General features: G+C 63.1%; 50 protein-coding genes and 1 pseudogene (1 of these 51 only partly in view). 21 read left to right on the forward strand and 30 right to left on the reverse strand.

The genetic code is table 11. From position 1 onward, the window contains the following. Nucleotides 1-72, reverse strand: the 5' portion of a protein-coding gene (locus AC5WNI_RS07920; RefSeq protein WP_495929084.1) for a xanthine dehydrogenase small subunit. Its footprint begins 1,458 nt before the window's first position; 72 of the gene's 1,530 nt are visible here — the first part of the coding sequence; it begins with the start codon at nucleotides 70-72; its stop codon lies beyond the left edge, outside the window. 406 nt (nucleotides 73-478) lie between these two features. Here AC5WNI_RS07920 and AC5WNI_RS07925 point away from each other — a divergent pair, with 406 nt between their 5' ends. Then, nucleotides 479-1,162 carry a TetR family transcriptional regulator C-terminal domain-containing protein gene (locus AC5WNI_RS07925; protein ID WP_153635709.1) on the forward strand — a complete coding sequence of 228 codons (684 nt, stop codon included), beginning with the start codon at nucleotides 479-481 and terminating at the stop codon, nucleotides 1,160-1,162. Nucleotides 1,163-1,381: 219 nt separating this feature from the next. Here the strand turns inward: AC5WNI_RS07925 and AC5WNI_RS07930 are convergent, their stop codons facing one another. Beyond that, nucleotides 1,382-1,987 carry a hypothetical protein gene (locus tag AC5WNI_RS07930; RefSeq protein WP_153635710.1) on the reverse strand — a complete coding sequence of 202 codons (606 nt, stop codon included), beginning with the start codon at nucleotides 1,985-1,987 and terminating at the stop codon, nucleotides 1,382-1,384. Next, complete coding sequence (locus AC5WNI_RS07935; protein WP_153635711.1) at nucleotides 1,984-2,415, reverse strand: hypothetical protein; 432 nt, start codon at nucleotides 2,413-2,415, stop codon at nucleotides 1,984-1,986. The genes AC5WNI_RS07930 and AC5WNI_RS07935 overlap by 4 nt, the downstream gene beginning before the upstream one ends. A 373-nt stretch (nucleotides 2,416-2,788) precedes the next feature. Between AC5WNI_RS07935 and AC5WNI_RS07940 the strand changes: the two genes are divergently transcribed. The 6 genes from AC5WNI_RS07940 to AC5WNI_RS07965 all read left to right on the forward strand — a co-directional run bounded on the left by AC5WNI_RS07940 (nucleotide 2,789) and on the right by AC5WNI_RS07965 (nucleotide 8,904). After that, nucleotides 2,789-3,778, forward strand: a complete 990-nt coding sequence (locus AC5WNI_RS07940; protein WP_175088720.1) for a MurR/RpiR family transcriptional regulator — start codon at nucleotides 2,789-2,791, stop codon at nucleotides 3,776-3,778. A gap of 631 nt (nucleotides 3,779-4,409) precedes the next feature. Beyond that, nucleotides 4,410-5,264 (forward strand): transporter substrate-binding domain-containing protein, encoded by an 855-nt coding sequence (locus AC5WNI_RS07945; RefSeq protein ID WP_279836510.1) that lies wholly within the window; start codon nucleotides 4,410-4,412, stop codon nucleotides 5,262-5,264. Nucleotides 5,265-5,310: 46 nt separating this feature from the next. Continuing rightward, entirely contained in the window at nucleotides 5,311-6,036 is a 726-nt protein-coding gene (locus AC5WNI_RS07950) for an amino acid ABC transporter permease (RefSeq protein WP_153635714.1), read from the forward strand. Then, nucleotides 6,033-6,686 (forward strand): amino acid ABC transporter permease, encoded by a 654-nt coding sequence (locus tag AC5WNI_RS07955; RefSeq protein WP_077376658.1) that lies wholly within the window; start codon nucleotides 6,033-6,035, stop codon nucleotides 6,684-6,686. The genes AC5WNI_RS07950 and AC5WNI_RS07955 overlap by 4 nt, the downstream gene beginning before the upstream one ends. Next, a complete protein-coding gene (locus AC5WNI_RS07960) occupies nucleotides 6,670-7,524 on the forward strand; it encodes an amino acid ABC transporter ATP-binding protein (protein WP_153635716.1) in 855 nt (284 codons plus the stop codon). The genes AC5WNI_RS07955 and AC5WNI_RS07960 overlap by 17 nt, the downstream gene beginning before the upstream one ends. A gap of 60 nt (nucleotides 7,525-7,584) precedes the next feature. Next, complete coding sequence (locus tag AC5WNI_RS07965) at nucleotides 7,585-8,904, forward strand: amidase family protein (protein WP_172978660.1); 1,320 nt, start codon at nucleotides 7,585-7,587, stop codon at nucleotides 8,902-8,904. Between the two features lie 157 nt (nucleotides 8,905-9,061). Here AC5WNI_RS07965 and puuE read toward each other — a convergent pair whose 3' ends face one another. The 3 genes from puuE to AC5WNI_RS07980 form a co-directional block, all read right to left on the reverse strand. Next, entirely contained in the window at nucleotides 9,062-10,015 is a 954-nt protein-coding gene (gene puuE, locus AC5WNI_RS07970) for an allantoinase PuuE (protein ID WP_225348057.1), read from the reverse strand. Nucleotides 10,016-10,177: 162 nt separating this feature from the next. Next, on the reverse strand, nucleotides 10,178-13,027 hold the full coding sequence (locus tag AC5WNI_RS07975; RefSeq protein WP_225348058.1) for an ATP-dependent DNA helicase: 2,850 nt from the start codon (nucleotides 13,025-13,027) through the stop codon (nucleotides 10,178-10,180). Continuing rightward, nucleotides 13,024-14,910 (reverse strand): VRR-NUC domain-containing protein, encoded by a 1,887-nt coding sequence (locus AC5WNI_RS07980; RefSeq protein ID WP_225348059.1) that lies wholly within the window; start codon nucleotides 14,908-14,910, stop codon nucleotides 13,024-13,026. Before AC5WNI_RS07980 ends, AC5WNI_RS07975 begins: the two co-directional genes overlap by 4 nt. A gap of 291 nt (nucleotides 14,911-15,201) precedes the next feature. Between AC5WNI_RS07980 and AC5WNI_RS07985 the strand changes: the two genes are divergently transcribed. Further along, entirely contained in the window at nucleotides 15,202-15,924 is a 723-nt protein-coding gene (locus tag AC5WNI_RS07985; protein WP_495929088.1) for a DUF3581 family protein, read from the forward strand. Between the two features lie 209 nt (nucleotides 15,925-16,133). Here the strand turns inward: AC5WNI_RS07985 and selD are convergent, their stop codons facing one another. Further along, nucleotides 16,134-18,497, reverse strand: a complete 2,364-nt coding sequence (selD, locus tag AC5WNI_RS07990; protein WP_197738735.1) for a selenide, water dikinase SelD — start codon at nucleotides 18,495-18,497, stop codon at nucleotides 16,134-16,136. A 145-nt stretch (nucleotides 18,498-18,642) separates the two neighbouring features. Between selD and AC5WNI_RS07995 the strand changes: the two genes are divergently transcribed. Next, nucleotides 18,643-19,266, forward strand: a complete 624-nt coding sequence (locus AC5WNI_RS07995; RefSeq protein ID WP_279836502.1) for an ACP phosphodiesterase — start codon at nucleotides 18,643-18,645, stop codon at nucleotides 19,264-19,266. A 19-nt stretch (nucleotides 19,267-19,285) separates the two neighbouring features. Here AC5WNI_RS07995 and AC5WNI_RS08000 read toward each other — a convergent pair whose 3' ends face one another. From AC5WNI_RS08000 to AC5WNI_RS08055, 12 genes are all read right to left on the reverse strand, one after another. After that, complete coding sequence (locus tag AC5WNI_RS08000; RefSeq protein WP_153635721.1) at nucleotides 19,286-20,092, reverse strand: carbonic anhydrase; 807 nt, start codon at nucleotides 20,090-20,092, stop codon at nucleotides 19,286-19,288. A 232-nt stretch (nucleotides 20,093-20,324) separates the two neighbouring features. After that, nucleotides 20,325-21,644, reverse strand: coding sequence for a molybdopterin molybdotransferase MoeA (locus AC5WNI_RS08005; protein WP_153635722.1), 1,320 nt, complete (start codon nucleotides 21,642-21,644; stop codon nucleotides 20,325-20,327). After that, entirely contained in the window at nucleotides 21,634-22,164 is a 531-nt protein-coding gene (moaB, locus tag AC5WNI_RS08010; RefSeq protein WP_495929091.1) for a molybdenum cofactor biosynthesis protein B, read from the reverse strand. The genes AC5WNI_RS08005 and moaB overlap by 11 nt, the downstream gene beginning before the upstream one ends. A gap of 2 nt (nucleotides 22,165-22,166) precedes the next feature. Further along, complete coding sequence (locus tag AC5WNI_RS08015) at nucleotides 22,167-22,511, reverse strand: DUF1244 domain-containing protein (RefSeq protein ID WP_054556717.1); 345 nt, start codon at nucleotides 22,509-22,511, stop codon at nucleotides 22,167-22,169. A gap of 313 nt (nucleotides 22,512-22,824) precedes the next feature. After that, entirely contained in the window at nucleotides 22,825-23,871 is a 1,047-nt protein-coding gene (locus AC5WNI_RS08020) for a formate dehydrogenase subunit gamma (protein ID WP_153635723.1), read from the reverse strand. Nucleotides 23,872-23,880: 9 nt separating this feature from the next. After that, nucleotides 23,881-24,540, reverse strand: coding sequence for a formate dehydrogenase FDH3 subunit beta (gene fdh3B, locus AC5WNI_RS08025; protein ID WP_043333544.1), 660 nt, complete (start codon nucleotides 24,538-24,540; stop codon nucleotides 23,881-23,883). 130 nt (nucleotides 24,541-24,670) lie between these two features. Beyond that, nucleotides 24,671-27,526: a molybdopterin-dependent oxidoreductase gene (locus AC5WNI_RS08030; protein ID WP_225348061.1), complete on the reverse strand. Its 2,856-nt coding sequence runs from the start codon at nucleotides 27,524-27,526 to the stop codon at nucleotides 24,671-24,673. Between the two features lie 214 nt (nucleotides 27,527-27,740). Further along, nucleotides 27,741-27,968, reverse strand: a complete 228-nt coding sequence (locus tag AC5WNI_RS08035; RefSeq protein ID WP_153635725.1) for a twin-arginine translocation pathway signal — start codon at nucleotides 27,966-27,968, stop codon at nucleotides 27,741-27,743. A gap of 85 nt (nucleotides 27,969-28,053) precedes the next feature. Further along, complete coding sequence (locus tag AC5WNI_RS08040) at nucleotides 28,054-28,830, reverse strand: TorD/DmsD family molecular chaperone (protein ID WP_153635726.1); 777 nt, start codon at nucleotides 28,828-28,830, stop codon at nucleotides 28,054-28,056. Nucleotides 28,831-28,834: 4 nt separating this feature from the next. Continuing rightward, nucleotides 28,835-30,751: a 4Fe-4S dicluster domain-containing protein gene (locus AC5WNI_RS08045; protein WP_172978662.1), complete on the reverse strand. Its 1,917-nt coding sequence runs from the start codon at nucleotides 30,749-30,751 to the stop codon at nucleotides 28,835-28,837. A 480-nt stretch (nucleotides 30,752-31,231) separates the two neighbouring features. Then, complete coding sequence (locus AC5WNI_RS08050; RefSeq protein WP_153635728.1) at nucleotides 31,232-32,017, reverse strand: DUF3306 domain-containing protein; 786 nt, start codon at nucleotides 32,015-32,017, stop codon at nucleotides 31,232-31,234. After that, on the reverse strand, nucleotides 32,014-32,571 hold the full coding sequence (locus tag AC5WNI_RS08055; RefSeq protein WP_153635729.1) for a DUF3305 domain-containing protein: 558 nt from the start codon (nucleotides 32,569-32,571) through the stop codon (nucleotides 32,014-32,016). The genes AC5WNI_RS08050 and AC5WNI_RS08055 overlap by 4 nt, the downstream gene beginning before the upstream one ends. Nucleotides 32,572-32,779: 208 nt before the next feature. Here AC5WNI_RS08055 and AC5WNI_RS08060 point away from each other — a divergent pair, with 208 nt between their 5' ends. Next, nucleotides 32,780-33,715, forward strand: a complete 936-nt coding sequence (locus tag AC5WNI_RS08060; RefSeq protein WP_225348131.1) for a formate dehydrogenase accessory sulfurtransferase FdhD — start codon at nucleotides 32,780-32,782, stop codon at nucleotides 33,713-33,715. Further along, a complete protein-coding gene (locus AC5WNI_RS08065) occupies nucleotides 33,715-34,764 on the forward strand; it encodes a substrate-binding domain-containing protein (protein ID WP_153635730.1) in 1,050 nt (349 codons plus the stop codon). The genes AC5WNI_RS08060 and AC5WNI_RS08065 overlap by 1 nt, the downstream gene beginning before the upstream one ends. Before the next feature lie 308 nt (nucleotides 34,765-35,072). Here the strand turns inward: AC5WNI_RS08065 and AC5WNI_RS08070 are convergent, their stop codons facing one another. Beyond that, a complete protein-coding gene (locus AC5WNI_RS08070; RefSeq protein WP_054556712.1) occupies nucleotides 35,073-35,711 on the reverse strand; it encodes a helix-turn-helix domain-containing protein in 639 nt (212 codons plus the stop codon). A gap of 556 nt (nucleotides 35,712-36,267) precedes the next feature. After that, nucleotides 36,268-37,200, reverse strand: a pseudogene (locus tag AC5WNI_RS08075) (histone deacetylase family protein); the annotation flags it as partial. Between the two features lie 201 nt (nucleotides 37,201-37,401). Here AC5WNI_RS08075 and AC5WNI_RS08080 point away from each other — a divergent pair. From AC5WNI_RS08080 to AC5WNI_RS08095, 4 genes are all read left to right on the forward strand, one after another. Next, nucleotides 37,402-40,491, forward strand: coding sequence for a bifunctional acetate--CoA ligase family protein/GNAT family N-acetyltransferase (locus AC5WNI_RS08080; RefSeq protein ID WP_487885987.1), 3,090 nt, complete (start codon nucleotides 37,402-37,404; stop codon nucleotides 40,489-40,491). Between the two features lie 447 nt (nucleotides 40,492-40,938). Then, the gene (locus tag AC5WNI_RS08085; protein WP_495929095.1) at nucleotides 40,939-42,147 is read left to right on the forward strand and encodes a quaternary amine ABC transporter ATP-binding protein; all 1,209 of its coding nucleotides are present in this window, start codon (nucleotides 40,939-40,941) and stop codon (nucleotides 42,145-42,147) included. Further along, entirely contained in the window at nucleotides 42,144-43,001 is an 858-nt protein-coding gene (locus tag AC5WNI_RS08090) for an ABC transporter permease (protein WP_043333557.1), read from the forward strand. The genes AC5WNI_RS08085 and AC5WNI_RS08090 overlap by 4 nt, the downstream gene beginning before the upstream one ends. Before the next feature lie 153 nt (nucleotides 43,002-43,154). Beyond that, the gene (locus AC5WNI_RS08095; RefSeq protein ID WP_249330434.1) at nucleotides 43,155-44,075 is read left to right on the forward strand and encodes a glycine betaine ABC transporter substrate-binding protein; all 921 of its coding nucleotides are present in this window, start codon (nucleotides 43,155-43,157) and stop codon (nucleotides 44,073-44,075) included. Between the two features lie 122 nt (nucleotides 44,076-44,197). Here the strand turns inward: AC5WNI_RS08095 and AC5WNI_RS08100 are convergent, their stop codons facing one another. The 9 genes from AC5WNI_RS08100 to AC5WNI_RS08140 all read right to left on the reverse strand — a co-directional run bounded on the left by AC5WNI_RS08100 (nucleotide 44,198) and on the right by AC5WNI_RS08140 (nucleotide 50,091). Next, complete coding sequence (locus tag AC5WNI_RS08100) at nucleotides 44,198-44,869, reverse strand: RluA family pseudouridine synthase (protein WP_054556709.1); 672 nt, start codon at nucleotides 44,867-44,869, stop codon at nucleotides 44,198-44,200. Between the two features lie 79 nt (nucleotides 44,870-44,948). Continuing rightward, nucleotides 44,949-45,476, reverse strand: coding sequence for a hypothetical protein (locus AC5WNI_RS08105; RefSeq protein WP_487885984.1), 528 nt, complete (start codon nucleotides 45,474-45,476; stop codon nucleotides 44,949-44,951). Nucleotides 45,477-45,777: 301 nt separating this feature from the next. Further along, the gene (gene pdxH / locus AC5WNI_RS08110) at nucleotides 45,778-46,428 is read right to left on the reverse strand and encodes a pyridoxamine 5'-phosphate oxidase (RefSeq protein WP_487885983.1); all 651 of its coding nucleotides are present in this window, start codon (nucleotides 46,426-46,428) and stop codon (nucleotides 45,778-45,780) included. Between the two features lie 70 nt (nucleotides 46,429-46,498). Then, entirely contained in the window at nucleotides 46,499-46,873 is a 375-nt protein-coding gene (locus tag AC5WNI_RS08115; protein ID WP_043333568.1) for a branched-chain amino acid transporter permease, read from the reverse strand. Then, nucleotides 46,870-47,757: an AzlC family ABC transporter permease gene (locus AC5WNI_RS08120; protein WP_487885982.1), complete on the reverse strand. Its 888-nt coding sequence runs from the start codon at nucleotides 47,755-47,757 to the stop codon at nucleotides 46,870-46,872. Before AC5WNI_RS08120 ends, AC5WNI_RS08115 begins: the two co-directional genes overlap by 4 nt. 119 nt (nucleotides 47,758-47,876) lie before the next feature. Further along, the gene (locus AC5WNI_RS08125; protein ID WP_487885981.1) at nucleotides 47,877-48,260 is read right to left on the reverse strand and encodes a hypothetical protein; all 384 of its coding nucleotides are present in this window, start codon (nucleotides 48,258-48,260) and stop codon (nucleotides 47,877-47,879) included. Nucleotides 48,261-48,612: 352 nt separating this feature from the next. Next, nucleotides 48,613-49,020, reverse strand: coding sequence for a DUF2069 domain-containing protein (locus AC5WNI_RS08130; protein ID WP_487885980.1), 408 nt, complete (start codon nucleotides 49,018-49,020; stop codon nucleotides 48,613-48,615). Continuing rightward, entirely contained in the window at nucleotides 49,021-49,653 is a 633-nt protein-coding gene (gene wrbA, locus AC5WNI_RS08135) for an NAD(P)H:quinone oxidoreductase (RefSeq protein ID WP_487885979.1), read from the reverse strand. Nucleotides 49,654-49,731: 78 nt separating this feature from the next. After that, on the reverse strand, nucleotides 49,732-50,091 hold the full coding sequence (locus AC5WNI_RS08140; protein ID WP_487885978.1) for an arsenate reductase family protein: 360 nt from the start codon (nucleotides 50,089-50,091) through the stop codon (nucleotides 49,732-49,734). Nucleotides 50,092-50,196: 105 nt separating this feature from the next. On the opposite strand from AC5WNI_RS08140, the gene AC5WNI_RS08145 reads away from it, so the two are divergent. From AC5WNI_RS08145 to smrA, 6 genes are all read left to right on the forward strand, one after another. Then, nucleotides 50,197-51,480, forward strand: a complete 1,284-nt coding sequence (locus AC5WNI_RS08145) for a YihY family inner membrane protein (protein WP_495929100.1) — start codon at nucleotides 50,197-50,199, stop codon at nucleotides 51,478-51,480. Between the two features lie 577 nt (nucleotides 51,481-52,057). Further along, entirely contained in the window at nucleotides 52,058-53,191 is a 1,134-nt protein-coding gene (gene potA / locus AC5WNI_RS08150; protein ID WP_487885976.1) for a spermidine/putrescine ABC transporter ATP-binding protein PotA, read from the forward strand. Beyond that, nucleotides 53,188-54,069, forward strand: a complete 882-nt coding sequence (gene potB / locus AC5WNI_RS08155) for a spermidine/putrescine ABC transporter permease PotB (protein ID WP_200019777.1) — start codon at nucleotides 53,188-53,190, stop codon at nucleotides 54,067-54,069. Before potA ends, potB begins: the two co-directional genes overlap by 4 nt. Next, nucleotides 54,066-54,848 carry a spermidine/putrescine ABC transporter permease PotC gene (gene potC, locus AC5WNI_RS08160; RefSeq protein ID WP_043333579.1) on the forward strand — a complete coding sequence of 261 codons (783 nt, stop codon included), beginning with the start codon at nucleotides 54,066-54,068 and terminating at the stop codon, nucleotides 54,846-54,848. Before potB ends, potC begins: the two co-directional genes overlap by 4 nt. Nucleotide 54,849: 1 nt before the next feature. Beyond that, nucleotides 54,850-55,926: an extracellular solute-binding protein gene (locus AC5WNI_RS08165; RefSeq protein ID WP_487885527.1), complete on the forward strand. Its 1,077-nt coding sequence runs from the start codon at nucleotides 54,850-54,852 to the stop codon at nucleotides 55,924-55,926. Between the two features lie 155 nt (nucleotides 55,927-56,081). After that, a complete protein-coding gene (gene smrA / locus AC5WNI_RS08170; RefSeq protein ID WP_487885528.1) occupies nucleotides 56,082-56,723 on the forward strand; it encodes a DNA endonuclease SmrA in 642 nt (213 codons plus the stop codon). Nucleotides 56,724-56,831: the final 108 nt, after the last annotated feature.

Consider the following 56,831-nt stretch of genomic DNA (forward strand, 5'->3'; position numbering starts at 1 on the left):
TTCGAGTACGCTCGTTCCCGGTGCAGGTGTGGGCAGTCGGCACGCGCGCCCGTTCAAGGTGAAGTCGATCATGCGGGCATCCTGTCAGGTCGTATTGTCATTGTGGTGCCTTGTTGCGTACAGCGTACTTCCAACGCTCAAGTCCTCTGTTCTACGCTGCCGGCGGGCTGGGGCTGTCTTGCCAGCGGGCCTGTTCTATCCAGGCGACGAGCGTTGATCTGCAGGCTGTTGTCTCTATCAATGTAACAGGTCGTATTGTGATTCCTGCAAGAATCTGACCAAATGGTCAGTGCATGTTGTGGTATTTTGTTCGCCGGTGTCTCAACGGGCTGTTTTCACTGCTGTTCCAACGCCACGTGATAGTCGCTTGACCAGAGCCTCCTGCTTGCGCACATCGTCGCTGACTGGCGAGTGAGACAGACAGGGGACTGTCGCCAAGAGACTCGAATGCTTTTTTCTGACCTGATGAGTGATGCCGATGCCCGCGGATTCTCCTTCTTCCCTTTACGCTGAAGTCCGTCGTACCCGTAGCGCGGAATTGAGCGTGCCGCCTGCCAGCTCTCCGCGTGAGCAAGCCGAGAGCCGTATTCTCGAGGCCGCCGAATGCGTATTCGCCTGTCACGGTTATCGCGGCAGCACCTTGAAGCAGATTGCGGAAGTGGCCGAGTTGCCCAAGGCCAATCTGCTCTATTATTTCGGCTCCAAGGAGAAGCTCTACGTTCACCTGCTGGAGCAGACCCTGACGCGCTGGAATGCTTCGCTCGAGGATATCTCGCCCGATGACGAGCCACGTGAGGTGCTGGAGGCGCTGGTGCGCGTCAAGCTCAAGCTGGCACGCCAGGCACCGCAGGCCTCGCGTCTGTTCGCGGCGGAGGTGATCAGTGGGGCGCCTTTCCTGCGCGATTATCTCAGTGGCGACCTGCGCGACTGGGTGCAGGCGCGCTGCGATGTCATGAAGGCCTGGATGGCCGCGGGCAAACTGCGCGAGGCGGAGCCGATGTGGGTGATCTACCTCATCTGGTCCACCACTCAGCATTACGCGGATTTCGCCGCCCAGATCGATCAGCTGGGGGGAGCGCCGCAGAGCGATGAAGACTGGGAGCAGCTGGCGGATTTCGTGGCCAGCACGCTATGTGATGGTCTGTGCCCGCGACAGCCATGAGCGGCATGAGCGGCATGAGCGGCATGAGCGCTTGAGCCGGCGGATTCGGCGCTCTGTCGGTCGCCTGTTTCAGCTGTCTGTTGTCAGTACCTCGCCGCACAGCAAAAAGCCCGCCCCGGTATCCGGGGCGGGCTTTTTTGGTTCTTGAGTCTAGAGTCGTTCTTGCGTCGCTCGCTCTTGCGTCATTCTGGAAATGTGAAGGATAAGGCCATCAGGCGATCAGCTTGCCATCTCCAAGGGCATGCCAGCATCGCGATCCAGCACTGCTTCTTCCTCTTGCTTGGTCCCCGACAACTCGGCTTTCTCCAATTGAGAGATGTCACAGTGTTGATGCATCTGCCAGCCATCGCGGGCATCGTCGGCAAGATAGATCAGCGCGGCATCGGCGCTTGCCCACAGCCGCGCGAGGTCACGTTGGTGGCGGGTGCGGTTGGCCAGCGGCAGCGCATCGGCGGTGACTACCACCACCGGCGCCTTGCGCAGCCAGCGCGGCGCATGACTCGGCCAGCTGTGATGCACGGCGTCCAGCCAGGGCGCCTGGGGATGGCCGGGCGATGACTGCCAGCGCCAGCCACGCCCGACCTCGGTGATCCCGCGCGCCGTCCAGATCAGGCTGCGCCGCGGCAGCTGCGCCTCCAGGCTTTTCAGCAACGCATCGTCGCTATCCGTCAGCGGCTGGATGGCTCCTGACATCATGCTCAGGTACTCGCCAGCGTGCTGGCCGGCGGTCAGTTCCAGCTTGATGCGAGGCGCCGGGGCGAGGGCGATGCTGTTCTCTAGCGGTATGTGCATGCCGCATTCCATGCCGATGGTATAGACGCTCATGCCAGCATTCCTCGACGCGTCATGCTCTGACGCAGCAGGGTGTGGTGGCGGTGCATCGCCTCCCAGTCAGCGTGAGCCTTGTGGTTGATGTCAGGATTGAAGACGGCTTTCTGCTGCGCGATGGGCGATGCTGTCGGAGTCGGTGTCTCGGCTGAGGCCTGGGCCGCCACGGCCGAGGCGGCAATGTCGGCCTGGCTGCGCGTGTCATGGGCCGGTGAAGGCGTCGTGGGGGCCGTCGTTGTCTTCAGGCTCAGCGGCGGTGCCTCGTAGCCCATCGCCATCACGCCCAGCAATTGAGCGGACTGGGCATTGGCGACATCCTGTGTGGCGCTGCTAGAGCGGGGCAAGAGGGTGAATGTCTGTGTCGTGACCTTGGCTGTCATGGCTCGGCAGGTATCGAGGAGGGCAGTCATCGTTGAGGTGGCCATGAGAATGCTCCTTGCGCATCGCGAGCGCTTTATCGGGAATATTGCAGTCCGGCAAGGGTCGTTGGCGTTACTGCGCGGCGTATGACCTGTCGGCTGGCTAGTCTTGATCAAGCGGCTTGCGTGCCGATTTGTTGTGATGAACAGTAAAAACAGGCGCTTGTGTCTGTCGCGCGGTGCGGATGGTTGGCGTCGTGCAGCGCTTGAGGGCGTCAGAGGCGTTCAGGATGAAGAAAAAGCGCTCATCTCGAGGGTTACGCCTTTCGTCTATGCACTGTCAGTCAGCACCTGGCCCAGGCTTTGCACTGTCTTGATGCAATCGTTGATGCAATCGTTGCTCTGCGCTCACGCAGAATCTTTTCAGGAGTGTGTCTTCATGCCACGAGCGCCCATAGATCACAGCGCGCCCCCCGAGGATGACGTGTCCGGTAAATCCCGGGCAGTGCACCCGGATGGGGAAGCGCCTGCCCCCGATGCCGATGCCAGCGTCAATCTTGCTACCAGTCTCGCTCGCCATGCCGCAAGCCAGGGCACCAGGAGCCTGAGCCTGCATCAGCGTCTGACCCGTTCGCTTGAGGAGCTCACACCGAATGAGCAGCGCATCGCGCGCTTTCTGCTCGCGCATCAGGATGAACTGGCGCTATACAACGCCGCGGAACTGTCACGCCTGACCGACGTCTCCAAGGCGACGGTCAGCCGCCTGTTCCGCCGTCTTGGCTATCAGGACTTCCGTGAGGCGCGGGACCAGGCGCGTAGTCTGCGTCATTCGGGTGTGCCGGTGGCGGCAGCGCCGACGGCAGACCATCACCAGCGCCACTATGAGCAGGAGTGTCGCAACCTGCGTCAGGCACTGGCGGCGCTGGACATGCTCGATATGGAGGCCTTGAGCGGCGCTCTGGCCAAGGCCGAGCGGCTGCAGATCATCGGCTTTCGCAATGCTTATCCACTCGCGCTGCACCTGCGCCAGCAGTTGCTGCAGTTGCGCGAGCAGGTGGCGGTGTTGCCGCAACCCGGCCAATCACTCGGCGAGGAGATCGCACGCCTGGGCGTCGATGACGCCGTGGTGGTATTCGCCATGCGCCGGCGACCGCATGGGCTGGCACGATTGCTTGAATGGCTGGGGCAGGCGCCATGTACGGTGCTGCTGGTCTGCGATGACAGCCTGAGCACCATCCCCGCCGGTATCGAGCATGTCCTGCGCTGCCCGTTGGACAGCGTCAGCGCCTTCGACAGCTACGCCGCAGCCATGAGCCAGATCAATCTGCTGGCCACGCGCCTGCTGCATGACGACCTCGTCGGCGGGCGCAGTCAGATACGCCGCGTGACGGATACCTTCGATGCGCTGGAGGAACTGGGCGACGGCTGATCGTCCAGCTTGAAGTGCTCCTGCCTTTCCTTCCTCTCTATCTATCTCCCTGTGGGCCGCCAGTCTTGCTTCTGATCTGTGCGGCGGCCCGATTCGACCCGGCGCGCTCTGCGCACCCGCAGGGCGCATATGCCTCCCTGACTGCACCATCTGCTGCCATGTCGCTGATGTCGGCGCCCTGATCTCGCCGCCAGGCGAGGGCGTCATCCGCGATTTCGCCTCCCGCAGGCGTGTGTCTCTTCTTATCGTAGCTACTCATTTCTTCTCGCTGTTTTGCTTTCAGGCCTGTTCTCGATCCTGTGCTGAGGCGCGTGCTCAAGTGCGTTCGCAAGCCCATGCACAGGCGTGTGAGCTGCTGGTGACTCTGCGCTGCCTGCAACTCGATCACCTTGTTGAGCACCTGGCGGAAGTGCTTTGGCACACCTGTTGCAAAGATTGATAAGGGAATCACTCGTTTCATTGGTCAGGTTCTGAAGACGAATGCGACAAGGAGTCAATGGACCTGACTCGGCGAGACACTCGGCAAGACGATCAACAACAACCAACAACAATCCACTGCCGCAAGGCACCAGGTGAATGACGAGTCGTCCTCGCATCAGCGCCTGGCATTGACGGATACCGGAGTCGACCGATGAGCAAGCGTCACGAGAGCAAGGCCCAGCAGCGCGCCACACGGACAGGCAACAAGCAGCGTCTTGGCAACTGGGTCCGCAAGGGAATATTGCTGGCCCTGTGGGGCACGTTGGCGTCCACCGCCCTGAGTGCACACGCGGATGCACTGAGTGACATCACCGATAGCGGGGTGCTGAAAGTGGCGGTGCCACAGGACTTCCCGCCCTTCGGCTCGGTCGGCCCGGACCTCAAGCCGCGTGGCTACGATATCGACATGGCGCGCTATCTGGCAGACGAGATGGACGTGAAGCTTGAGCTGGTGCCGGTCACCTCGGCCAATCGCATCCCTTACCTGCAGACCCGCAAGGTCGATCTGGTGATCTCGAGCCTGGGCAAGAATCCCGAGCGTGAGAAGGCGATCGATTTCTCCGATGCCTATGCGCCGTTCTTCCTCGGCGTGTTCGGCGAGAAGGGCAGTGAGGTGGACTCCGCGCAAGGACTGAGCGAGAAGACCATCGGCGTGACACGTGGCTCGGTGGAAGACATGGAACTCAGCAAGGTGGCACCGGAATCGACCACCGTGAAGCGCTTCGAAGACAACAACACGACCTTGTCGGCATTTCTGTCAGGCCAGGTCGAGATGATCGCCACCGGCAATCTCGTCACCGCCGCCATCGCCGAACGCAATCCTGCCCGCGTGCCGGTCAGCGTGCTGCCGCTCAAGAATTCTCCCTGCTATGTGGGCATGCGGCATGACACGCCGGCGCTCAAGGCGCGCGTGAATGAGCTGATCGCCCAGGGAATCGAGGATGGCACGCTCAATACGCTCTCCGAGATCTGGTTCAAGGCGCCACTGCCGTCACTGGATGCCTGACTCGAGACGTCACACGTCTGATCCCTTTGCCCGTGAGGCTTGATCGATGAATTATCTCCCGGATTTCCCGCGCCTGTTGCCGTATTTGCCCGACCTGATGGCCGGGCTGATGACGACGGTCTGGCTGACGGCGCTGACCACCACGCTGGGGATACTCGGCGCGGTGATGTGTGTCTGGCAGCGCCATCGTGCGCCGACCAGCATCTTCAGCCGGCTGCTGGGCATGCTGGTGGAGCTGCTGCGCAACACGCCTTTCATCGTCCAGCTGTTCTTCATCTTCTTCGGTCTGCCGGCGCTGGGACTGTCACTCAGTGCCGAGATGGCCGCTGTGATCGCGATGACACTCAACCTGGCGGCCTACAGCAGTGAAATCCTGCGTGCCGGGGTCGATGCCACCGGTCGCGGCCAGTGGGAAGCCGGGCGGGCACTGGGGCTTACCCGCTGGCAGAGCTATCGCCATGTGGTGCTGATGCCGGCGCTGGAACGCATGTATCCGGCGCTGACCAGCCAGTGCGTGATCGTGATGCTGGGCTCCGCCGTGGTCTCCCAGATCAGCGTGGCGGATCTGACCTTCGCGGCCAACTTCATCCAGTCACGTACCTTCCTGAGCTTCGAGAGCTACGTGGTGACGGCAGGCATGTACCTGCTGTTGGCCATCGCGATGCGCGCCTTGCTCAACCGCATCGGGCGTCGCCTGTTCGGCTTTCGCCACCTGACGCCCGCCCCGCGCAGCTGTCTGTCTTCCCATGTCCTGAAAGAGGCCCACTCATGATCGACTTCACGCTGTGGGACATTCTGCGCAACCTGTTGCTGGCGGCGCGCTGGACACTGGCGCTATCCCTGATCGCCTTCATCGGCGGCAGTCTGGTCGGGCTGGCGCTGACCTTTCTGCGCCTGACCCGCTGGCCGGGGGCGGCGCTCTTCTGTCGTCTCTATACCGAGCTGTTCCAGGGCACGCCGCTGTTGATGCAGCTGTTCCTGGCCTTCTTCGGCGTGGCGGTCTTCGGGCTGGATGTCTCGGCCTGGACGGCGGCGGCCGTGGCGCTGACGCTGTTCAGCAGTGCCTTCCTGCATGACATCTGGCGGGGCTGTGTCGAGGCGGTGCCCAAGGGGCAGTGGGAAGGGGCGCGGGTGCTGGGGCTCGGCTACCTGAAGACCATGCGTCACATCATCCTGCCGCAGGCGCTGCGCATGGCCATCGCGCCGACCGTCGGCTTCTCGGTGCAGATCATCAAGGGCACCGCGCTTGCCTCGGTGATCGGCTTCGTCGAGCTGACCAAGGCCGGCACCATGCTCAACAACGCCACCCTGGAACCCTTCACCGTCTTCGCGCTGGTCGCGTTGCTGTATTTCGCCATGTGCTATCCGCTGTCGCGGCTGGCTCGTCACCTGGAGGCACGTCTCAATGTCACTGCTCGCTGAAGTCTCTGCGCTGGATAGCGCCTCATCCGACGCTGCTGTCTCCGAGAAGGCCGCCGTCACCGAGAGCGCTCCCGTCTCCGACAGCGCCCTTGATACCGAGAGCGCCAAGGCACCGCTGGTCAGCCTGTCGGCGCTGACCAAGTCCTTCGGTGACGTGGCGGTCCTCAAGGGGATCGATCTCGAGGTGCGTCCGGGTGAGGTGGTGTCGATCATCGGGCGCAGCGGTTCCGGCAAGAGCACCTTGCTGCGCTGTATCAATCAGCTTGAACAGCATGACGGCGGCGCCATTCATGTCGCCGGCAAGCTGCTGGACGGTAGCGAGATGGACGCCGCCGCCCTGGCGCAGGATGTCGGCATGGTGTTCCAGAGCTTCAATCTGTTTCCCCACAAGCGCGTCGGCGAGAACGTGATGCTGGCACCGATGCTGGTCAAGGGTGTCGCCCGCGATATCGCCGAGCGCGAGGCCCGCGAGATGCTGGCCAAGGTCGGGCTGGGGGAGAAATTCGATGCCTGGCCGAGTCAGCTCTCCGGTGGTCAGCAGCAGCGGGTGGCGATCGCGCGCGCCCTGGCGATGCACCCCAAGGTGCTGCTGTGCGATGAGATCACCTCGGCTCTGGACCCGGAACTGGTTGGCGATGTGCTCAAGGTGCTGGAACAGCTCAAACGTGAGGGCATGACGCTGATTCTGGTCACCCATGAGATGAATTTCGCCCGTGATGTGGGCGATCGCGTGATCTTCATGCACCAGGGGCGTGTGCATGAGTCGGGCGACCCCGCGACACTGTTCGCCAATCCGGCCACGGAAGAGCTGCGCCAGTTCCTCGGCGCGGTGCTATGAGTGCAGCGTCTTGAGCGTGCAGCGGTGGACCACATCATGAGTCGAAAGGAGTCGCTCCCAGTGGACAAGCGTATCTATGTAGCGCCGGCACGTTTCTCGGGGCCGCGGGGTCAGGGGTGGCAGGAAGAAGGCCCGCTGAATGGCCAGCGACTGGTGGTCAAGGACCTGTTCGCGATCAAGGGCGAGCGCATCGGCCAGGGCAACCCTGACCTGCTGGCCAGCGCCCCCATCGAGCGGCAGACGGCGCCTGCTGTCCTCGCGCTTCAGCAGGCGGGGGCCGATTATCGTGCCCGTACTACCACCGATGAGCTGGCCTACAGCCTCAATGGCACCAATGCGCATTTCGGCACGCCGCAGAACCCTCGCGCGCCGCTGAGGTTGCCGGGCGGCTCGAGCGTGGGCTCTGCGGTGGCGGTGGCGCGCGGTGAGGCGGAGGTCGGACTGGGCACCGATACCGGCGGCTCCATCCGCGTGCCGTCCAGTTACTGCGGGCTTTATGGGCTGCGCCCGACCCATGGTCGTATCAGCATGACCGGGCTCAAGCCGCTGGCGCCGCGCTTCGACACCGTCGGCTGGATGACGCGGGATCTGGGGACGCTGACGCAGGTCAGTGAGGTGCTGATGCCGGCGGCGACAGCCACTCGACTGCCGGCGCGCATCATCCTGCTGGTGCCGGAAGGGCTCGCCGCTGGGCCTTATCAGCGCCTGCTCGGGCCGCTGTCTCGGCGCCTTGAGTCACTCGGCTTTCAGTGCGAGCGGCGCATGCTGAGTCAGACCTTCATGGCGCGCGCCAGTGAAGCCTTCCGGATTCTGCAGGGCTGCGAGATTCGGCGTACTCACCAGGCGTGGTTGAGTACGCCGGAGCAGGGGCCCGAATCGCGCTGGCCGCGCCTCAACCCGGATATCGCGGCGCGTCTCAAATGGTGCATGACGCTCAGCGATAGCGACGAGCAGGCAGCAGAAGCCAAGGCGGATACCGTTCGCCGCTGGTTTCGCCAGCAGCTGGCAGCCAGTCAGCCGGCCAGCCAGGCAGCCAGTCATCAGGAAGGCAGCGAGGCACCAGCGGAGGCTGGCAGTCGCGCGCTTCACGCCCAGGCCGAAGCTACCAGCGAGGCGGTCTTCATGTTGCCCACCACGCCGGGCGCCTCACCGCTGCTGGGTGCAAGCCTTGAGGTAATGGAGGCCTATCGTCATCGCCTGATGGGACTCACCGCACTGGCGGGCTTGAACGGTGCGCCGCAGCTGAGTCTGCCGTGGCTTGCCGACTCGGCGGCACGTCTGCCACAGGAAGCCGCGCCCCCGCCCTGGGGCGTGTCATTGCTGGGCCTGCCGGGACGTGATGAGAGTCTGCTGGCACTGGCCAGCATGTTGGAAAACTGACCTGCATGTTGGAAGACTGATCTGCATGTTGGAAAACTGACCAGCGCTGCCTTGCATGTGCGATTGCAGACATTGTCTGGAGTTGAACAGAAACGCCGCATCCCGAAAGGGCTGCGGCGTTTCTGATGCTGGCACTTGGGATTGAGGTGATGGTTCGTCAGCTGGCGGGGGTATAGGGATGCTCGCGTTGCCAGTGCTCGGCGATATCGATGCGTCGCGTGATCCATACATTGTCGTGGGACTGGATGTAATCGAGGAAGCGTTTCAGCGCCGCGAAGCGTCCCGGGCGGCCGGCGATCCGACAGTGCAGCCCGACGGAGAGCATCTTGGGCGCCGTGTCGCCCTCGGCATAGAGCACATCAAAGGCATCGCGCAGGTACTGGAAGAAATCCTCGCCGCTATTGAAGCCCTGGGCGCTGGCGAAGCGCATGTCATTGGTGTCCAGGGTATAGGGCACGACGAGATGCGGCACCTGTTCACCATTGGCGGTAGTCACCTCCATCCACAGCGGCAGGTCATCGCCGTAGTAATCGCTGTCGTAGGTGAAACCGCCGTGTTCCACCACCAGTCGGCGGGTATTGGGGCTGTCGCGCCCGGTGTACCAGCCCTGTGGCGCATGACCGACCAGCTCGCGATAGCTTTCCACCGCGCGTTCCAGGTGGGCGCGCTCATGGGCCTCATCCATGTGCTGATAATGAATCCAGCGCCAGCCATGACTGGCGATCTCGTGACCATCCTCCAGGAAACGCGCCACCAGATCCGGATGGCGCGCCAGCGCCATGCCGACGCCGAAGACGGTCAGCGGCAACTCGCGGCGCTTGAATTCATCCAGAATCCGCCACACGCCACTGCGCGAGCCATATTCGTAGATCGACTCCATGCTCATGTGCCGCGCGGGGTAGGCCTCGGCACCGATGATCTCGGAGAGAAACTTCTCGCTCTCGCTATCGCCGTGCAGCAGGCAGTTCTCGCCGCCTTCCTCGTAGTTGAGCACGAACTGGACCGCGATCTTCGCGCCACCCGGCCAGTTGGCATGCGGTGGCGTGTCGGCATAACCGATCAGGTCACGCGGATACTCATCGCCCCACAGGGCATTGTCGGTGTCTGGCATCGTGCGGCTTCCTTGCGGGTGGATAACGAAGACAAGAGCGTAATGAAGAGCGAAGACAAGAGCGAAATGAAGTGCGAAATGAAGACCCAATCACATCTCCATTGATGTGCAGGCTTTGTGCCATCACGGCGCATCGTGGCGGCGTCACGCTTGCAGCCCGCATCAATTCGTCGGTGACCACCAGCGTGGCAGCAACCGTGCGACTTCCGGGCGCATGAAGCGGTCATCGATCAAGTGGATCACGCCCTGATCCTGCTCGCTGCGAATCACTCGGCCGGCAGCCTGCACCACTCTGGTGAGCCCCGGGTACAGATAGGTGCAGTCATCGGCATTCAAGGGCTGGATGACCGGGTACGGTGCGCGCGTATCGTCGTGTGGGTCGCCTTCAGCCTGTTCCGGCTGGCTACGCCGCTGTGCGTCGTTGTCGAGCCACGTGGCAAGACGCTGCTTGAGTGCTTCATTCTCGGGACTGAAACCGGCCAGTCCGAGGGTGGCGATGAAGGCCCCGATCAGACGCGAGCCGGGCAGATCGATCCCTTCGCCGAAGGCGCCACCCAGCACCGCGAAGCCGATGCCTTGTCCCTCGGGCGTGAAGCGCTGAATGAAGCCGGTGCGCTCCGCTTCCGTCATGGCGCGGGTCTGGCGCCATTGGGGAATCTCCGGCGCCAGCTGTTGCAGGGTGCTGGCGACCTGTTCCAGATAGGCGAAGCTCGAGAAGAACGCCAGATAGTTGCCCGGGCGTTGCCGGTATTGGCGCGCCATCAACTCGGCGATCGGCCGGCAGGAGGCGTCGCGATCCCGCAGGCGTGTCGAGAGCCGATGACGACTGACCTGCACCTGGGCCGCGCTGAACGGGGAATTGACACTCAGCCAGACGGCATCGTCCGCCAGACCCAGCAGGCGATGGTGATAGGCCGGTGGGTTGAGTGTGGCCGAGAACAACAGGATGGCGTGACTGGCGCGCAGGCGGGGTGCCAGCCACGGCGCCGGACTGACGCAGCGCAGTCGCGGCTGGATCTGGCGCACGCTGCGCCCGCGGGCCTTGTGTGGCCGGGCTGACGCGTCAGCTTCTGTTCCTGCATCCGATGCTGCGCCGGAACTCGAGCTTGAATCGCTGGCAAGCGACGCCTGCCGCGCAGGGGGCGTGGCGGAGAGTTCGACCTCGAACAGCGAGTGATCGCCAAAGCCTTCGGCGAGTCGCGCCAGGGTCAGTGCCGCAAAGTAGGCCTCCATCATCTCGACATCGGGTTCCACGCGGCGCCTGGCCGTGGAAGAGGCCGAGCCGGAGACTGTCGTTGCAGTGCCTGTATCGGTAGCACTCGGAGCAGCAGAGGGGGCATCGCTTGCGATCAGGCCCAGCTGTTCGGGGGCTTGTGTGGCTGTCGCTGGCTGTTGCCTGGCCGCAGCAGGGTTTGCGGCCTTGTCAGGCTCCGCCAACCAGTCGCCCATCGCGCCGGTCCATTGGCTCAAGGCCTTGAGGAAGTCGCCGGGTAGCGCCTCCAGTGCAAGGCGCTGCGCCTTGTGGCCTGCGTCCTTGCTATCGACCTTGCTTGCCTGTGTCTCGCCGTCAGCACCCTGCTTGAGCTGCTCCAGCGCTCGCCATTGCCGAGCCAGTGCGCGTGAAGCCGAGCGCAGCGGGGCCGGATGGCCCTTGCGGCTCAACTGCTTGAGCAGGAAGTGGAACTGGCGGGCGTCGAGCTCGGTGCTGTACATGCCGCGGGCGCGCTCGATGAGGTTGTGGCTCTCATCGACCAGCACCACCGTGCGCCAATCATTGGCCTGGCTCAGGGCGAACAGCAGCGCATGACTGTCGAAGTAGTGGTTATGGTCGCCGATGATGACATCCGCCCAGCGCGAGAGCTCCTGGGCGAGAAAGTAGGGGCAGATGTCGTGGGCCAGGGCGTGGCGGCGTGTCGTCGCCAGATTCAGGAGGCGTTGGTCGGCGAGCGCGGCGTCGCGTGCCGCGGGCAGGCGATCATAGAACCCGCGCGCCAGCGGGCAGGACTCGCCATGACAGGCGAGGGACGGGTGCTCGCAGGTCTTGCTGCGCGCGCCCAGTTCCAGAATGCGCAGCGGTGTCGCCGGTGTCTTTTTCTGCCCCTCGCTGTCGTCAGCGGCTGGTGCCAAGGTGGCCAGCGCGTCGAGTGCCAGCGCGCGGCCCGGGGTGCGGGCGGTGAGGTAGAAGAGTCTGTCCGTGCCGCTTGCGGGCATCGCGCGCAGTGCCGGATACAGCGTGGCCAGGGTCTTGCCGGTACCGGTCGGCGCCTCGGCGAGCAGCTCGCGGCCGGTCATCACCGCCTTGTAGGCATGCTCGGCCAGTTGGCGTTGACCGGGGCGCCAGCTCGGCCACGGAAAGGCCAGGCGGCTCAGCGCGCTGTCGCGGGCACTGCGATGGGCCAGCTCATTGGCGGCGAACTCGCTGAAGCGTGCCGCCAGACGTGCCAGCTCCGCCTCCAGCGCCTCACGGCTCCACCAGGCTTCCAGACGCTGCTCATCAGGCTGTGCCTTGCGGCTTTTGGGGTCAGCCTGGTCAGTCTGCTCGTTCTGCTCGTTCTGCTCATCATGCTCGCTCTTGGTGCCCCTGGGCGCATCCGCCGCGATGTCCAGATAGACCAGCGCGAGCGTGATACCTTCGAGGTCCCGGCTGCGACACATCAGTGCGCCGTAGACGCGTGCCTGGGCCCAATGCAGGGCGCGATGGTGCGCGGGCTGGCGGGAGAGGTCGCCGCGATGGGTCTTGATCTCCTCGAGGCAGTTGCGCTTGGGATCATAGCCATCGGCGCGCCCACGGATGGTCAAATTGCCGATGTCACCGCTGAGCGAGATCTCGCTTTCATAGTCCTTGCCGCGTCGGCGCACGATACGCTGATGACCACGGATGCCCTGCTGGGCGGTAGGCGATGGCGTGAAGCGCAGGTCCAGATCGCCCTCGCGCGCGGCAAAGGCACACAGTTCGCGTACTGCGATCTGGTAGCGTGCGGGCTCAGCGTGGGTCTCGTCCGCCTTGATCATGATGCAGGAGGTGCCTTGTGCCGGGAGCATTCGTCCGCTGAGGCCTCGGTCGCGCTCAGCCATTCGACTCGACATTCCAGCGCCGGAATCGCATGGCGTGCGAACAGGGCCAGCCATTGACGCTGGTTGTCCTGCAGACGGTCGGTGGGCGCCTTGACCTCGATCAGCCGATAACGGTCGCTGCTGTGCTCGGGGAAGAACTGGATCAGGTCCGGCAGGCCAGCGCGATGTTCACGAGGGTTGGCCAGCAGGTGGCGGAAACAGGCTTCCAGATGCGCGGGCGGAATGCAGTCCAGTGCGTGGTTCAGCAGTTCCTCGCTCAATAGCTCCCAGTGCACGAAGGGTGCCTGAATGCCCTGTTTCTGCTGATGGCGTTCACGGATCACCGTCCGGTAGCTTTCGTCCTTCAGGCGCGCGAAGCAGGCCTCGAAAGCGGCCTGGCGATGGCTGACGAAATCAGGGCGATAGAGGTCCGCCGGGCCGGTGTGGAAGGCGTGGAAGAAGGCCCCCGGCAAGGGGGCGAACAGCACCTCCCAGCACAGCAGGGTGAAGAGCGCGGGAATCAGGCCATTCTCGACATAGAAGACCGGTGCCTCGGGCGTGGCCAACGCATGGGCGGCCGCGCGCTCGACCCCGTGGATACCGTCAGCCGCCGAGGTGGCAAGGTCGGGCACCGTGAGGGCGATCTGTGGCGTGGTCGGCGCCCTGGCGCGTCTGGGCGCGGGCAATCCGAGGCCACGGCACAGACGCGGCAGGGCGCGTTCGAGTGCCAGCTGCTCGTCCAGCGTGATCTCGGCGCGCGCCAACCGCTCGCTGGCCAGCGCGTGAGCTGCGCTGATATCGCCCGACAGCTCCAGTGCTCTCACCCGGCGCGGCATGGCACGCGGGGCATATGCGGAATCCTCGAGACAGGCGTACTGGCGGGCAGCCGCCTGATGCCAGCCCTGACGCTCGGCGTCGCGGGCCAGCGAGAAGCGCAGCCGGTCACGCCGCTGCGCCAGCCAGGCATTGGCACGATCATCAATAGCACGCCCGCCAGTGGCATGAGCGTCAGTGAGCTGATGAGTCGCGGACGGCTCACTGTGGAGCTCGTTTGCCGCTGCAGACGCCGTCGCATCCAGCGCCGCGACAATGCGCTGCCAGTGCCGCTCAAGTTCAGCGTTCGCCGTGCGGTCCAGCCGCTCGCTGGCTTGCTGCCAGTCCTCACGCAGTTGCTCCAGCGCCAGATAGCGATCCACCTCCCAGCGATGGGTGAAGGCGCGAGAGGCCGGCGACAGGGCGACCGTCTCGCAACGCAGCAGGCCCAGCTCGCTGAGTACGAAGTCCGACAGATTCTGGCGCAGGTTGCCGAAGAACATCAGGCTCAGGCGTCGCGACAGCTCACCCAGCCCGACACTCAAGGTGTCGGCTGCGGGGTCGTTCAACCAGGCTGGCAGTGGCCGTGGCGTGACGTCACCCAGCAGCTCGCTGATGGCATCATGCATGCGGCGCTTGGGCGTGCTTCTGGGCAGCTCGGCAAAGGCTGCCCGGAGGCGCGGCAAGGTCACCAGCGCCAGCATCTCGTCCAGACTCAGGTCGGCATTGTGGCGGCACAGGCCGTCAGGCGTGGCACTGTCGGCGAGCGGTGTGATCAATGGCTGGCATGCGGCCTCGATCGCACCGATCTCGGGATAATGCAGCTGCGAGCGTTCGAAATGATCGCCCTTGCGCATCAGCAGTCGCACCAGCAAGGCCCGCGAGGCATCCGGCAGGCGAGTGATGGCGTCCACCGTGGCACGCTCCGCCTCTGTCAGCAGATCGGCGTGACACTGGCAGACCCAGTCGATCAGGGTGTCGAAGTTGGCCAGGTAGTAGCGCGGATTGTCGAGGGGAGCGGCTTGCATGGCGACCTGTCGAAGTGGCGGGCAGTGCGGCAGTTTGCCCGAAAGCATGGGGTTATATACAGTATATGGCCATCTGTCGCGCTGCAATCTCTTGCAAAGCCTGTCACGAGTCACCACCTGACTGTCATCCAGTGGTAAAATCGTTTCATCTGCATGTCTTGAAAGCTTCATGACACGACAGGTGGGCAGGCGTGACAGCGCGTCGACCGCGATTCCTCCCCTCGGAGGCATTTCCGCGATGGTTCAGGACGGACCATCGATCATCATTCAAGCAGGGCAGGAAGGCAGTCCATGTTTCTTGATCAGTTTCACCGGGTCGAAGATGGCCGCGTGCGGATCACCGCCGAGCAGGCAAGTCGTTTCGCCAAGCAGATGGCGGGGGATTACAACCCCATTCATGACCCGGGCGCGCGACGCTTCTGTGTGCCCGGCGACCTGCTGTTCTCCCTGTTGCTGGCGAAATTCGGTCTGTCGCAGTGCATGACCATCCGTTTCTGCGGCATGGTCGGCAACGATGTGCCCTTGATCTTCGAAGCGCTGGACGCCCCCGACGAGAATGGCGTGTCCCTGCTGGTGCGCGATGAAGCCGGCAAGGTCTACCTGACGGTCGAGCGCAGCGGCGATACCACCCATGACGAGGAAGTGGTCGCCAATTTCACTCGCCAGTATATCGCCTTCTCCGGGCGCAACTTCCCGCACTTCCTGCAGCCGTTGATGCTGGAGAAGGGCGTGATGTTCAACCCGGCCCGCCCGCTGGTGATCTACGACAGCATGGGCTTCTGTTTCGAGCGCCTGGATATCGCCGACCTGCACCTCGACTTCGTGGGGTCCTCGCTCGAGGTCAACGGCAAGCGCGGCGATACCCTGCTCGAGTTCAGCATCCATGATGGCGAGCAGTGCATCGGCAGTGGTTCCAAGAAGCTGGTCGTCAGTGGGCTGCGGGATTACTGCGCCGAGACCATGGATGCGTTCGTGGAGTCCTTCGAGGCGCTCAAGCGCGAAGCCGAAGCCTGAGGTAGCCGGTCAGTCTGAGGCTTGTTGCCAGACGCCCCGCGCATGAGTCGCCAGTCATGAAGATGCCCGCCAGAGAATTCTCTGGCGGGCATCTTGGCATCTGAATGTCACAACGCTTAATGTCACAACGCTTGTGAAGCATCGCTGGGTGTCGCCGGTTGTCATTGACCGCCAACTGGCTGGCTCACCGTGTGACCCTCTAACCGTGCTCAGTGCTTGATGCTGATCGGCGCCAGTGCATCGCCCTGGGGGGTGATGCGCCCGATGATGGCGCTGGCGTGATAGCCAGCGGCCTTGAGCGCGGCCAGACAGGCCTCGGCTTCCCCGGGCGGCACACTGGCCAGCAGGCCACCGGCCGTCTGCGGATCGAACAGCAGCGGATAGCGCGGATGATCGATGACGCCGGCTTGGTCCTTCAGGGCACGCTTGAGGCGCAGATTGGCCGGTTGCAGCGAGCTGACCACGCCGCGGGCGACACAGTCCTCGGCGCCGTCGAGCACCGGCAGGGCATCGATCTCGAGCTCGGCATCCACGCCGCTGGCGCGGGTCATCTCGACCAGATGGCCGAGCAGACCGAAGCCGGTGACATCGGTGGAGGCGCTCGCCTGATGCGTGCTCAGAATATCCGCCGCGCGCTGACTGGATTGCTGCATGCTGTCCAGCGCGGCGTCGATCCAGCGGCCGCGGGCTTCCAGGCGTGCGTGCGCTGCCAACAGCGTGCCGGTGCCGATGGCCTTGGTAAGCAACAGCACATCACCCGGCTGCATGCCGCCCTTGCAGGTGACGCCGGCCAGGCTCTCCTCCACCAGACCATTGAGCGCGAAGCCCAGTGCCAGCTCCTGACCTTCGCCGGTATGGCCGCCGACCAGACTGCAGCCCGCCTCGTTGAGCACCTCGGTCGCGCCTTGCATCAGTTCGCGTACCAGCGGCTCGACCTTGCGCTCGACCCCCTGTGGCACCGTGGCCACCGCCGTCGCCGTATGCGGCGTCGCGCCCATGGCGTAGAGATCGCCCAGCGCGTGATTGGCGGCGATGCGCCCGAACAGATAGGGGTCATCGATGAAGGCGCGGAAGAAGTCGACGCTGTGCACCAGCGCCTGTCCTTCGGGCACGCGCACGATGGCGGCATCATCCGGGGCATGCAGCCCGACCAGCACGTCCGGGTTCTCGCGCGGGGCCAGACTCTGCAGCGCTCGCGACAGCACGCTGGCGCCGACCTTGGCCCCGCAGCCGCCGCAGCGCATCGCCAGTGCGGACAGGGCCTGGTGTGCCTCCTGCTCATCCAGCTCGGCTGTCAGGTGCGGATGCAGCTTGCCAACGCGTCCCCTGAGTGCCTGCCAGGCAGCGCTGATGCGCTGGTGCAACCCGGAAAGGTCGCCGGCATTCGCGGCGTCCTGCATGCTGGGCAGTTCATTGAAGCGAGCCATGAACTGGCGGTCGATATGGTCCTTCCAGCGCCACAGCCACGGGCGCAGACGCGGCGCGACCAGCCCCAGCTTGCCGCGTGAGGCGATGGCATCGCGATCCCCGGTGCTGATCAGCGCCAGCCAGCGCGACTGCGGCACATGGTCCTTGAGTGGCTCGCCGCGCACGGCCCGTCGCAGATTGTCGGCCAGCGGCCGGGCCTGGCGCACGGCAAACACGCCGGCCTTCTCGCGGGGATGGTTGAGCTGATGTGCGATATCGCCCGCGGCGAAGATGGCGTCATCCTCAAGTGTCTGCAGGCTATCGCGAACCTTGAGGAAGCCATCCTCGTCCAGGCTCAGTCCGGTCTTCTCCAGCCAGCGCGCACCACCGGCCCGTGTTACCCAGATGGCCTCATCGGCCTGATGGCAGGCACCGCTGGCACTGATCAGCTGGCGCTGGGCGGTCGAGGATGCGCGTTCGACGGCCGTGATCTCCTCACCGAAATGCACCTGGATACCGCGCTCGTGCAGGGTAGTGGCAAGCGCCTCACTGACCGTGTGCGCATGGGTGGGCAACAGACGCTGACCGCGGGTGATCAGCGTCAGGTTCGGCGCGAGCGCATCGGGCAACTCGGTGGCAAGGCGCTGCTGGATGGCCAGCAGCAGTTCGACACCGCCGGCACCGCCGCCGACCAGCACGATATCGAGCGGACGCTCGGCGCTCCTGGCGCGCTCGAGCAGACTCAGCCAGCGCTGCTGGAAGGTGCTGATCGGCTTGACCGCCACCACGGGGGCGTCTGCGGCTTCAGGGTCACCGATACCATCGATGTGGGACAGGCGAGGCGTGGAGCCGATATTGATCGACAGCAGGTCGTAGTCCACCGCCGGGCGCTCGGCGCAGATCACGCGGCGCTCGCGGCGGTCGATGTCGATCACCTGATCGCGATAGAAGCGGGCGCCGGCGAACTGACACAGCCGGCGCAGGTCGATATGCACATCGTCGAACGTATAATGACCGGCGACGTAGCCCGGCAACATGCCGGAATAGGGCGTGTCGGTGTCGCGACAGATGACGGTCAGGCGGACACCGGGCTCTGGCTGCATGGCAAAGCGCATCAGCACGCCGACGTGGCTGTGCCCACCGCCGATCAGGACGATATCACGCACGATAGGCGCTTTGACTGGCATGGAAGCGGACGGCATCGTGAATCTCGATAGTCAGTAGAGTTGGGAAACAGGAGCAGGGTATGCAGAGCCAGGGCGCGCCAGATGAGACCGGCGACAGGATTCGCAAAAGCAGGAGTCTAGCAACTTGAACTTTCTCGGTCATGCACGCCTGAGTCTGGCGGGCAGCGATAACTTCCTGTTTGGCAACCTGATTGCCGATGGCGTGCGCGGCAGTGACCTGAGCGGCTGGTCGCCGGAGGTAGAGGCGGGCATCCGCTTTCACCGCCGCTGTGACGCGGTGATCGACGCTCATCCCGAGACACGCTGGTTGTTGACCCAGGTGCCGCCTTCGTCGCGACGTGTCGCCGGTATCGCCTTCGACATGATGTGGGATCACCTGCTGGCCGCCGAGATGCACGATGACGATATCGACCGCCTCTATCGCCTGCTGGCGCGTGAGGAGGTGCCGTCGCGCCTGTCGAGCCTGATCGAATGGATCCAGGTGCGCGATGCACTCAGGCGCTATCAGGAGCTGGAGTTCACGCTCGCGACCATTGCCAGCATCGGCGAGCGTATGACGGCCAGACGCCGCTTGCGCCAGACAAGTGATACTCGCAATGGAAGGCATACGCACAAGGTGGGCAATTTGGATGCAGGCACCAATCCGCTGGCGGACATGACGCCGTGGCTGGCGGATAACCGCGCGATGCTCGAGGACAGCTTCGCGCGGTTGTGGCCGGACATGTTGGCATTGCGCCAGCCGGCCTAAGTAGACGTGTTTTTGTCAATCAGCGCTGAAGGGGGCGGGCATTCTCTCCGCCTTGCCATTCATGGTAGGCGTCGATCTGTGCTTGGGAGGCTTCGATCGGCGTCTGCATGACAAACCAGGTGACGGGCTCAGAGCATGGCGGGGTGGTAAGCGAGCCGGAGTACTGCCAGCCGGCATGTTCGCGTGGCAGCAGCAGGTTGGCAGACAGGCCGCTTGTCAGGGTCTCGGAGAGGCCGCGCTGGGGCAGACGGCTCAACAGGCGGCTGAGGGCCAGGTTGTCATGCCCTTCCTCGACCAGTACGGCCAGCACGGCCAGCTTGCCTTCCGGCGTGCTGTGCACCAGATGAATTTCCATGGCGGCACGCTTGCCGTCGATGGCGTGCTCTGACGGCACATGCAGGTGCACCTGCGACAGGGTGTACTGGGTGCCATCCAGCGTCATGGTATTGCCGCTGGCCCCTTCGATCTGCAGGGTGTGGCCCGTATCGCGCGTGACGAGCAGCGGCGAATGGTAGTCGAGTTTCGGGCCCGCTTCATTCAGCGTGCGTGACTGGCTGTCGATATCGATCGGCGACTGCTGGCTGCCGACCGAGCACTCGGCATAGCCCGGGGTGAGCTCTCCCCAATGCTCGGGGCCATTGGCTCCGGCGTTGGTGTCATCCGCGGATTCACTCGCATAGCTCCATTCGGTGACCGACGTGCCCGGCGCAGGCGACGTGGCAATGTCATCGGCGAGTGCCGGCAAGGATGACGACGTGGTGGCAAGCAGCACAGCCATGGCAAGTGGGCGTAACAGCGCGTGGGGCGACGAGGAAGAGGCTGGCATTGAGTTGTCCTTGCTCAAGAGTCCGTAACCGATCAGTGTCCTGAGCCGCCGTAGGCAGTCAGAACTCAGATGAATGAAGGCAGTCAGTGTGCCGGACTCAGGGGCGAGGTCAAGATGACGCTGGAGTGTCACTAGGGTGTCGCATTCCAGCGTCAGTTGTCGTGACAGTTATCGCGTCAGTAGTCACGACAGTTGTAAAGACAGTTGTCAAAACAGGGAGGGGGGAGCGGTGTCAGCGCTCGAGCCACAGGCATTCCACGCTGTCGCCGTGGTTGAGCTGTGCATGGGGCGGAATCACGGCCAGTGCCTGAGCACCGGCGCAGGAGGAGAGTACCGCCGAGTTCTGGTCCGGGAAGGCATGTGCCTCAAGCTGTCCATCACTGCCGGTGGCCAAGGTGACACGCAGATGGTCCTGACGGATGGCGGTGCGGGCTGAGAAGGCCGCGCGTACCGTGAGACGTTTCAGCTCGCGCAATGCAGAGCAGTCGGTCATCTCGCCCAGTAGCGGACGAAGGAACAACCAGCCACCGACCCAGCTGGAGACCGGATTGCCCGGCAGGCCCACGACACGCACCGTGTCACCCCGGGGGCTGTTGATACTCCCCAGCGCCAGCGGTTTACCCGGTTTGATGGCCAGGCGCCACAGATCCAGACTGCCGAGCGCCTCGATGGCGGGGCGGACGTGGTCTTCCTCGCCGACGCTGACCCCACCGCAGGTGACGATCAGGTCAGCCTGTTGCGCCGCCGAAGCGAGAGCATCACGGGTGGCCTCGAAGGTATCGGCCACATTGAGTGGCGCCAGCACCACCTCAGCCCCGAAGTTGCTGAGCATCTGGCTGAGCATCACGCGATTGGAATTGTAGATCTGGCCGGGCTTGAGCGGCTGGCCGGGTTCGATCAGTTCATCGCCGGTCGCGAACAAGGCCACTCGTACCTTGCGGCGCACCAGCACGTGACTTGCCCCCTGGCCACACAGCAGGCCCAGCGCGGCAGCGTCCAGTCGTGTGCCCGCCGCGAGCAATCGATTGCCCTTGCTGACATCCCGGCCTTGAACGCGAATGTTGTCGCCGCGGGTGCGAGGCCCGGGCAGCCAGGCCAGAGTGGTGCCACCTTCGCCTTCACGCAGTGTCACCTCTTCCTGCATGACCACCACGTCACCGCCGTCTGGGATTTCCGCTCCGGTGAACAGGCGCGCACAACTCGCCACGGCCAGCGGCGTGGCAGGCTGGCCTGCCGCGATACGCTGACTGATCGGCAGCCAGGCACCGTCACCGATGTCCGCCACCCGGGCGCAGTAACCATCCATCTGGGAGTTGTCGGCAGGCGGCACGTCAAGCTCGGCATGCACGTCCTCGGCGAGCACACGTCCGGCGGCGTCACTGACTGCCACGCGCTCGGCTGGCATCAGCGGGCAGCTGTCACGTAGCGCTGCGAGTGCACTGGCCAGGGGCGCCAGCCCCTTGGCGCCGGCAGGCACGGCGTCGCAGCCACATTCTGCCGCCGCGGAAGGCGACGGCTGGGAATGCGGGTCTTTACTGGCGTCAGTGGGCATGGGTTCCGCGCTCCGGAAGCACCAGGTTGGCGAAGTTGCAGGGGCGGTGACGGCTGTCGAGCTGCTCCTTGAGGATGCCGTTCCAGGCCGTCTTGCAGGCGCCGGTGGAGCCGGGCAGACAGAACACCACGGTACGGTTGGCCAGCCCTCCCAGACAGCGGCTCTGGATCGTCGAGCTGCCGACTTCCTGGTGTGAAAGCTGACGGAAGAGTTCGCCGAAGCCCTGGATTTCCTTGTCGAGCAGCACGCGAATGGCTTCCGGTGTGGAATCACGCCCGGTGAAGCCTGTGCCGCCCGTCGTCAGGATGACCTGCACGGCCGGGTCCGCGATCCACTCGCTGACCACGGCGCGCAGTTGGTAGACGTCATCGGGCACGATGCGCTTTTCATGCAGGCTGTGGCCAGCCGCCGTCAGGTTGTCGACCAGGGCGTCGCCGGAGCGGTCATTCTCTGCGGTGCGTGTATCCGAGACGGTCAATACCGCGATGGTGAGGCCGATCTGTTCGTCATTGCCGCTCATGATCAGTCCTTCTTGCCTTGTTGACGTGCCTCGAGCGCTGCCAGCTGCTCAGGTGTCGCCTTGGCCTGGTGATGTGTCTTCCACTCGGAATAGGGCATGCCGTAGACATGCTCGCGCGCCGCATCGTAATCGAAGCTCACGCCGCGCTCCTCGCCAGCGGCCATCAGCCACTTGGACAGGCAGTTGCGGCAGAAGTCGGCGAGGATCATCAGATCGATATTCTGGACATCCTTGTTGTCATCCAGATGCTTGAGCAGACGACGGAACGCGGCCGCTTCCAGCTCGGTGCGGGTCTGTTCGTCCAGTTGGCTCAGGTCTTGTACGGCTTGAGGGGTCGGGTCGCTCATCGAATTCTCCTGAGAAGGCGCAGCCAAGCGCCAGCCTTCATGCTGTCGGGGTGCCTGGTGGGCCCAGGCGGGATATCTGAAACTTTACGCAACTAATGCAGAGCTGTGAACCAGTGCTGCACGCCTGTGGTTTGGTCTGTGGTTTGGCAGACGGATTGGCAGGCGGGTTGGCCGGTGGAACGCCAGTGGGTGGCAGAGTCGCGAAAGAGTGTGCGCGGGCAAGCGAGAGAGCAGGCGCTGGCAAGCGAAAACGCCCGGCAGGCGAACCTGACCGGGCGTATCTTCACTCATCCAGCGGATGTCTGACGCCGCGCTAATTCGGACGTTGCTGACGTGCCAGGCTATCGTCAGGTGCCGTGGCGGGGTCTGCTGCCGGGTCTGCCGCTTCGGCCTGCTTGACCTCGTCGTACCACAGATTGTGGTGCTGCTTGGCCCAAGTCTCATCGACGTAACCGGTCTTCATGCCCTCGAAGGCACCCTCGGTACCAGCGGTGCCGATATAGATGTGGCCGAAGGACACCGCGATCAGCATCAGCGAGGCGATGCCGTGGAAGACATTGGCCCACTGCATGTTGTCACGCGTCTGGCCGAAGATCGGGAAGTCCAGTACCAGCCCGCTGGCAATCACTACCAGGCCGACCGTCGCCAGAATCCAGTACCAGGCCTTTTCTCCACCATTGGCGAAGCCGGCGTCCGGATGCTTGCCCTTCATCATGCCGCCACCCTGACGGAACCAGTCAAGGTCATGCTTTTTGGGAAGATTGAGCTTCAGCCACTTGGCCAGCACCAGGATCAGCATGATCGAGAACAGGGGCCCCACATAGTTGTGGATCACCTTGGTCGCCATGATCATGTTGGCCCAGAACACATCCCCGAATACATTGCGGAACACGAACTTGCCCCACAGCAGATTGATGCCGGTGATGGCCAGCGTCAGGAACAGCGTCGCCAGCGTCCAGTGCATGGCGCGCTCCAGTGCCGTCCAGCGCAGCATCAGCTTGCCGCTGCGCGGATGGTCCAGATTGTTGCGTCCCACCAGCAGGTAGAAGATCACCAGCACGGCCAGCATGCCACCCAGTGCGATCAGGCCGCCCGGTGAGATCCAGCGATTGCGGATCTGACGCCAGGTCTCGCCGCTCTGGTTGATCAGGCTGTAGTTGGAGTCATGTCGGCTGTCTATGGAGTTGCCCCCATTCTTGACCTGCCGCCAGGTATCGGCGTCCACCGTGCCGACCGCCTGACCGATCTCGCCGTCAGGGTTCGCGGCCAGTGCCTGAGGAGCCAGCCAGAGACTGGCCAGCATCAGGCACAGGAACATGGCGACCACGGTCAACCGTGAAGCTGTAAAGTGCGCGCGCATGTCGCCTCCTTACCCCTTGCGGGCTGCGTCGTAGGCCAGGTGGTCCGCCTGCTGAACGCTGCTGGTGGTCAGGTTGGCAGAGGTTTCCGGATGGCTGGCCTTGTCGACCGGCGACCAGGCGCCGTCTTCATGGCCCCGATAGACCACACGCTGACGGAAGATGTCGGAGACGGTCTCGGCATCGCCGGCCAGCAGGGCCTTGGTGGAGCACATCTCGGCGCACAGCGGCAGCTTGCCTTCGCTGATGCGGTTGGCACCGTACTTCTCGAACTCTTCTTCCGGGCTCTCGGCCGGGCCACCGGCGCAGAAGGTGCACTTGTCCATCTTGCCGCGCTCGCCGAAGGCGCCTTGCTGCGGGAACTGCGGGGCGCCGAACGGGCAGGCGTACAGGCAGTAGCCGCAGCCGATGCAGATGTCCTTGTCGTGCAGGACGATACCGTCATCGGTCTTGTAGAAGCAGTCGGTGGGGCAGACCGCCATGCACGGCGCGTCATCGCAATGCATGCACGCCACCGAGATGGAGACTTCACTCGGCTTGCCGTCGTCCAGGGTCACCACGCGGCGACGCTGAACGCCCCATTCGGTCTCGTTGGCGTTCTTGCAGGCTGTCACGCAGCCATTGCACTCGATGCAGCGCTCTGCATCACACAAAAATTTCATCTGGGCCATGGTGCTTCTCCTTCACGGCCTGTCGCCGGGTTCCTCGGTCAACAGGCCGGATGATTCTGGTAACGGATACGTCCGATCGTGTCTTGCGCTGCGTCCGGGCCGCGTCATCGGGACGCGGCCGTCACTCGAGTCAGGCGAGGCTGACGCGGCTGACGCGGCACAAGGTGACCTTGGTTTCCTGCATCAGGGTCACGGGGTCGTAGCCGTAGGTGGTCGCGGTATTGGCCGATTCACCGAGCACATAGGGCACGGTACCTTCCGGATAGCGGGACTCGAGGGATTCGCCCTCGTAATGCCCACCGAAGTGGAAGGGCATGAAGACGACATCCGGGCCGACACGCTCGGTGACCATCGCCATCACCTTGACGCGGCCGCCCTCGGCGCCCTCGACCCAGACCATGTCGCCGTCCTTGATGCCCTGGTCATTGGCCAGTGCCGGATTGATCTCGACGAACATCTCCTGCTGCAGCTCGGCCAGCCACGGAATGGAACGTGTCTCTTCGCCACCCCCTTCGTATTCCACCAGGCGGCCCGAGGTCAGGGTGATCGGGTACTTGGCGCTGACGTCCTTCTCCTGGATGGAGGCGTAGAGCGTCGGCAGGCGATAGATGGACTCGGAATCCGGCCAGGTCGGGTAGTCCTTCACCAGGTCGCGACGCGCGGTATACAGCGGCTCGCGGTGCTTGGGGATCGGGTCCGGGAAGGTCCACACCAGGGCACGCGCCTTGGCGTTGCCATACGGCATGCAGCCATGCTTGATGCACACGCGCTGGATGCCGCCAGAGAGATCGGTCTTCCAGTTCTTGCCTTCCGCCGCCTGCTTTTCCTCGGCCGTCAGGTCATCCCACCAGCCCAGCTGCTTGAGCAGCTTGTCGGTGAATTCCGGATAGCCATCCTCGATCTCGGCGCCCTTGGACCAGGAGCCTTCCGCGAGGATGTTGGTGCCGTTGTGCTCCACGCCATAACGCGCGCGGAAGTTGCCGCCACCCTCGGCCACCGTCTTGGAGGTGTCATACAGGATGGGCGAGCCCGGGTGACCCATCTCCGGCGTGCCCCAGCACGGCCAGGGCAGGCCGTAGAAGTCGCCGTTGGCCGGGCCGCCACGGGCCTTGAGCGTCTCGAAGTCGAAGGTGTGCCAGTTCTGCTGGTGAGCCTTCAGGCGTTCAGGGCTCTGGGCGGTGTAACCCACCGTCCACATGCCGGCATTGAACTCGCGCGTGATGTCCTCGACGACGGGCACGCTGCCCTCGACCTTGATGTTGCGGAACAGCTCGTCGGCGAAGCCCAGCTTGCGAGACAGCAGGTACATGATCTCGTGGTCAGGCTTGGACTCGAACATCGGCTCGATGACCTGATCGCGCCACTGCAGGGAGCGGCTTGAGTTGGTCACGCTGCCGGTGGTCTCGAACTGGGTCGCGGCCGGCAGCAGGTAGACGCCGTCGGTACGGTCGTGCATGACGGCGGCGATGGTCGGGTAGGGGTCGACCACCACCATCATGTCCAGCTTGGCCATCGCCTTCTTCATCTCCGGCCCGCGGGTCTGGGAGTTGACGGCATGACCCCAGTAGAACATCGCCTTGAGCGCGGTGCGCTGGGAGATGCGGTCCGGGTTCTCGAGCACGCCATCGACCCAGCGCGAGACGGTGATGCCGTTGGTGTGCATCGGCTTGCCGTCGTGATATTCGGTCTGGTCGTAGCGGTTCTGGATCCATTCGTAATCGACGTTCCAGACCTTGGACCAGTGCTTCCACGCGCCTTCTGAGAGGCCGTAGTAGCCCGGCAGGGAGTGGGACATCAGGCCCAGATCCGTGGCGCCCTGGACGTTGTCGTGGCCACGGAAGATGTTGGCGCCGCCACCGGACTTGCCGATGTTGCCCAGCGCCAGTTCCAGGATGCAGTAGGCGCGGGTGTTGTTGTTGCCGGTGGTGTGCTGGGTGCCGCCCATGCACCACACGACGCTGCCCGGACGGTTCTGGGACAGCCGGCGCGCGACGTCGAGCATGTCGGCCTCGGCTACGCCGGTGATGCGCTCGACTTCCGCCGGCGGGAACTTGGCGACTTCGGCACGCACTTCATCCATGCCGTAGACACGCTGCTGGATGTAGGCCTCATCTTCCCAGCCGTTCTCGAAGATGTGCCACAGCAGGCCCCAGATGTAGGCGACATCGGTACCCGGACGCAGGCGCACGTACTTGTTGGCCTTGGCGGCGGTCCGCGTGAAGCGCGGATCGACGACGATGATCTCGGCGTTGGAGCGCTCCTTGGCCAGCAGGATGTGCTGCATGGCCACCGGATGCGCTTCGGACGGGTTGGAACCGATGAACAGGATCGAACGACAGTTGTGCATGTCGTTGAAGGAGTTGGTCATCGCCCCGTAGCCCCAGGTATTCGCGACCCCGGCCACCGTGGTGGAGTGGCAGATACGCGCCTGGTGATCGACGTTGTTGGTGCCGAACAGGGCCGCGAACTTGCGCATCAGGTAGGCCTGTTCATTGCTGAACTTGGCCGAGCCCAGCCAGTAGATGCTATCGGGGCCGTGCTCCTTGGTGAGCTCGAGCACCTTGTCGCCGACTTCCTCGATGGCCTGCTCCCAGGAGAGCTTCTTCCACTTGCCACCTTCGAGCTTCATCGGGTACTTGAGGCGACGGTCAGAGTGACCATGCTCACGCAGCGATGCGCCCTTGGCGCAGTGCGCGCCACGGTTGAAGGGGTGATCGAAGGCGGGTTCCTGCTTGGTCCAGACACCTTCCTGGACCTCGGCATAGACGCCGCAGCCCACGGAGCAGTGTGAGCAGATGGTGCGCTTCGTCTCGACCGGCGCATCAGACACTTCGGTCTTGGCTTCGGCGCGTTTCATCATCGGGGCGGCCATGAAGCTCGCGGCGGCAAGGCCGCCGGTGGCGACACCGCTGCGTTTCAGGAACTGGCGGCGGTTGATGCCGAGTCCTGAGGTCTCTTTGGCAGAGGGGGTGGGGGTCAGTCGCATGACATCATCTCTCCTCGTCACCCGAATCATTGCCCGGGCCGCGTGAGCGGGTCAGGGGGCAATGTCGGGAGCGGCGGTCTTTCAGATCAGGGGCAGTCCTGATCCGTGCCGACTTGTCACTGTCGATGGCGGGCGGAAACCTCTCCGCGCTGCCCGTTGTTCAGGCCGCTGGCCGCGCGCATGGCGCAGGCTCGGGGCACTGTCTGTCTAGCATTCAGTCACGCAGCGTGGCGTAGAAGGCCTTGACGTGATCACTCTCGCGATAGTTGTCACTGCCCTTGTCCTTGACGGGGGCCTCTGGCGCGGCCTGGTCCGGAATCACGGCACCGGCCAATGACCCTGCTGCGGCAACCCCTACGGTGCTGGCGCCCAGTACACGCAGGAATTTGCGGCGCCCCTGGCGCGCCTGGTTATGGCTGTCTTTTGCGTCATCAGTCTTCATGCTGATCTCCTGTCGGCAATGCTGCTGGGTGATGCGAGATGGATAGCGTTGCAGTCTCGAATGTTGCTTCACGTCATGCGTGACATCAGTGTCTTGCGTCGGGCGCCACACTGGCTGGCGTGACGAGCTGGACGGCCTCGGCCGTCACCTGCACGCCAGAGTTGTTTTCGGTCGCCGCATGCAGCGGGATCGAGTCACCGAGGTTCAGGCGCTCTGCCCGCAGGAAGGCCTGCCCCAGGTAGCCGACGGCGGCATAGAAGGGGCTCTCGCGTCCCGCGAGGTCGGCGCAGCAGCGCTCGCCCCAGCTGGCCACATGGCGGCGGAAGAAATTGACCTGCTCGCCGGGCACCTCATCGATCAGCATGGCCATCACCTCGCACAGTGCGCCGAGGTGATCCTCGGGCTCATGCACATCGCTCTGGCGTTCGAAGCCGAGACGTTTCAGGTCCTGGCGCAGGGCGACCAGCGGCATTTCCATCAGCGAGCCGGTGAGGTACCAGCTGGCGTAGGGCACTACCTCGCCCTGCACCACGCCTACCAGGCTCTGGAAGAAGTCGTCTTCCAGACGGCGCGAGTCGCTGACGCGGGCGGCCAATGACAGCGACGCCAGCGCGCGCGGCAGTTGTTGCTCGGCGGCCCCGGGCAGGCTGATTGCGTCATGGTCGAGTTCGGCCAGAAAGTCGATCAGTTCCGCATCCGGTGCCGCGCGCAATAGCCGCGCCAGCAGCCGGTAGAGGTCGGCGCGCAATGCCTGCTGTTCTTCACTATGGCTTATCAGAGAGTCGGCCGCAGTGGTGTCAGGTGCACGATCGTCAGTCCCACCTGCTGCAAAGTCGTCGGGAGTCGACGTGGGTGATGTCATTGGCTCAAACCTTGAGTTGGGCATCGGGATTGCGTGCCATTTCGTGCCAGATGTCCTTGACGCGGCAATCGCTGCACATCTTCAGGCGCAGTGCGCCATCGCCCTGGAAGTAGGCATGCGAGGCCAGTTTGGTCTGCATCGCCGTGATGGTGGCGGTGGAGCCGAACGGCGTGCCGCAGCTGATGCAGGGGAAGGGCACATCCTGCTTGATCAGCTGCGGTTCGCGCCGCACGTCGGGCTGCGGGGCAAAGCCAGGCGTCAGGGTGATGACCTGCTCTGGGCATGCCTGCTCGCACAGGCCACACTGCACGCAGTCACCTTGAGTGAAGGATAGTGCAGGCGACGTGCGATTGGCCGAGAGGGCGCTGGTCGGGCAGACGGCGACGCAGCCCTGACACAGCGTGCAGTTGTCGCTGTCGACGTTCACCACGCCGAAGGGCGCGCCTGTCGGCACGGCGACGCTGTCCTGCGCCAGGTCCGCGACCGACAGGGTCGCCAGGTGATCGAGCACCCGATTGAGGCGTTCGCGCTTGCCGGGGCGTGCCTGCGGCTGACCCAGCAGCCAGTCACGGGCGATCGGCTGGCTGGGCTGCTGCTCTTCTTCACTGTCCGCGCCCGGTGCCAGAGCGACACACAGCGGCGTGATCAGGGGTAGGGCTTCAGTCTCGTAGCTATCCATTTGTGGCAGGGGGGATGGCAAAGAGACGAAGCGAATGCGCGGCTCGCCACTGTCCGCATTGGCAAGCCCCATGCTGTCGAGCAGGGTCAGTGCCAGGCGACGTTCGCTATCGAGCTGCTGGTGCTGGCCTGCGGGCAGGTCGTGGGGCAGTTCGACGATGACCTGCGTCGCGCCGAGTGCGAGAGCGGCCAGCCACTCGTCGTGCCCGGTGGCGGAGATTTCCTCGAGGGTGATATCGAGGCAGCGCTCTTGGTCGACACTCGCCAGGGCAGTCTGCGAGGCAGGGGATTGCTCCAGGCGATAGCGCAGCAGCGGGTAGAGGCCACCGCCATCCTGATAGCGCTCCAGCAGGCGCTGGATCTGCTCCATGCGCTGCTCGGCCGGGGGCTGGGTGAAGCTCAGCGCGCCGGTCGGGCAGGCGCTGACGCAGCTGGCCGCGCCGTGGCACAGGTAAGGGTCGATCTCGATATGCGCATTGCGACGACCGGCCACCGAGAAGATGGCATCGGCGCTGCACGACGACAGGCAACGCGTACAGCCGATATTGCCGGCACTGGAGTGCGCGCAGGTATCGAGATTGACGGTCACGTAATTCGGTTTGTCGAAGTTGCCGATCAGACCCGCGAACTGCATGGCCCAGGCGGTCAGCTGTGACAGTGATTCCTGAGAGGCCTCAGCATCGGCGACCAGCTGATCCAGCTCGGCGATGACGTCCGCGCCGGCTTGCAGATAGCCGGGCGGTGGCAGTTCCGCCTGGTTGAGCGGCTGGCTGGACAGGTCGGCGATCAGGTCGAAATGGGTCGCGCTGCCAGCACCTTGCGGCACCAGCGCGGCAGCCAGATTGACGCCATCACTGGCAAGGCTGAACTGGCCGAGGTGACCGCTCAGCGCGAGCATGTCACGCGGGGCACTGTGCACAGGCAGCGACTCACTGGCGGCGAGATGCTGTTCATCCATCGTCACCAGCGCACTGTTGTCCTGCTCACTGATCAATAGTGCCAGCGGCAGCTGAGCGGTGGCCGGCAGGCGGGACAGCAGACTCGCCAGTGCTCGCACTCGTGCTTCGCTGCCGATGATCACGGTGCGTCCCTGACTGTGATAGCGGATGGGGGCGCTACCGGCATCCGTCGCCAACAGCGGCAGACTTGAGGCAGGCGAGCCACCCATGGCGGATGACAGGGCGCGTTGGCGTGCTTGTTGATTGAGGGCGCGCTGAGCGCTCTCGAGGCTTGAGCTGAGCATCCTCATCCTTATTCGGTCGTGGCGGACCTTGCATGCAAGCTGCCGTCAGGTGGCAGGCGGATGATGCAGGTCCCGGTCGTCGCTGATTCTCGCGGTCTCTCGCGGTCAGAGCCGGGTCGGCGATCGACAGTCGTTCAGTGGGGGATTCATGACAGGCCAACCATCTTTGCATGCTGTTGATGACATTGCCGTTTTCACGCCCGGCGAGAAGAGGGGCGCGGTCAGGTCGCGCAGGCACTCATCAGCGCAGGCGGTTGACGCCAGTCATCATCTTCAAGGGTTGGCATGTCATGCTGAATCTTGCATGTGCGTTGCAGTCAGTGCGCCTTGATGAGGCGCGTCAGGGTGACCCATGAGGCATCAGGATGACCTCGGTCAGACGTATCCGGCTTACTCGTGGGTCATAATGACGCATGTTGATTGTGCGGCGCGTCATCTTGACGCCTTGGCGCTGGAGGCGTCTGTGGGGCCAGCCCCGGCTCACGGCTTGTGGCGGACGCCGCCGACATCATCTGACGCGGGAGCTGGCTCGCGCGAGTCTTCTGCTCGTATCGCTTGCGGGTCAGGCGACTCGACTATCTCGTCGCTGGGCGTCGCGTGTGACTCGCCCACTGGCGCCTCACCGTCAGGCGCCTGCTCAGCGATCTGGTCGTCTGTCTCCTGCGCCGTATCCGCCTGGGGTGTCTCGCTTGCCTCACCGAGCTTTTCCAGGCCTTCTTCGACCTTGCGGGTCCAGCTGCGCAGCGTGTCGGCGACACCTTCGGCGAGCGGGCGCATCTGGGAGAAGTCCTGGTCGTAGTCATCCAGCCCATCGCGCACCGAGTGCTCGCCCCCCATGAAGATGCGTCGCAGCGCACGCTGGCGTAGCGCCGGGTCCACGCCGCTCTGCATGAAGGCGCTGATGTCGGCGTCTGGGGTCAGGGTGTCCGGGTCTGGCAGCTCGATGACTGGCACTTCAGCGTTGTCAGCGTCTGCTGCCTGCTGATCGCTCTCGGCGGTTGCCTGCTCTGCTGCCTGCTCTGCTGCCGAGGAGGGGCTATCGCCGCTCAGGGATTCGTGCTGCGAGCCGCGCGCTGCAGGGGTGTCAGCGCTACTTTCAGAGGCGACTCCCACCTGTGACGGCGGAAGGCTGTCGGCTTTACTCACCTCGGTGCTGTCCGGCTGTGACAGTTGGTCTTCACGGCGGCTGTCGCCTTGCTTGCGGCGTGACCAGCGCGAGAACAGGCCTTCATGGGCAGGGCTTGCGTTGTCGTCGTGCTGGCTCATGACGTGCTTTCCGTACCATCACCGGGCTGATGAGTCTTGTTGGGCGTCACGGCGTGCTGCTCTGCCTGACTGGCGCGCCCGGCGCCCTTGCGTTTCTTCTTCTTGCCTTCGTCGAGTCGTTCGCCGTGACGCGCGAGGTAGGCTTCCAGCCACACCATCAAGGCCGGGGGCATCGGCACATCCAGCACCAGCTGGTCGCCATCCATCCAATGCGATGCTACCTCCTGACAGGCCGTCACCACGCGGGGCTGCATGCCGTCGGCTTCACGCTCATCGCATTGGACGAACAGGCGCGGCTGCTCGCAGCGCAGGTTGTAGCGGTAATCGGTGCGCTCGGTGAGGTGAAGCTGCAGCGGCAGGATGCGGCGATGCGCTACTTCATCAGCGGCGGCAGGCTCCGCTACGTGCGATTCCGTCTCTGGCGTTGCAGAGGGCGAGAGGTCGGCAATCCGCCAGGTGTCGATGCTGAAACGCCCCAGTTTCTGCGTGGTGGGCGCCAGGGTGACGCTCAACCAGCGGGTGTCGTCACTGCGGGGAGGGATGGATTCAGACATGGCTTCCTTGTTCACTGCTGTACCCGCAAGCGGGTCTGAAAAGAATGCTGCGATGGTGCTGGTGTGCAAGATACATGCCGGCGCATGCGATATCAGGGTTACCGTCAGTCAGTGCGGGGACAGCTCTGCCATCAGACTGGTACTCTACGGCGATTCAGCGCAAGAATTGCCATTCCAACCGGCTCGATCAGGGAGACCCGAGTTCATGATGCCCTCTGCACGGCCAGCGATCAGTCGCGCCACACTACCCACTACGCTGGACATCGAAGTCATGGATGAGCGCGGTGAGCGCCATCAGCAGTCCATTGCCGCCGAGCGCTCGCTGACCATCTATCTCAATCGTCGCGAGATCGTCACCTTGATGACCCTGGGTGCCGAACCTGAGGCGCTGGTGGCCGGTTATCTGCGCAATCAGGGACTGCTGGGTGAGCTTGAGGACCTCGAAGCGCTGCAGGTGGATTGGGAAGTCGAGAGCGCCTCGGTGGTGACGCGTCATCTACCCGAGGATATCGAGCAGCGCCTCGGCAAGCGCACCGTGACTACCGGCTGTGGGCAGGGCACGGTATTCGGCAATCTGCTGGAGCGCCAATCACTGGCTGCGCTGGATGCAGGCCCCTTCAGTCAGGCCCTGTTGTATCGCCTGCTGGAGGCGCTGGCGGCGCACAACGCGACTTATCGCAAGGCCGGCGCGGTTCACGGCTGCGCCCTGTGTCGGGATGATGAAGTGCTGGCGTTCATCGAGGATGTCGGCCGCCACAACGCCGTCGATACGCTGGCGGGGCTGAGCTGGTTGGCGCCCCTGAGTGATGATGCCAGTGATTATCAGGGGGCCAACATCTTCTACACTACCGGTCGTCTGACTTCCGAGATGGTACTGAAGGTGGCTCAGGCGGGGGTCTCGGTGCTGGTCTCGCGTTCCGGCGTCACGCAGAAGGGAGTGGAGCTGGCGGAACGCTTTGGCGTGCTGTTGATCGCGCGCGCCAAGGGGCGCCACTTCCAGGCGGTGGACCCTGCCGGGCGGCTGGTGCTGGATGCCATCCCGCCGCTGCGTGCCGGCGACGCTCTCAAATCATCGCGCCATGACGCGTCAGGCAAGCCATCTTCAGCAGACGGCGCAGCCGGACATGACAAGGGGGCGCAGTGATGAGTCGTCTTTCTTCGCCGCTGGGCGTCATACCCTCACAGGGCTTTTCCTCTGAACTCGGCGCACCTTCGGGCGGCTCTACCGCTGAGTCTTCAGGCGAGGCCCTGAATGCGGCCACCGGCCGGCAGGCTCCGGTTCCCCACGACAACCCCTTTCTGACGGTGCAGGAAGTCGCGCGCCTTCTGCACCTCAACGAGAAGAAGATCTATCAGCTGGCCAGTGACGGCACCATGCCGGCGACCAAGGTGACCGGCAAGTGGCTCTTTCCGCGGCGCCTGGTGGAGCAATGGATTCTCGAGTCCAGCCATCATGGTGTGCTGGCGGATCGCCTGATGATCACCGGCAGTGATGACCCGCTGCTGGCCGCGCTCTCCATGCGTCTCAATCAGCAGCATGCCGGTAGCGCCTTCTATGGCATGAGCGTCACCGGCACGCGTCTGGGGCTTGATCTGCTCAGCCAGGGGCGTGCTGACGTCTGCGCCATTCACTGGGGGCGCGCGGAGGAGGCGGCGCTGCGTCATCCGGCGCTGATTCGCGGCCATGATGGCTATCGTCAGTGGGTGATGGTGCGGCTTGCGCGCCGTACCCAGGGGCTGATCATCCGCAATGATGATCGCCATCTGTCCATCGACCCCAGCGGCCTTTTCGGTTCGCAGCGGCGTTGGGCGGTGCGACAGGAGGGGGCAGGTTCGCAGCGCTTCCTGCAGGAGTGGCTGTCCGGCCATCAGATGCGTGCCGAGCAGCTCAACACCCTGGCGATCGCCTATTCCGAGCGTGAGGTGGCCTCGATGGTGGCGCGCGGCGAGGTGGATGTCGGCCCCGGTACGCTGTCGGCCGCCAATGAGTTCGGCCTCGGCTTCGTGCCGGTCTGTGAAGAGGCCTTCGACCTGGTGGTACCGCGCAATGTCTACTTCCGCGATCTCTTCCAGGGGTTGCTGGACTATCTTGCCACACCGAATGGCATCCAGCTGGCGCAATCCCTCGGCGGCTATGATCTGCGCGAATGCGGTCAGTTGATCTGGCGCGGCGATGCCGCACAGCACGATTGAGACGCTCGGTATCGAGACGCTCTGTAATGAGACGCTCGATAAACTGAACACCCAGTGGATGCTGGCGGTCAGGACTCGGCGCAAGCCATGAGTGTCTTTGCGATATCCAGAAAAATCGCCCATTAGCGCATGGCTAGTGGGCGATTTTTTTATTTCGAGCTGACGGCGAGCATGGTCAAGCAAGTCATTGTTTTGAATGGACCGGCCAGGTGACGCTCGCGTTAAGGCAATCTTTGCGGTTTAGCTTCCTGCCAGTGCGTTACGTGGCTTGTCTCACTTCAACACAGCCCAGCTCACTTCAAATCAGATCAGCTCGGATCCGAATCATTGCGAGTGCACACCGACAGCACGATGGCATCTTCTTCGCTGGTAGAAACCAGAGCGTGCCCCATGTCGGAGTCGAAATAGATGCTGTCACCCTCACCCAGCGGCAAGGGTTCATAGAATTCCGAATAGAGCAGAATGCTGCCCGCCAAGACCATCAGGAACTCCTCGCCGTCGTGACGCACCCAGTCGGGGAAGTCATCGAAGCTGCGCGCACGCACGCGAGTCTTGAAAGGAATCATGCGTTTCTGCGCCAGCTGCCAGGACAGCAGCTCGTGCTCATAGGTCGGGGTCGGGTGTGACTTGCCATCACCGACGCGCGTCAGATCGCGACGCCCGAGTGTGCCACTCTGGCGCTTGGGCGGGCTCAGCAGCTGCGGCAGGTCGATGTTGAGACCATGAATCAGCTTCTGGACCGCCGTGAAGGTCGGCGAGATCTGCTCGTTCTCGATCTTGGACAATGTCGAGCGTGCCAGTCCCGTGCGCTGGCTGACATCTTCCAGCGTCCAGTGATGGGAGAGGCGGATCTGCTTCACGCGTTCGCCAAGCTTCAGGGGCTCAACGAAGGGTTTGCGACCGGAGGCGATCCGGACGGCGGCGTCCTTGTCTGTCGGTGTGCTCATGAGAGTGGCTTCGCTATGGGCGTGATATTGGCGGCGCACGACATCGGGTGTCGCAGCGCTGTCAGCTGGCGATAAAGTTTACTATCGGAAACTTTATCGCCAGCTTATCACAGCATGGCAAACGCGCATCATCCCGACACGTAGCCAACATGGCTGTCCGCGACATGGCTGTCTGTGACATGGCTGTTCGCGACACCGAAGGCTCGCTGGTGCTCCAATGATGCAGCGACAGGTTTCCTGGCTGCGGGAAACCTGTCGTGAGGTGTGGTGTGCGTCAGGGAAAAAGTCACCGGTGCGGGGGATGCCCAGCGCTAGAACAGTCGGGCACTAGAGCAGCCAGACGCTAGAACAGCGGGTGATCACGCTCATCCTCGGCGGGCTTGGCAAGCGACGGCTGGACGCCGTCTGGTGTGCCAGAGGCGGAGCGGGGCGGGAGGGCATCCACGGTGGGAGGCGCGAGATCGAGCTGGTCTGGCTCGGGTTTGTTTGACTCGGGTCGCTCTGACATGGGTTGCTTAGAAGGACGATGGCCGCCGGCACGTGCCTCGAGGCCATCCTGCATCGGCAAGCCCGCCAGCGCCTTGAGATGCGCCTCGGTGCTGCGCCCCAGCGCCTCCAGGCAATACCCGCCCTCCAGCACGGAGACGATACGCCCGTGGCAGTGACGCCGCGCGACATCCATCGCCAGTAGGGTGACCCAGTAATAGTCGTCATCTTCCAGGCACAGTTCTGCCATCGGGTCTTCACGGTGCGCGTCAAAGCCCGCCGAGATCAGGATCAACTCCGGCTTGAAATCATCAAGCTTCTTCAGCCATTGGGCTTCAATGGCGCGCCGGAAGGCCAGTGAGCCGCTGCCTTCGCTCAGGGGCGTGTTGTGGATGTGCTCCCAGCGGCTCTCCAGGTAGCGCCACGGGTACATGGCGTCCTGAAAGGAGGAGCACACCAGCGTATCGGGGTCATGCTTGAAGATATCGACGGTGCCGTTGCCCTGGTGTACATCGAAATCGAGGATCGCGATCCGCTTCACGCCGTAATGCTGCCGGGCGTGCAGAGCGCCCACCGCCACGTTGTTGTAGAAGCAGAAGCCCATCGCATCGGCGCGTTCGGCATGGTGGCCCGGGGGGCGCACGGCGCAGAAGACGTTGTCGGCCTGATCACGCATCACCTGGTCGACCCCGCGTACCACCGCGCCGGCGGCCAGTCGCGCCGCGACCAGGCTATCGGCACACATCACGGTGTCTTCGTTGATGGTCAGCAGCTGCCCGGCCTGGGGCGGACATTTCTCCAACGCCTGCAGGTGGCGCATGGGGTGCACGCGCGCCAGCTGCTCAAGCGTTGCCGCTCGCGCACTGTATTGCTGGACATGCTGAATCACGCCGCTCAGCGCCAGCTGACGCTCGATGGCCTGCAGACGCAGTGGGCTCTCGGGATGGGTGGGGCCCATGAAATGCTGACCGCAGTCGCGATGGGATATGTAGGAGGTGATCATCGGCATGCCTGCGTGAGTGTGCGGGTCATAATGGTCTGCACCATGACGTAACAGTAAGAGTCGTCAATGGCATGAGCCAGTCGCCGATGGTCTACCTTGTTTCACGCATGAAGGGCGCGAGGATGGCTGTTCAGACCTGCGCTTTCGCGGCATGCTGCTCATATCGCGCTGACGAGGCGCAACCGCTGACAGGACAAGCCTATGGGAACGCGATTTCTGCGCAATTTCTTCGAGCCCGCCAGTATCGTGGTGATCGGCGCCTCGGAAAAGCCGCATTCACTGGGCGGGCAGGTACTGCGCAATCTGCTTGAAGGGGGCTTCAAGGGCGCCCTGACGGTGGTCAACCCCAAGGGATATGAGACGGTGCATGGCGTGGCGTGCGTCAAGCGGGTCAGTGAGCTAGAGCAGGTGCCGGACCTGGCCATTCTGTGCTCACCGCCGGATACCTTGCCGCGTGTGGTCGAGAAGCTGGGCCGGCGCGGCGTCAAGGCGGCGCTGCTGATTTCGGGAGGTGTTGCGCCGACACCGGTCAGCTCGCTGGCCCGCGTCACCGGCAAGGGGCTTGAGATGCTGTCACGCCGCGACGGGCTGAACTTCTCTGCCCCGCGCCTGCCGGGCAGTCACAGGTCCACTACGGGCAAGCCAGGCCCCGAACCCTCCGTCACCGAGGCGTCGTCTTTGGATGAGGCCGGCGAGCCTGCCGCGTCGAGCGCCGAGCGCTACCCGCGGATCGCCGACAGCACGGACGACGTGCTGGATGCTTCGCATGCACGAGAGCCGGGTGTCGAAGTCCCGCGTATCCACCGTGACCAGGAAAGCCTCAACAGTCGGTTGCTCAAGGCCGCACGAGGCAGTGGGATTCGCCTGCTCGGGCCAGAATGCATGGGCATCTGTGTGCCCAACCGCCACCTGAATGCCTCCTTCAGCGGGCAGCCAGTGGCCAAGGGCAAGGTCGCCTATCTCGGCCAGTCGGGGATGCTGGGCAATGCGATGATCGACTGGGCGGCAGGGCGCGGCATCGGCTTCTCGCATCTGGTGACCCTGGGCGACAGCGTCGATGTGATGCTGCCCGATCTGATCGACTACCTGAACCAGTACGGGCCGTCGCAAGCGTTGCTGTTGCACCTGGAGCGCATTCACGACCCGATGCACTTCATGACCGCGCTGCGCGAGGCATCCCGCAATCGACTGGTGCTGGCGATCAAGAGTGGCCGTACCCCAGAAGCCGACCTGTTCGGAACACATGTCACGCGTGGCGTGCCCAATCGCGACCGGATCGTCGATGTTGCCCTCGCTCGTGCCGGGGTGGTGCGGGTCAATGACAGCGAAGACATGTTCGATGCACTGGAGACGCTGAATCGCATGAAGCCGTTGCGTGGTGATCGGCTGGCGATCGTCTCCAATGGGCTGGGTCCGGCCTTGCTGGCCATCGACAAGTTGATGGCGGGTGGCGGCAAGTTGGCCGAGCTGAGTGATGAGAGTCGCCAGGCGCTGCTCAAGGCCGAGCTGGATGTCAGCCTGCCGGGGCGCAATCCGGTGGATCTGGGTGGCAATGCCACGCCGGAAGATTTCCTGGCTGCGGTCAACATCGTGGCCAATGACAGTGGCGTGGACGCCGTGCTGGTCGTGCATGCCCCGACACGCCTCGCTCCCTCACGGGCAACGGCCGAGGCCCTGGTGGCGCATCGCAAGCAATTCCGACGCAACCTGCTGACCAGCTGGATGGGGCTCGAACAAGCACTTTCGGCCCGCCATGAATGCCATCTGGCCGGAATTCCGACCTATCTGTCACCTGAGAAGGGCGTCAAGGCCTTCCTGCAGATGGTCGATTACCACCGCGTGCAGACACTGTTGCAGCAGACGCCACCGAGCCTGGCCTTCTCGACCAGTGCCGAGATCCGCGCCCGCGCCCATGACCTGGTGCACAGCGCACGGCGTGCGGGCCGTGAATGGTTGACCCACTCGGAGACGGCGCAGGTACTCGATACCTATGGCATTGCCACCGCGCCCAGTCGCTATGTGCTTGACGCTGCCGAAGGCGCGCGCGCCATCGTCGAGTTGCAGCGTTCTGCCACTGATGACGACACGCCTTCTCGCCAGGGCCCCTATGCGCTGCGCGTGGTGCATGAACACAACAGTCGACCTTTCCGCTACCGCCGCTACCCACAGCGGCTGTCTTCCGGCGTGGTGCAGGACCTTTCCGGCCCGGAGGATATCGCGCTGGCGATTCGCCGCATCACCCAGAAGGTGGCGGAGGGCGATGCCGAGCGCGGTCGCAGTGTGCACGAGCGTACGCGCATTCATGAGTTCTGCCTGCAGCCGATGCAGCGTGGCAAGCATTCGCTGCAGTTGAGTGCAGGTATCACGCGCGATGACGAATTCGGCCCGGTGATCGTGTTCGGTATCGGTGGTTACAAGGTCAATGTGCTGGCGGACCGCCAGGTGGCCTTGCCGCCCCTCAACATGACCCTGGCGCGTGAGCTGATCTCGCGCAGCCATGCCTCCCGCCTGATCGCCGAGCACTCGCCGGATCCGGAGCGCGATTTCGAACGCGTCAGCACGTTGTTGATCAAGCTCTCACAGTTGGCATCGGATTTGCCTGACATAAGAGGGTTGGAAATCAATCCGTTGTTGCTCAACCGCGAGGAAGCCGTGGCGGTGGATTTCGCGCTGGACCTCGGCAAACCGGCTCGTTTCGCGATCATGCCGTACCCTGAAGAGCTGCGTGAATGGGTGTCGCTGGACAATGGCATGCTCGTCGAGGTGCGTCCGATACGCGGTGAGGATGCACCCTTGATCACGGCCTTCCATGCCAGGCTCTCCGAGGAAAGCATTCGTTTCCGCTACTTCCATCACAAGGCGGCGCTGACGCAGCGAGATCTCGCGTTGCTCGCCCAGATCAACTACGACCGCCAGATGGCCTTCATCGCCGAGCGGGAAGTGGAAGCCCAATCAGGTGAGTCACCGCAGCGCGAGATGCTGGGGGTGGTGCGGGTATGGAATGACCCAGACAACATTCGCACCGAGTTCTCCGTCATCATTCGTGATGACATGCAAGGCGAGGGGATCGGCAGGCTGTTGATGGAGAAGATGCTGCGTTATTGCCGCTCACTGGGCACTCTGGAGATGGTCGGCAAGATCATGATCGACAACCACCCGATGCGCGCCTTGATGAAGCACCTCGGCTTCACCTGTCGTTACAACATGGAGGAGCAGGTCATCGATGCCAGCATCCGTCTCAACGAGCCGGTCAGTGATTGGCAGCACCTGAGGCTGGAAGCCAAGGCCTGATGTGCATTGTTGGTGCATGCTCTGTGCATGAGCAGATTCATCGCCATGTGCAGGGAGTTGTGACGGGCAGGTGCGTGGCTTGCCTGGTGGTTCTCGGCAATACGCAATGCGTGACGGGCTTGAGAGCATTGGATAAACAACGATGCCCAGTATCGTGATTCAGGGAGGTATAGGTAGCGGGGTCACGCGCATACCACCTTGGTCGTATAAGCGTATGTTCGTGTTTGAGCGCTTATCAATAAAACTGTATTGTAATTACAAATATAAGAATCCTTTATGGATTATGGCGCAGGGGATGACACAGTATTCTGTCGACAGGTTGGCAAGCTAAGCTTGCGGGCAGATTACGCGATTTCAGCGGCAGAGAGAGCCATTCTCCCTGCCGAGTGGAGTGCGTAATGGACTGAATCTGTGGATATTTCCTGCCCGCTGACGACAGGAAAGCCAATGACTGACACTCGCGACGTGAAGATTCGAGTGCGCAATCTGAGCAAGGTGTTCGGCAATCAGCCCGACAAGGCGCTCAAATTGCGTGATGAGGGCATGAAGCGCCCTGAGATCCTCGAGAAGACTGGCCAGACGTTGGGGCTTTCCAACGTGGACTTTGATGTGATGGAAGGCGAGTTGCTGGTCATCATGGGGCTGTCCGGCTCCGGGAAATCGACCCTGATCCGCTGCCTGAACCGGTTGATCGAGCCGACGGAGGGCGAGATCCTCATCGACGGCGATGATGTCGCCAAGCTGGATGACAAGTCGCTGCTGCGCTGTCGTCGCAAGCATTTCTCGATGGTATTCCAGAATTTTGCGCTCTTCCCGCACCGCACCGTGCAGCAGAATGCCGAGTTCGGGCTTGAGGTGCGCGGCGAGGAGAAGGAAGTCTGTTATCAGCGCGGTCGCGATGCGCTCAAGCAGGTCGGCCTTGAGGGCTGGGAAGATGCCTACCCTCGCCAGCTCTCCGGCGGCATGCAGCAACGTGTCGGCCTGGCGCGAGCACTGGCCAACGACTCCACGGTGCTGTTGATGGATGAGGCCTTCTCGGCGCTTGATCCCCTGATCCGCAAGGACATGCAGCAGGAATTGCTGGCGCTGCAGCACAAGATGAAGAAGACCACCATCTTCATCACCCACGACCTTGATGAAGCCCTGTCCATCGGTGACCGCATCATCCTGCTCAAGGATGGCGAGATCGTGCAGATCGGCTCCCCCGAAAGCATCCTCACTTCCCCGGCCAATGATTATGTGGCGCGCTTCGTCGAAGGCGTCGACATGTCGCGCATCCTCACTGCCCGCTCGGCGATGACCGATGTGCGTGCCACCGCACGGGATGATGATGGCCCGCGCACGGCGCTGCGCAAGATGGGCGACAACGGCCTCGACAGCCTGTTCGTGGTGCGTCGTGATCGCACGGTACTCGGGATCATCACCGCCGAGGATACCGAACGTGCCGTGCGCGAGAATCTCACCGATCTCTCGAGCATCATCCACTCCGATTGCTGTCAGGTCTCGCCGGAAGAACCGCTGCACAACCTGTTCGCGATGTTTGCCGGTCATCACCATCCGCTGGCGGTGGTCGATGAGCAATCCCGCCTGTTGGGCGTGGTGATCAAAGGGTCCGTACTCGCAGAACTGGCGGAAGCAGGGGAGGCACACGCATGAGCGACGCAACCGGTTTTACCATCCCGAAGATAGAGCTGGGTGACTGGATCGAGACGGGGCTTGATTACCTGACGACCAACTACTCCAGCATCACGCGCGGTATCTCCAAGTTCACCGAGACCGGCATCGACGTCCTGAACGATGCGCTGATGTGGCTGCCCGAGTGGGCGCTGATCGCCCTGGTGACGCTGCTGTGCTGGCGGCTGGCCGGCACGCGCCTGGCCATAGGTTCCGTACTGGGGTTGGGACTGATCTGGAACCTGGATCTGTGGGACCCGATGATCGAATCGCTGACCCTGGTGGTGATCGCCACCCTGGTCGCCGTGGTCATCGCGGTACCGCTGGGGATACTGGCGGCACTCTCGGACCGCTTCTACAAGGTCATCATGCCGGTGTTGGATTTCATGCAGACCATGCCGGCCTTCGTCTACCTGATTCCGGCGATTCCCTTCTTCGGCATCGGCTCGGTCTCCGCCATCTTCGCCACCGTGATCTTCTCGATGCCGCCGGCGATTCGCTTCACCACGCTGGGCATTCGTCAGGTGCCCAATGACCTGATCGAAGCGGCCGATGCCTTCGGGGCCACCCGCAGCCAGAAGCTCTTCAAGCTGCAGCTGCCGCTTTCGCTGCCCACCGTGATGGCCGGCATCAACCAGACCATAATGCTGGCACTGTCGATGGTGGTGATCGCGGCCATGATCGGCGCCGATGGCCTGGGGAATGAGGTCTGGAAAGCCATCCAGCGCCTGCGCCCGGGAGATGGTTTCGAAGCGGGCATCGCGGTGGTCATCCTGGCCATGCTGCTCGACCGCCTGACCCAGACCTTCAGCAAGGAAAAGAAGCCTCGTTCATAAGGGGATTCACCAGTGGCCTCCGTGCGCTTTGTGGCAATACGGAGGCCGCCTCGAGCACTTTCCATACCCGACTCAACGTTTGGCCGTCGACACGCGTTTTTCGACAGGCGTGCTTCGATAAACAATGAGTAAATTCGAATAAAGGGGAAAATGATGAACAATCAAGATGCCTCCCGCACTACCTTGAACGTCACCGCGAAGATGAATGCCGCCACCAAGGCATTGCTGCTCGGCGCTGTCATGTCCTCCTCACTGGCCGGGGCGAGCGCCGTGTATGCCGCCGGTGACAAGGGCGATGTGACGCTGGCCTACGTCGAATGGTCCTCTGAAGTCGCCTCCACCAATGTGGTCAAGGCGGTGCTCGAATCGCAGGGCTACAACGTCGAACTCAAGGCGCTGTCTGCGGCGGCGATGTTCCAGGCGGTCGCCTTCGGCGATGCCGATGGCATGGTCGGTGCGTGGCTCCCCACCACCCACGAAGACTACATGGCCAAGATCGCCGACAAGGTCGACGACCTGGGCGTCAATCTCGAAGGCACCAAGCTCGGGCTGGTCGTGCCGTCCTACAGCAAGCTCGAGACCATCGACGACATCAAGACCCACGCCGAGGATATCGATGAGCGCATCGTCGGCATCGAGCCGGGCGCAGGTCTGACGCGTCTGACCGAGCAGGTGCTTGAGGACTACGATCTCGAGGACATCGACCTGACCACCGGCAGCGGGGCGACCATGACCGCCGCGCTGAGCAATGCGATCAAGGGTGAGCGTGAGATCGTCGTCACTGGCTGGACGCCGCATTGGATGTTCGCCCGTTGGGATCTCAAGTATCTGGATGACCCGAAGGGCGTCTACGGCGGTGCCGAGGAGATTCACACCCTGGCGCGCAAGGGACTCGAGGAAGACATGCCGGAGGTCTACGCGATTCTCGACAACTTCGCTTGGACCCCGGCTGACATGGGCGAAGTGATGCTCAACAACCAGGAAGACGACGCTGACCCCTACGAAACCGCCAAGGCGTGGGTGGAAAGCCATCAGGACATCGTCAAGGAATGGCTGCCGGCCGCGGCTGAATAATGCCTGGCGCATGACTCACTGAGTCATGAATGACGAAACGCCCCCTCAGGAGACCCTGTGGGGGCGTTTCGTTGTGTGCCTGCAGATGACGCGTCACTCACACTCGGCGGGCTCAGACTTGATCAGAACGGACAGGGACTGCGCACTTCCATGCGCTCACCGCTCACCGGGTGATCGAAGCTGATCATCTCGGCATGCAGCATCAGGCGCTCGGCCATGAAGAAGGCCTCATCCGTCGCATAGAGATCGCAGCCCAGGATCGGGTGGCCGATCTGCTGGCTATGGATGCGCAACTGATGCGTGCGACCTGACACCGGCGTGAATTCGACTCGCGTGCGCGCCGGATTCTCCAGGCGCTCGATGACGCGGAAATCGCTGATGGCGGTCTTGCCGGTCTCGTGGCAGATCTTCTGCAGCGGGAACTGGTCGACGTCCTTGGCGATGGGCAGCGAGATGCGCCCACTGTCCTCCTCCAGATGGCCATGCAGGATCGCGGTGTAGGACTTGCCGATATTGCGGTCCTGAAACTGGCGGGTCAGGTTGCCGTTGGCCGGCTTGTTGAGCGCGACCAGCATGATGCCGGAGGTGCCGAAATCCAGCCGATGCAGCAGCTTGGCGCTGGGGTATTCCTTGACCAGGCGATGATGCAGCGAATCCAGATTGAGCGGATGCTTGCCGGAAAGGCTGAGCAGGCCACTGGGCTTGTGGATCAGCAGGATGTCATCGTCGGCGTACAGCACCGCGTAGGTTTCGTGGCAGACGGGAACGATGAACGGGTCGGCTTGTGGCTGCATAAAGGCTCGTCAGTGACGTCAAGGTGGGCGGGGCGAAACGGCAAGTGGGCGCTGGCGCGGTCTAGAGCACCAATGTGGTCTAGAGCGAGATATCCTGCCAGTGATACTCGTACTCATCGTCCTCACCATCCTCTGGCGCACGACCGATGAAGAGGCTGGCGGTGAAGGCGCGCACGAAGATCACCTGGCTGCCATCCAGTGCGGTCAGCAATTCACCCTTCTTGAGCTTCTTGATCTTGCGCTTGCGCGTCGCGGCAGCATCACGCGCCGCGCGGGTGTCGGCGCGCCACTGGGCGGCAACCTCACCGGGCGCTGTCGACTGTTCGAGCAGCTCCTCGGGGCATTGCAGCGGAATGTCTGGCGTGCCTTCGTCACGGATATGGTATTCCCAGCGGCTGGGGTCACCATTCTTGGGGGCCTGCATAAGGTGCTGGCGAATGAAGGTATGGCCGTGAGGGTGTTCCAGCACGGTATACAGCACATTGCCGACCACGGCGTGATCGACCAGCGAGATGCCATGACTGTCGGACGGGGTGTAGCCGGCCAGCAGACGGTCTACCAGTGTCTGACGTGCTACCTTGGGGGTGCCGCTGTCATCCCAGGCCATGAAGCCTCCATCTGAGCGTGTCTGGCATCGTAGACCATGTCGGATGCACCGTGGAGGGCGCAGGCTGACTGGCGTTCGAGAGGCCGAAAGGGCGGCCATTGTCCGGCTTGTGTCCAGCAAGGGCAAGTCGCTGACCGCGCGAATCTGCACCGTGGGGTCTCAAGGGATAGCGCAATCGATAGCAGTAGCGGCACTCAGACGGTAACCCGAACGGCAACGCAAGAGGCCCCGCATGAGCGGAGCCTCGAGAAGAGCGCCTGTTGTGGCGCAGACTGGCTATCGGCACAGACTGGCTAGCGGGTCAGGGCGCCAGCAGTTGCTTGTGCCATTCGCCGTCTTCTGTGTCCAGGCGCTGGTAGCGCACGCGATCGTGCAGGCGCGAGGGCTGCCCCTGCCAGAATTCGATCATCTCCGGCACCACGCGATAGCCGCCCCAATGCTCCGGACGCGGCACCTCGGTGGTGGCATAGACCTGCTCGAAGCGACCCTGGCGCTCGCTGAGCCACTCGCGATCGGGAATCTCGACACTCTGCTGAGAGACCCAGGCGCCCAGCTGGCTTTCCTTGGGGCGTGAGGCGAAGTACTGATCGGAGGTGGCATCCGCGACCTTCTCGACGCTGCCTTCGACGCGCACCTGGCGCTCCAGCGCGGGCCACCAGAAGGTCAGCGCAGCGAAGGGCACATTGGCCAGTTCGCTGCCCTTGTGGCTCTGATAGTTGGTATAGAAGATGAAGCCTTCACTGTCGCAGCCCTTGAGCAGCACGATGCGCGCATGCGGCTTGCCCTGGCTGTCGACGGTGGAGAGCGTCATGACATTGGCGTCGTTGTCATCGGCGGACAGGGCGCTGGTCAACCACTCCTGAAACAGTTCGAAGGGTTCCAGCGGTGTGTTCGCAAGGCTCAGGCCATCACCGGAATAGGTTCTGCGCACATCGGCGATATCGCGGTTCATGGTGGGCTCCCTTGATGAATTGCTCATGTAATGACATGACTGTGACCGCTCACGTGCTGGATCGCAAGCCTCAGACCCCGCCCAACTGCAGCCACGCCATGTAAAGCCCGGTGCCGACGGCAATCGAGAGCAGCGCATTGCGTCGCCACAGATGCAGTCCCGCCACGCAGAGGGCCGCGACCAGCATGCCGGCGCCCTCGGCACTCTCGAGCCAGCTTTGCCAGGCCGAGATGCGGTGCGCGGACTCTGACATGTCAGGCAATTGCATGGCCGACAGCGAGACGATGATCAGCACGACCATCACGATGGCCGGCAGATAGCGGCCCATATGCAGAATCAGCGGATGGGCCGAATGGCGGGAAAGAAACACGAAGGGCAGCGCGCGTGTGGCGAAAGTCGCACCGGCTGACACGGCGATCAATAGCAAAGCCTGCAGGGTCGTCATGGGGTGGTGTGCTCCGAGGCTTGATTGTGCTCAGTCTGGCGTTCGCCAGACTTGCCTTGATGATGATCGTCACGCGGGGCAGGCGTGACGTGTGGCTGATGTTTGCCACGCTGGTAATGATACTGCCCGAGCAGGAGAGCGCAGGCTGCCGCGATGCTGCCCAGCAACAGCTGATCTTTCGGCAGCAGCCACAGGCCCGCGAGCGTGACCAGCAGGCCGAGCATGAAGGGCCAGCGCTCGCGCAGGGCGAACCACTGTTCGATGCCCAGCACCACGAACAGCGCCGTCAACGCGAACTCGATGCCGCTGCTGTCAAAGCTGAGCTGTCCGGCTGCCAGACCCAGTAGCGTCCCCAGTACCCACCAGGATTGGTTGAGGAAGGTGATGCGCAACATCAGGCGCTGGTCATCACGGCGCGCCACGGGATCATCGCGTTCGCCGCTGCGCGGCAGGCTGGCCAGCAGCGAGTAGGTTTCATCGGTCAGCCCGAAGATGAGGTAGAGCTTGCCAAGGCCCGCCGCGCGGAAGCGCTCCAGCAACGACAGGCCGTAGAAGAGATGACGCGAATTGAGCAGCAGCGTGGCCACGAAGACCTCGGTGATGCCGGCGCCTGCACCAAGCAAGGCCACCGCCAGGAATTGGCCGGCCCCGGCCAGGATGACCAGTGACATGATAAGGCCCAGCCATGGGCTCAACGGCAGCTGTGTGAACAGCACACCAAAGGCAGCGCCCAGCGGGATATAGCCGAACATCACCGGCAGGGTCTGGTTGAGTGCCTGTTGCCATAGATGGCGACTGCTGACTGGCTGCGGGGGAGACGAGCCCGGACAGGTGGTATCGTCCCGGTAGGCGTGCGAGGTACTGGCCGTGGATGGCGGTGACATGGCGAGAGTTCCGTTCTGCGCAGGCGGGGTGAAGACGAGCGACACAAGCAGGGGGCCTTCGAGAGGCCGAGTCCCGGCAAGCCGCAGACAATCCACGCAGCATATAATGTCATCAAGCGTCAGGCGATGCTGCCAAGGTGGCAGCTGGCAGTGGAAAATGCTGAATCAGCGCACCATTGCTGATATTTCACATGTCTCATGGCGCCAAGGCGGATTGATTTACCGTGAGTCGCCAGGCCATGGCTATCTAACACCAATATCATGCTGCTATGGGGCTGATCGCCCTGCATCTGATGGCCATCGTCTGGCATGGCCTGCGCGGTGCAGTGGCTGATCTGGGCGATGGTGCATGACCGCAAGCATTTCAGGCGCGATGAATCGGTAGTGGATGAGGGCGTGCCAGTGCCATCTTCACGGCCACACTGGGCTTGGCGATCGGCATTGCCGTTCTGGTCATCTGGCAGGGGGCACAGTTGCCGTAAGCTCTGCGCGCTTTCACTCATGCTTTCGCTCTGACTTTTCTCTCCCTTTCGTCCTCAAGCATGCCAATACGCAAGAGCGCCGCCACGAGCTGTCAAGACAAGTGTGTCGTCAGGTCGATCATGGCAAAGCCTCGCTGTGGTCAGCTCGCGGGCGCCGACTCGGCATGGGCGGCGCGCGATGGTTGAGGAGACACGCTGGAATGAAAGGTGGGTAGCAGTGGGGAAGGCGGCAAGCCGCCGTGGGAAGGTGCAAACCGATACCCGCCATTCTCGTCGGCTATTTTACGGCTATTCTAGTCGCCTATTCTGGACGGCTATTTTAGTCGAACAAGGCGCGACGAGAAGGGCGGGCAATGGAGAGGTCAGGGCTTGATCAGGCCTGCGGCTGGCGCTTGAGGTTGCGCGAGCGGAAACGGGCGTAAGCCATGCTGGAAATGAACAGCCCCAGCGCCGCCAGTGCTTCCAGTACGCCGATGACGGCGTGGCCAGGCACACCGGCCAGCATCACGCCCTGCATGATGTAGAGCAGGCTGACGAACGCCAGCCAGACATGACCACGTGCCCGGCGGGTGAAGATGGCGGGCAGAAACAAAGCGATGGGCAGCAGGCGGATCAACAGCGGCAGCAGTCCGCTGTTCTCGCTCTGCGCCATCAGCTGAATGCCGCCGATCAGCAGCAGCAGGGCGACGGCCGCAAAACTTGCGATCACACCCCGACGACTCTTGGCTTCGAGCGCGTCGAGGCCCTGCTCACGTTCCAGTCGTTCAAGCCAGGCACGCATCTATTTCGTCTCCCTGAGAGGTTGCATGGCAAGGGCCAGGCGAGCGATACGCTTGCCTTGCGCCAGTGCCAGGCGCTGTTCGTTGTCATCGACATCGTTGTCGCCACGCTTGCCGCTGACGTGGGTCGTGCCGTAGGGCGTACCGCCCTGGGTGGTCTCGAGCAACTCGGTGGCGCTGTAGGGCACACCGGCATACACCATGCCATGATGCAGCAGCGGGATCAGCATGGTGATCAGCGTGGTTTCCTGACCGCCATGCAGAGAGCTTGAGGCACTGAAGGCGGTGGCAGGCTTGTCGATCAAGGCGCCGTTCATCCACAGCTCACTGGTGGAGTCCAAGAAGTACTTGAGCGGCGCCGCCATGTTGCCGAAGCGGGTCGGGCTGCCCAGCGCGAGGCCCGCACAGTGACGCAGGTCGTCCAGCTCGACATACATGGCCCCGCTGTCGGGGATTTCCGGCTCGGTCTGCTCGCAGGTGGCCGAGATCTCGGGCACCCGGCGCAGGCGTGCCTCGACACCGCTGATGGACTCGATACCGGCGGCGATCTGCTCGGCCAGCGTGCGGGTCGCACCATGGCGCGAGTAGTAGAGGACGAGGACGTACGGCGTCGCGTCGGGGGTCGTTGCGGACATGAGCTTCCTCAGGTGGATGACAATCTATCGAAAGGGGCAAGCGGGGCGCTTGCGTGAGCATACCCTGTCGTCAGGGGATCAGGCGTCGCTCAACAGCACCAGCACATCTTCGGGCGGGCGACCAATGACGGCGTGCGTACCATCATCGAGAATCGGCCGCTGCATCAATTTCGGCGTTGCGGCAATCGCGTCAAGGCGTTGCGCATCGCTGGGCTCGACAAGCCCCAGTGCCTTCCACTCGGCTTCGTTCTCACGGGTCAGAGCCCGCGCGCCGCCTTCCACTCGGGCGGCCAGGGCCTCGAGCTGTTCACGATCAAGGGGATTATCCAGATAGCGGACGGTCTCGAAGGCATCGCCCTCGAGGCGTGTGGTCAAAAGCGCCAGTGTTTCCCGTGACTTGGAGCAGCGTGGGTTATGGTAGAGTTTCAATGTTGACATGACTGTCTCCGTTTCCGGACAGGTGATGGATTTCACGCAAGCGCTACTGGCCATGGCCGGCGGTGGCGAATGAATCAGGCACGCATTGTAGAGGGGCGCACAAGAATGCCACAACTGCCAGGGATCTCGCGGGTCATGCCCGCCATCGGCGTCATCCTCAAGCTGGTATCACGTTTCAACTATCACGACGGCAAGAAGACCGCGTCGGCACTGACCTATACGACGCTGTTCGCCATCGTGCCGCTGATGACAGTCATCTATGCAATGTTCGCCGTCATCCCGAGTTTCGACGGCGTGGGCGATCAGCTGCAGACGACGGTGTTCTCCCAGTTTCTGCCCTCGACCGGGGCTACGGTGCTCGAGTATCTCAACGAGTTCTCCGGACAGGCGCGCAATCTGACCTCGGTGGGGCTGATCTTCCTGTTCGTGACTTCGGTGATGATGATGGTCACCATCGAAGGTGCCTTCAATGCCATCTGGCAGGTGCCGGAAGGGCGCAAGGGCCTGTCGAGCTTCCTGATGTACTGGGCCGTCCTGACGCTGGGGCCGCTGATGCTGGGCTCGGGCTTTTTGCTGTCGTCCTTTCTGACTTCGCTGTCCTTCTTCGACTCGGCCGCCGAGATGCTGGGCGGCAAGGCCCTGCTGCTGCGTCTGTTGCCGCCGCTGTTGAGCGCTGCGGCCTTCACCTTCATCTATGCTGCGGTGCCCAACTGCAAGGTTCGCCTGCGTGACGCCGCGGTCGGCGCGCTGACCACGGCGCTGGCGCTGGAGTTGGCCAAGGCGGGCTTTTCACTTTATGTGACGCATTTCCCGTCCTATCAGGCCATCTATGGCGCCTTCGCGGCCGTGCCGCTCTTCCTGCTGTGGGTATTCCTGTCCTGGTGCATCGTGCTGCTGGGGGCGGAAGTCGCGGCCTGGATGGGTGAGCGCTCCAACGCTGACTGGCATCGCTGGCCGCCGTTCTGGCAGACCCTCGGCGCCGTGATGCTGCTCAAGGATGCCCATGAACGCGGTGAGCCGCTCTCCGATGATCGCCTCACGGAGGTGTTGGGCAGTCGTTATCGGCGTGTGCTCAAGCCGCTGATTGCCGAGAACATCGCCAGTCAGACCCAGGATGGCCAATGGGTGCTCGGGCGTGATCTCAGCCATTACTCGCTGTGGGAGATGGCGCACGCCTTGCCGTGGGAATTGCCGGCCGGAGAGGCGGGCGAAGCGCCGCATCCGCGTCTGGAACCCCTGCGTGAAGCGCTGGAACGTGCACGTGCCGCCGAGAAGGAGCGCATGACCTGTGGTCTGGTCGAGGTGCTGCCCAGTGTCGGTGAAGTGGGTGATGAGGCCGTGCATCAAGAGGAAAAAGACCCGAAAGATCCGCAGCTTGCGACATCCTGAGCTGCACTGGGACGCGATTGCAAGGTGACAGTCTGATGCCGAATGGGCAGAATGCGCACCCTGTGCCGTCTGCTCACCCCGACGGGGGGTGAGGCGGATGTCAATGACGAAGCTGTTGCCCGATGCCGAAATCGATGACGCCTCAGGCGGCCACCAGTGATTGACGCCAAGGAAAAGGCCCGACAACTGTTCGGGCCTTTTCCTTTGCCTATTGTCTCTCGCGCATGAAACGGAATCGCACGCCCGACTTGCCGCAATTCGGCTTGCACGCTGAAGAGCCCGGGTGAGGTATGAGCGAGGTGTGGGTGAGAAATGGGCGAGTCAGGTCAGCTGGCGGCTGCTCGCCGATCAGACACGCAAGTCAAAGGTTGGCATGCCAGGCTGGCGACGGCGTCTTGCTCGCAGGCTGATGCGATCTTTGCGCCAGCGTCAAAACGAACGGAGAGACGAGGCCAGAGTTGGCAGTCCTCCGGTGGGAAGGCACGATGGAATTGACGATGTGGCGTGCCAGTCCCTGGCGCGCCTGACATGCATGAGGGCGCTGTTCGCGGTGCCCGCTGGAGGTGACAACTCGCCGATGAAAAGCTCTGCTCCTGAGAAGACCCCACTGGTCAAGCTGCGTGGCATTGCCAAGACCTTTGGTAATCGCAAGGTGTTGGACAGCCTTGACCTGGATTTGAACGATGGTGAGTTCGTCACGCTGCTGGGCCCATCCGGTTGCGGCAAGACCACCGTGCTGAGAATGATCGCCGGCTTCGAATCGCCGGATGTCGGCACCATCACGCTCGAGTCGACGGTCTTGCATGAGCGCCCCGCTCATCAGCGTCCGGTCAATACCGTCTTCCAGAGCTATGCGCTGTTTCCGCATATGAATCTCTACGACAACGTGGCCTTCGGGCTGCGCATGGAAAAGGTCGCCAAGGCCGAGATTCATGAGCGGGTGCGCGAAGCACTCGAGATGGTGCAACTGGCCCATCTGTCGGACCGCCGCCCGGACCAGCTCTCCGGCGGGCAGCAGCAGCGCGTCGCGATTGCCCGAGCCGTGGTCAAGCGCCCCCGCGTCCTGCTGCTGGATGAGCCGCTGTCGGCGCTGGATTACAAGCTGCGCAAGCAGATGCAGAACGAGCTCAAGCGTCTGCAGCGTCGCCTGGGCATCACCTTCGTGTTCGTCACCCACGATCAGGAAGAGGCGTTGTCGATGTCCGATCGCGTGGTGGTGATGCGCGAAGGAGGCATCGAGCAGATCGGTACGCCGCGTGAGGTCTATGAGTCCCCGAGCACGCTGTTCGTGGCGCGCTTCGTCGGTGAGATCAACCAGCTGGCAGCGCAGGTCGTGCGCCCCGCGGCGACCGCCGGACGCATCGAGATAATGCTGCTCGGTCAGACGCTGGAGCTCAGCGGCCATGGCCGCACCTATCAGGGCGGAGAGGCGGTTCAGGTGCTGTTGCGCCCGGAAGACATGCGACTCAAGGGTGCCGAGGACAGCGAAGGCTTCCCGGCGCGTGTCATCGAGCGCAACTACAAGGGCATGACGCTGGATACGGTACTGGAGCTCGACAGCGGTCAGCAGTTGTTGGCCAGCGAATTCTTCGACGAAGATGACCCTGACTTCGATTACCGCCTCGGCGAGCGCGTGCGCGTCAGCTGGGTGCCGGACTGGGAAATCATCCTGCCCGATGATGAGCCAGCCGTGACGGAGGCGGGTGCATGAGTCTGGTACGCAACCCCTTCAAGACCGCCACCCTGGCCGTCATCTGGGGCTGGCTGATCGTGCTGGTACTGGCCCCGACGCTGTTGGTGGTGCTGGTCAGTCTGATGCCGGAAAACACCGGACAGCTGCTGGGCGGCGAGCTGTCGCTGAGCACTCTGTGGCAGGGCTTTCTGACCAACTATGGTCAGATGATCAGCCCTGTGTACCTGAGTGTCTTTGGCCACTCGCTGTGGATCGGCCTGATCACGACGCTGATCTGCCTGCTGCTCGGTTATCCCTTCGCGTGGATGATCTCACGGGCCAGTCCGCGCCTGCAGCCCTTGCTTTTGCTGTTGGTGATCATTCCGTTCTGGACCAACTCGCTGATCCGCATCTACGCCCTGCGCACGCTGATCGCGACGCGCGGGCTGCTCAACGATGTGCTGATGAATCTGGGCCTGATCGATGCGCCGCTGCGCCTGCTGTATACCGAGGAGGCGGTGATCGTGGGACTGGTCTACATGCTGCTGCCGTTCATGATTCTGCCGCTGTACGCCGTCTTCGAGCAATTGAGTCGCCCGACGCTGGAAGCGGCCAGGGACCTGGGCGCCAATGGCCTGGCCACCTTCCGACATATCGTGCTGCCATTGACCATGCCAGGCATCATCGCGGGCGTGTTGCTGGTGTTCCTGCCGGCGATGGGCATGTTCTATGTCTCGGACCTGCTGGGCGGCTCACGCCATCCGCTGATCGGCAACATCATCAAGGGCCAGTTCCTGGAGGCCAACAACTGGACCTTCGGCGCGGCGATCAGCGTGATGCTGACGCTGGTGATGGCGTTCCTGCTGCTGGCCTATTACCGCAGCGTCAAGCTCTTCAAGCGTGAGGTGACCCTATGAAGGCGAGCGCCGCGCTGCGTTGGTTCAGCCGCTGTTATCTGACGCTGATCTTCACGCTGTTGTATGTGCCGATCCTGGTATTGATCGGCATCTCGTTCAATGATTCACGCAATCCCTTCGTGTGGGGCGGCTTCAGCCTGCGTTGGTACGACAAGTTGCTGGGCAATGGCAATCTGATGGAGGCTGCGCTCAATACGCTGTGGCTCGGGGTGACGGCGGCGACGCTGGCGACCCTGATCGGCACACTGACGGCCACCGCGCTTTATCGCTATCGCTTCCGTGGCAAGCCACTGCTCAATGGCATGCTGTTCACGGTGATGATGATGCCGGACATCGTGATGGCGATCGCCTTCCTGGCGCTGTTCATTGCGTTGGGGATCCAGCTGGGCTATTTCTCGCTGCTGGTCTCGCACGCCACCTTCTGTCTGCCGTTCGTGGTGATCACCGTCTATTCCCGCCTGACGGGCATCAACCCCCAGTTGCTGGAAGCGGCGCGTGATCTCGGCGCCAGTGAAGCCCGCGCCGTCTGGCACGTACTGGTACCGGCGCTGATGCCGGCGATCGCCTCCGGCTGGCTGCTGAGCTTTACCCTGTCGCTGGATGATGTGGTGATCTCGACCTTCGTCACCGGGCCGACGTTCGAGGTGCTGCCATTGCGCATCTACTCGATGGTGCGACTGGGGCTCAAACCTGAAGTGAATGCATTGGCAACCCTGCTGTTGGGGCTGTCGCTCTGTCTGCTGTTGATTTCACAGTTGTTGCTCAAGGAGAAAAAATAACATGCAAGGTACCCGTTTCCCGCTGCGCGCCGCTGGCCTGATGGCTGCCGTCAGCCTGGCTTCCGTGGCCACATCCGCCCCCGTACTGGCTGCGGATGACAGCGACAAGGTCCTCTACGTCTACAACTGGACCGAGTACATGCCCGATGAGGTCATCGAGCACTTCGAAGAGCAGACCGGTATCGATGTCGTCTATTCCACCTTCGATTCCAACGAAGCGATGTACGCCAAGCTCAAGCTGCTGAACAGCGACAACAGCTACGACCTCGTCTTCCCGTCAACCTACTACATCGACAAGATGGCGCGTGAAGGCCTGCTGCAGAAGCTGGATGTCAGCAAGCTCGATCATTTCGAGGACCTCGACCCCAACCTGGTCGATCGTGACTTCGACAAGGGCAACCAGTACAGCGTGCCTTACATGTGGGGCAGTGCCGGTATCGGTTACAACCCGGACTATGTCGAAGAGGGCGCGCTGATTAGCTGGAACGATCTGTGGAACGACAAGTATCGTGACAAGCTGCTGCTCTCCAATGACATGCGCGAAGTCTTCCATGTCGCGCTGGCAAGCCTCGGCTTCAGTGGCAACACCACGGACCCGGACGAGATCAAGGCGGCTTACGAGAAGCTGACCCAGTTGATGCCCAACGTGCGTGCCTTCAACTCCGATGCGGCGCGCGTGCCCTTCATGCAGGGCGAGGTCGATGCCGGCCTGATCTGGAACGGTGAGGTCTATCAGGCCAACCAGGAAGGCGTGCCGGTCGAGTATGTCTATCCCGAGGAAGGCATCATCCTGTGGATGGACACCATGGCGATTCCGTCCAACGCGCGTCACGTCGATGCGGCCTATCAGTTCATCGATTACCTGATCAGCCCGGAAGTCAGCAAGGAAATCAGCGAGTACGTGGGTTACACCACGCCGAGCCTGGCGGCGAAGAACATGATGGCCCCGGAAGTGCGTGACAATCCGGTGGTCTTCCCGACTCAACTGGATCTCGCTCGTGGCGAATTCCAGACCGATGTCGGCGATGCGCTGTCTATCTATCAGAAGTACTGGGAGCAGCTCAAGACCGGGCATTGATCGGTGTTTGAATCGTGATGACGCAAGAAATCACGTCAGCGACTTGAGCTGAACCGACGCCCCGAGGCATGCTCTGTCTCGGGGCGTCGTCGTTTGTCGACCTTGACTGCGCGCTCCACGTAATTGACACGTCCTGGTGAAGACTGGAGGGTGCCATGTCACGTTTTTCCCCTGCAATGATGTCGGCGGCGCATGCCCGTGAGTTGAGCAGTGCCGAGGCGGATGATCTGTTCAGTCGTGAGATGCAAGGCGTTGCTCCTCTGACGCGCGGCAAGGACCGCGCCGATGTCACCACGGCCCGCAAGGGCCCCAGCGAGGCTCAGCTGGTACGGCGTGAAGACGCGCAGAAGACCTTAGGCAACGAGCTGGACGGGCTGTCCGACAGCTACGTGGAGCATCTCTCGCCGCATGACCCGGTCGAGTTTCGCCGCGATGGTATCCAGACCGGTGTGCTGGAGCGCTTGCGCCAGGGCGGTTACCCACCCGAGGCGCAGCTCAATCTGATGCGTCGTCCGCTCATCGAATGTCGCCGTGAGGTGCATCGCTTCATCCAGGAGGCCTGGCGCAGCGAGTTGCGCTGTCTGCTGGTGATTCATGGCAAGGGGCGTGATAGCGAATCGCATGCCGCCTTGATCCGTGCCTACCTGGTGCACTGGCTGGAGCAGATGCCCGAGGTGCAGGCCTGGAGCAGTGCCACACCGCGCCACGGTGGGTTGGGGGCGACGCTGGTGATGCTGCGCAAATCCCGCACGGCGCGTGACAACAACCGCGAACGGCATCAGAAGCGGCGCGGCTGATCGCCACGAGCCGCAAACCCCGCAAGCAGCCAAATCAGACAACTGAAAGCCGACAATGGATACAAGAAAGCCCCCCAGACCGCGATCGTCGCGAGCTGGCGGGGCTTT

The sequence above is a fragment of the Cobetia sp. PDI-12MA genome, assembly GCF_059507695.1.

Bases quoted from the DNA above. Each gene is read 5' to 3' on its own strand.
- AC5WNI_RS07955 (WP_077376658.1), top strand. From the start codon at position 6,033: ATGATCGACTTCACGCTGTGGGACATTCTGCGCAACCTGTTGCTGGCG.
- AC5WNI_RS08125 (WP_487885981.1), bottom strand. From the start codon at position 48,260: ATGAGTGAAAGCGCGCAGAGCTTACGGCAACTGTGCCCCCTGCCAGAT.
- AC5WNI_RS08005 (WP_153635722.1), bottom strand. From the start codon at position 21,644: ATGCCCACTGACGCCAGTAAAGACCCGCATTCCCAGCCGTCGCCTTCC.
- AC5WNI_RS08090 (WP_043333557.1), top strand. From the start codon at position 42,144: ATGAGCGACGCAACCGGTTTTACCATCCCGAAGATAGAGCTGGGTGAC.
- AC5WNI_RS08045 (WP_172978662.1), bottom strand. From the start codon at position 30,751: ATGCTCAGCTCAAGCCTCGAGAGCGCTCAGCGCGCCCTCAATCAACAA.
- AC5WNI_RS08100 (WP_054556709.1), bottom strand. From the start codon at position 44,869: ATGCAGCCACAAGCCGACCCGTTCATCGTTCCCGTCTGCCACGAAACC.
- potA (WP_487885976.1), top strand. From the start codon at position 52,058: ATGAAAAGCTCTGCTCCTGAGAAGACCCCACTGGTCAAGCTGCGTGGC.
- AC5WNI_RS08120 (WP_487885982.1), bottom strand. From the start codon at position 47,757: ATGTCACCGCCATCCACGGCCAGTACCTCGCACGCCTACCGGGACGAT.
- AC5WNI_RS08080 (WP_487885987.1), top strand. From the start codon at position 37,402: ATGGGAACGCGATTTCTGCGCAATTTCTTCGAGCCCGCCAGTATCGTG.
- AC5WNI_RS08130 (WP_487885980.1), bottom strand. From the start codon at position 49,020: ATGCGTGCCTGGCTTGAACGACTGGAACGTGAGCAGGGCCTCGACGCG.
- fdh3B (WP_043333544.1), bottom strand. From the start codon at position 24,540: ATGGCCCAGATGAAATTTTTGTGTGATGCAGAGCGCTGCATCGAGTGC.
- AC5WNI_RS07940 (WP_175088720.1), top strand. From the start codon at position 2,789: ATGCCACGAGCGCCCATAGATCACAGCGCGCCCCCCGAGGATGACGTG.
- AC5WNI_RS08065 (WP_153635730.1), top strand. From the start codon at position 33,715: ATGAGTCGTCTTTCTTCGCCGCTGGGCGTCATACCCTCACAGGGCTTT.
- AC5WNI_RS07980 (WP_225348059.1), bottom strand. From the start codon at position 14,910: ATGCAAGCCGCTCCCCTCGACAATCCGCGCTACTACCTGGCCAACTTC.
- AC5WNI_RS08000 (WP_153635721.1), bottom strand. From the start codon at position 20,092: ATGCCAGCCTCTTCCTCGTCGCCCCACGCGCTGTTACGCCCACTTGCC.
- AC5WNI_RS08140 (WP_487885978.1), bottom strand. From the start codon at position 50,091: ATGTCAACATTGAAACTCTACCATAACCCACGCTGCTCCAAGTCACGG.
- AC5WNI_RS08095 (WP_249330434.1), top strand. From the start codon at position 43,155: ATGAACAATCAAGATGCCTCCCGCACTACCTTGAACGTCACCGCGAAG.
- AC5WNI_RS08070 (WP_054556712.1), bottom strand. From the start codon at position 35,711: ATGAGCACACCGACAGACAAGGACGCCGCCGTCCGGATCGCCTCCGGT.
- AC5WNI_RS07935 (WP_153635711.1), bottom strand. From the start codon at position 2,415: ATGGCCACCTCAACGATGACTGCCCTCCTCGATACCTGCCGAGCCATG.
- AC5WNI_RS08040 (WP_153635726.1), bottom strand. From the start codon at position 28,830: ATGACATCACCCACGTCGACTCCCGACGACTTTGCAGCAGGTGGGACT.
- AC5WNI_RS07945 (WP_279836510.1), top strand. From the start codon at position 4,410: ATGAGCAAGCGTCACGAGAGCAAGGCCCAGCAGCGCGCCACACGGACA.
- AC5WNI_RS07950 (WP_153635714.1), top strand. From the start codon at position 5,311: ATGAATTATCTCCCGGATTTCCCGCGCCTGTTGCCGTATTTGCCCGAC.
- moaB (WP_495929091.1), bottom strand. From the start codon at position 22,164: ATGAGCGGCAATGACGAACAGATCGGCCTCACCATCGCGGTATTGACC.
- potC (WP_043333579.1), top strand. From the start codon at position 54,066: ATGAAGGCGAGCGCCGCGCTGCGTTGGTTCAGCCGCTGTTATCTGACG.
- AC5WNI_RS08085 (WP_495929095.1), top strand. From the start codon at position 40,939: ATGACTGACACTCGCGACGTGAAGATTCGAGTGCGCAATCTGAGCAAG.
- AC5WNI_RS08020 (WP_153635723.1), bottom strand. From the start codon at position 23,871: ATGCGCGCGCACTTTACAGCTTCACGGTTGACCGTGGTCGCCATGTTC.
- smrA (WP_487885528.1), top strand. From the start codon at position 56,082: ATGTCACGTTTTTCCCCTGCAATGATGTCGGCGGCGCATGCCCGTGAG.
- AC5WNI_RS08015 (WP_054556717.1), bottom strand. From the start codon at position 22,511: ATGAGCGACCCGACCCCTCAAGCCGTACAAGACCTGAGCCAACTGGAC.
- AC5WNI_RS07930 (WP_153635710.1), bottom strand. From the start codon at position 1,987: ATGAGCGTCTATACCATCGGCATGGAATGCGGCATGCACATACCGCTA.
- AC5WNI_RS08060 (WP_225348131.1), top strand. From the start codon at position 32,780: ATGCCCTCTGCACGGCCAGCGATCAGTCGCGCCACACTACCCACTACG.
- AC5WNI_RS08105 (WP_487885984.1), bottom strand. From the start codon at position 45,476: ATGGCCTGGGATGACAGCGGCACCCCCAAGGTAGCACGTCAGACACTG.
- pdxH (WP_487885983.1), bottom strand. From the start codon at position 46,428: ATGAACCGCGATATCGCCGATGTGCGCAGAACCTATTCCGGTGATGGC.
- AC5WNI_RS07960 (WP_153635716.1), top strand. From the start codon at position 6,670: ATGTCACTGCTCGCTGAAGTCTCTGCGCTGGATAGCGCCTCATCCGAC.
- potB (WP_200019777.1), top strand. From the start codon at position 53,188: ATGAGTCTGGTACGCAACCCCTTCAAGACCGCCACCCTGGCCGTCATC.
- AC5WNI_RS08030 (WP_225348061.1), bottom strand. From the start codon at position 27,526: ATGCGACTGACCCCCACCCCCTCTGCCAAAGAGACCTCAGGACTCGGC.
- AC5WNI_RS07985 (WP_495929088.1), top strand. From the start codon at position 15,202: ATGTTTCTTGATCAGTTTCACCGGGTCGAAGATGGCCGCGTGCGGATC.
- puuE (WP_225348057.1), bottom strand. From the start codon at position 10,015: ATGCCAGACACCGACAATGCCCTGTGGGGCGATGAGTATCCGCGTGAC.
- AC5WNI_RS07925 (WP_153635709.1), top strand. From the start codon at position 479: ATGCCCGCGGATTCTCCTTCTTCCCTTTACGCTGAAGTCCGTCGTACC.
- AC5WNI_RS08115 (WP_043333568.1), bottom strand. From the start codon at position 46,873: ATGACGACCCTGCAGGCTTTGCTATTGATCGCCGTGTCAGCCGGTGCG.
- AC5WNI_RS08165 (WP_487885527.1), top strand. From the start codon at position 54,850: ATGCAAGGTACCCGTTTCCCGCTGCGCGCCGCTGGCCTGATGGCTGCC.
- wrbA (WP_487885979.1), bottom strand. From the start codon at position 49,653: ATGTCCGCAACGACCCCCGACGCGACGCCGTACGTCCTCGTCCTCTAC.
- AC5WNI_RS08055 (WP_153635729.1), bottom strand. From the start codon at position 32,571: ATGTCTGAATCCATCCCTCCCCGCAGTGACGACACCCGCTGGTTGAGC.
- AC5WNI_RS08035 (WP_153635725.1), bottom strand. From the start codon at position 27,968: ATGAAGACTGATGACGCAAAAGACAGCCATAACCAGGCGCGCCAGGGG.
- AC5WNI_RS08050 (WP_153635728.1), bottom strand. From the start codon at position 32,017: ATGAGCCAGCACGACGACAACGCAAGCCCTGCCCATGAAGGCCTGTTC.
- AC5WNI_RS07975 (WP_225348058.1), bottom strand. From the start codon at position 13,027: ATGATCAAGGCGGACGAGACCCACGCTGAGCCCGCACGCTACCAGATC.
- AC5WNI_RS08145 (WP_495929100.1), top strand. From the start codon at position 50,197: ATGCCACAACTGCCAGGGATCTCGCGGGTCATGCCCGCCATCGGCGTC.